42 protein-coding genes, 1 tRNA gene and 1 pseudogene (2 of these 44 only partly in view) are annotated in these 57,671 nt (G+C 70.8%); 17 read left to right on the forward strand and 27 right to left on the reverse strand.

What is annotated here, in order from left to right; genetic code table 11:
* The 6 genes from LWP59_RS06345 to LWP59_RS06370 form a co-directional block, all read right to left on the reverse strand.
* Nucleotides 1–634, reverse strand: partial view of a DUF917 domain-containing protein gene (locus LWP59_RS06345; protein WP_144639736.1) — the 5' portion only. Its footprint begins 461 nt before the window's first position; the window shows 634 of its 1,095 coding nt (coding positions 1–634); the start codon lies at nt 632–634; its stop codon lies off the left edge, out of view.
* A complete protein-coding gene (locus LWP59_RS06350) occupies nt 631–1,686 on the reverse strand; it encodes a DUF917 domain-containing protein (RefSeq protein ID WP_144639738.1) in 1,056 nt (351 codons plus the stop codon). Before LWP59_RS06350 ends, LWP59_RS06345 begins: the two co-directional genes overlap by 4 nt.
* Complete coding sequence (locus LWP59_RS06355) at nt 1,683–3,227, reverse strand: hydantoinase/oxoprolinase N-terminal domain-containing protein (RefSeq protein ID WP_144639740.1); 1,545 nt, start codon at nt 3,225–3,227, stop codon at nt 1,683–1,685. Before LWP59_RS06355 ends, LWP59_RS06350 begins: the two co-directional genes overlap by 4 nt.
* An 18-nt stretch (nt 3,228–3,245) precedes the next feature.
* Nucleotides 3,246–4,571: a purine-cytosine permease family protein gene (locus LWP59_RS06360; RefSeq protein ID WP_144639742.1), complete on the reverse strand. Its 1,326-nt coding sequence runs from the start codon at nt 4,569–4,571 to the stop codon at nt 3,246–3,248.
* Between the two features lie 92 nt (nt 4,572–4,663).
* Entirely contained in the window at nt 4,664–5,872 is a 1,209-nt protein-coding gene (locus LWP59_RS06365) for a cysteine desulfurase-like protein (RefSeq protein WP_222425571.1), read from the reverse strand.
* Between the two features lie 3 nt (nt 5,873–5,875).
* On the reverse strand, nt 5,876–6,829 hold the full coding sequence (locus LWP59_RS06370) for a GlxA family transcriptional regulator (protein ID WP_144639746.1): 954 nt from the start codon (nt 6,827–6,829) through the stop codon (nt 5,876–5,878).
* 462 nt (nt 6,830–7,291) lie between these two features.
* Between LWP59_RS06370 and LWP59_RS06375 the strand changes: the two genes are divergently transcribed.
* The 6 genes and pseudogenes from LWP59_RS06375 (at nt 7,292) to LWP59_RS41365 (ending at nt 14,310) form a co-directional block, all read left to right on the forward strand.
* Complete coding sequence (locus LWP59_RS06375) at nt 7,292–8,125, forward strand: AraC family transcriptional regulator (RefSeq protein WP_144639748.1); 834 nt, start codon at nt 7,292–7,294, stop codon at nt 8,123–8,125.
* A gap of 92 nt (nt 8,126–8,217) precedes the next feature.
* Nucleotides 8,218–10,134: a maleylacetate reductase and hydroxyquinol 1,2-dioxygenase domain-containing protein gene (locus tag LWP59_RS06380; protein ID WP_144639750.1), complete on the forward strand. Its 1,917-nt coding sequence runs from the start codon at nt 8,218–8,220 to the stop codon at nt 10,132–10,134.
* 4 nt (nt 10,135–10,138) lie between these two features.
* Nucleotides 10,139–11,863, forward strand: coding sequence for an FAD-dependent oxidoreductase (locus LWP59_RS06385; RefSeq protein ID WP_144639752.1), 1,725 nt, complete (start codon nt 10,139–10,141; stop codon nt 11,861–11,863).
* A 438-nt stretch (nt 11,864–12,301) separates the two neighbouring features.
* Complete coding sequence (locus LWP59_RS40905) at nt 12,302–13,135, forward strand: protein kinase domain-containing protein (RefSeq protein ID WP_373299692.1); 834 nt, start codon at nt 12,302–12,304, stop codon at nt 13,133–13,135.
* A gap of 47 nt (nt 13,136–13,182) precedes the next feature.
* Nucleotides 13,183–13,647: pseudogene (locus LWP59_RS41360) on the forward strand (serine/threonine-protein kinase); the annotation flags it as partial.
* Nucleotides 13,639–14,310: a cellulose binding domain-containing protein gene (locus LWP59_RS41365; protein ID WP_444541911.1), complete on the forward strand. Its 672-nt coding sequence runs from the start codon at nt 13,639–13,641 to the stop codon at nt 14,308–14,310. The pseudogene LWP59_RS41360 and the gene LWP59_RS41365, both read left to right, overlap by 9 nt.
* Nucleotides 14,311–14,312: 2 nt before the next feature.
* On the opposite strand, the gene LWP59_RS06400 is transcribed toward LWP59_RS41365, so the two are convergent.
* The 10 genes from LWP59_RS06400 to malQ all read right to left on the reverse strand — a co-directional run bounded on the left by LWP59_RS06400 (nt 14,313) and on the right by malQ (nt 33,047).
* Entirely contained in the window at nt 14,313–15,083 is a 771-nt protein-coding gene (locus LWP59_RS06400) for an SDR family oxidoreductase (RefSeq protein WP_144639754.1), read from the reverse strand.
* 84 nt (nt 15,084–15,167) lie between these two features.
* Nucleotides 15,168–17,339, reverse strand: coding sequence for a 1,4-alpha-glucan branching protein GlgB (gene glgB, locus LWP59_RS06405; protein ID WP_144639756.1), 2,172 nt, complete (start codon nt 17,337–17,339; stop codon nt 15,168–15,170).
* Between the two features lie 3 nt (nt 17,340–17,342).
* Nucleotides 17,343–18,725, reverse strand: a complete 1,383-nt coding sequence (locus tag LWP59_RS06410; RefSeq protein WP_144639758.1) for a maltokinase N-terminal cap-like domain-containing protein — start codon at nt 18,723–18,725, stop codon at nt 17,343–17,345.
* 2 nt (nt 18,726–18,727) lie between these two features.
* The gene (gene treS, locus LWP59_RS06415; RefSeq protein ID WP_144639760.1) at nt 18,728–20,539 is read right to left on the reverse strand and encodes a maltose alpha-D-glucosyltransferase; all 1,812 of its coding nucleotides are present in this window, start codon (nt 20,537–20,539) and stop codon (nt 18,728–18,730) included.
* Nucleotides 20,540–20,632: 93 nt separating this feature from the next.
* On the reverse strand, nt 20,633–22,612 hold the full coding sequence (locus LWP59_RS06420) for an alpha-1,4-glucan--maltose-1-phosphate maltosyltransferase (protein WP_144639761.1): 1,980 nt from the start codon (nt 22,610–22,612) through the stop codon (nt 20,633–20,635).
* Between the two features lie 194 nt (nt 22,613–22,806).
* The gene (glgX, locus tag LWP59_RS06425) at nt 22,807–24,927 is read right to left on the reverse strand and encodes a glycogen debranching protein GlgX (protein ID WP_144639763.1); all 2,121 of its coding nucleotides are present in this window, start codon (nt 24,925–24,927) and stop codon (nt 22,807–22,809) included.
* Nucleotides 24,928–24,993: 66 nt separating this feature from the next.
* On the reverse strand, nt 24,994–26,709 hold the full coding sequence (treZ, locus tag LWP59_RS06430; protein ID WP_144639765.1) for a malto-oligosyltrehalose trehalohydrolase: 1,716 nt from the start codon (nt 26,707–26,709) through the stop codon (nt 24,994–24,996).
* Complete coding sequence (gene treY, locus LWP59_RS06435) at nt 26,706–28,964, reverse strand: malto-oligosyltrehalose synthase (protein ID WP_144639767.1); 2,259 nt, start codon at nt 28,962–28,964, stop codon at nt 26,706–26,708. The genes treZ and treY overlap by 4 nt, the downstream gene beginning before the upstream one ends.
* Nucleotides 28,961–31,090, reverse strand: coding sequence for a glycogen debranching protein GlgX (gene glgX / locus LWP59_RS06440; RefSeq protein WP_144639769.1), 2,130 nt, complete (start codon nt 31,088–31,090; stop codon nt 28,961–28,963). Before glgX (LWP59_RS06440) ends, treY begins: the two co-directional genes overlap by 4 nt.
* A gap of 10 nt (nt 31,091–31,100) precedes the next feature.
* Nucleotides 31,101–33,047, reverse strand: coding sequence for a 4-alpha-glucanotransferase (gene malQ, locus LWP59_RS06445; RefSeq protein WP_144639788.1), 1,947 nt, complete (start codon nt 33,045–33,047; stop codon nt 31,101–31,103).
* 62 nt (nt 33,048–33,109) lie between these two features.
* Between malQ and LWP59_RS06450 the strand changes: the two genes are divergently transcribed.
* Nucleotides 33,110–34,390, forward strand: coding sequence for an alpha-amylase family glycosyl hydrolase (locus LWP59_RS06450; protein ID WP_144639791.1), 1,281 nt, complete (start codon nt 33,110–33,112; stop codon nt 34,388–34,390).
* Here LWP59_RS06450 and LWP59_RS06455 read toward each other — a convergent pair.
* Both LWP59_RS06455 and LWP59_RS06460 read right to left on the reverse strand, forming a co-directional pair.
* Nucleotides 34,387–34,974 (reverse strand): HdeD family acid-resistance protein, encoded by a 588-nt coding sequence (locus LWP59_RS06455; RefSeq protein ID WP_144639794.1) that lies wholly within the window; start codon nt 34,972–34,974, stop codon nt 34,387–34,389. The two genes, LWP59_RS06450 and LWP59_RS06455, sit on opposite strands and share 4 nt — an antisense overlap.
* Nucleotides 34,975–35,017: 43 nt before the next feature.
* The gene (locus LWP59_RS06460; protein ID WP_144639834.1) at nt 35,018–35,926 is read right to left on the reverse strand and encodes an NAD(+)/NADH kinase; all 909 of its coding nucleotides are present in this window, start codon (nt 35,924–35,926) and stop codon (nt 35,018–35,020) included.
* Nucleotides 35,927–35,982: 56 nt separating this feature from the next.
* On the opposite strand from LWP59_RS06460, the gene LWP59_RS06465 reads away from it, so the two are divergent.
* Nucleotides 35,983–36,189 (forward strand): hypothetical protein, encoded by a 207-nt coding sequence (locus tag LWP59_RS06465; protein WP_222425572.1) that lies wholly within the window; start codon nt 35,983–35,985, stop codon nt 36,187–36,189.
* On the forward strand, nt 36,180–37,406 hold the full coding sequence (locus LWP59_RS06470; RefSeq protein WP_144639797.1) for an MFS transporter: 1,227 nt from the start codon (nt 36,180–36,182) through the stop codon (nt 37,404–37,406). Before LWP59_RS06465 ends, LWP59_RS06470 begins: the two co-directional genes overlap by 10 nt.
* Here LWP59_RS06470 and LWP59_RS06475 read toward each other — a convergent pair.
* The 4 genes from LWP59_RS06475 to LWP59_RS06490 all read right to left on the reverse strand — a co-directional run bounded on the left by LWP59_RS06475 (nt 37,403) and on the right by LWP59_RS06490 (nt 41,028).
* Nucleotides 37,403–38,527, reverse strand: coding sequence for an acyltransferase family protein (locus LWP59_RS06475; RefSeq protein WP_186383292.1), 1,125 nt, complete (start codon nt 38,525–38,527; stop codon nt 37,403–37,405). The two genes, LWP59_RS06470 and LWP59_RS06475, sit on opposite strands and share 4 nt — an antisense overlap.
* The gene (locus LWP59_RS06480; protein WP_186383293.1) at nt 38,524–39,552 is read right to left on the reverse strand and encodes a hypothetical protein; all 1,029 of its coding nucleotides are present in this window, start codon (nt 39,550–39,552) and stop codon (nt 38,524–38,526) included. Before LWP59_RS06480 ends, LWP59_RS06475 begins: the two co-directional genes overlap by 4 nt.
* Nucleotides 39,545–40,162, reverse strand: coding sequence for a hypothetical protein (locus tag LWP59_RS06485; protein WP_144639803.1), 618 nt, complete (start codon nt 40,160–40,162; stop codon nt 39,545–39,547). The genes LWP59_RS06480 and LWP59_RS06485 overlap by 8 nt, the downstream gene beginning before the upstream one ends.
* Nucleotides 40,163–40,383: 221 nt before the next feature.
* Complete coding sequence (locus tag LWP59_RS06490; protein ID WP_144639806.1) at nt 40,384–41,028, reverse strand: VOC family protein; 645 nt, start codon at nt 41,026–41,028, stop codon at nt 40,384–40,386.
* A 203-nt stretch (nt 41,029–41,231) separates the two neighbouring features.
* Here LWP59_RS06490 and helR point away from each other — a divergent pair, with 203 nt between their 5' ends.
* On the forward strand, nt 41,232–43,421 hold the full coding sequence (helR, locus tag LWP59_RS06495) for an RNA polymerase recycling motor ATPase HelR (RefSeq protein ID WP_186383294.1): 2,190 nt from the start codon (nt 41,232–41,234) through the stop codon (nt 43,419–43,421).
* An 89-nt stretch (nt 43,422–43,510) separates the two neighbouring features.
* Here helR and rph read toward each other — a convergent pair whose 3' ends face one another.
* The 3 genes from rph to LWP59_RS06510 form a co-directional block, all read right to left on the reverse strand.
* Nucleotides 43,511–46,108, reverse strand: a complete 2,598-nt coding sequence (gene rph, locus LWP59_RS06500) for a rifamycin-inactivating phosphotransferase (RefSeq protein WP_144639811.1) — start codon at nt 46,106–46,108, stop codon at nt 43,511–43,513.
* 354 nt (nt 46,109–46,462) lie between these two features.
* Nucleotides 46,463–46,687: a hypothetical protein gene (locus LWP59_RS06505; protein ID WP_144639817.1), complete on the reverse strand. Its 225-nt coding sequence runs from the start codon at nt 46,685–46,687 to the stop codon at nt 46,463–46,465.
* Between the two features lie 438 nt (nt 46,688–47,125).
* Nucleotides 47,126–47,198 (reverse strand) — tRNA-Arg (locus LWP59_RS06510).
* A gap of 162 nt (nt 47,199–47,360) precedes the next feature.
* Between LWP59_RS06510 and LWP59_RS06515 the strand changes: the two genes are divergently transcribed.
* The gene (locus LWP59_RS06515; protein WP_144639819.1) at nt 47,361–48,269 is read left to right on the forward strand and encodes a cation diffusion facilitator family transporter; all 909 of its coding nucleotides are present in this window, start codon (nt 47,361–47,363) and stop codon (nt 48,267–48,269) included.
* A gap of 1 nt (nt 48,270) precedes the next feature.
* On the opposite strand, the gene LWP59_RS06520 is transcribed toward LWP59_RS06515, so the two are convergent.
* Entirely contained in the window at nt 48,271–48,966 is a 696-nt protein-coding gene (locus tag LWP59_RS06520) for a DUF305 domain-containing protein (RefSeq protein ID WP_144639822.1), read from the reverse strand.
* Nucleotides 48,966–49,793 (reverse strand): DUF3105 domain-containing protein, encoded by an 828-nt coding sequence (locus tag LWP59_RS06525; protein ID WP_191334837.1) that lies wholly within the window; start codon nt 49,791–49,793, stop codon nt 48,966–48,968. The genes LWP59_RS06520 and LWP59_RS06525 overlap by 1 nt, the downstream gene beginning before the upstream one ends.
* Nucleotides 49,794–49,886: 93 nt before the next feature.
* On the opposite strand from LWP59_RS06525, the gene argS reads away from it, so the two are divergent.
* The 6 genes from argS to rho form a co-directional block, all read left to right on the forward strand.
* Nucleotides 49,887–51,542 carry an arginine--tRNA ligase gene (gene argS, locus LWP59_RS06530; protein WP_144640279.1) on the forward strand — a complete coding sequence of 552 codons (1,656 nt, stop codon included), beginning with the start codon at nt 49,887–49,889 and terminating at the stop codon, nt 51,540–51,542.
* 3 nt (nt 51,543–51,545) lie between these two features.
* Nucleotides 51,546–52,979, forward strand: coding sequence for a diaminopimelate decarboxylase (lysA, locus tag LWP59_RS06535; protein WP_144640276.1), 1,434 nt, complete (start codon nt 51,546–51,548; stop codon nt 52,977–52,979).
* 29 nt (nt 52,980–53,008) lie between these two features.
* On the forward strand, nt 53,009–54,334 hold the full coding sequence (locus LWP59_RS06540) for a homoserine dehydrogenase (RefSeq protein ID WP_144640305.1): 1,326 nt from the start codon (nt 53,009–53,011) through the stop codon (nt 54,332–54,334).
* Entirely contained in the window at nt 54,334–55,398 is a 1,065-nt protein-coding gene (gene thrC / locus LWP59_RS06545) for a threonine synthase (protein WP_144640274.1), read from the forward strand. Before LWP59_RS06540 ends, thrC begins: the two co-directional genes overlap by 1 nt.
* Nucleotides 55,395–56,276 carry a homoserine kinase gene (thrB, locus tag LWP59_RS06550; RefSeq protein ID WP_144640271.1) on the forward strand — a complete coding sequence of 294 codons (882 nt, stop codon included), beginning with the start codon at nt 55,395–55,397 and terminating at the stop codon, nt 56,274–56,276. Before thrC ends, thrB begins: the two co-directional genes overlap by 4 nt.
* A 388-nt stretch (nt 56,277–56,664) precedes the next feature.
* On the forward strand, nt 56,665–57,671 hold the 5' portion of the coding sequence (gene rho, locus LWP59_RS06555; RefSeq protein WP_186383304.1) for a transcription termination factor Rho. It continues 970 nt past the right edge of the window; only the first 1,007 of its 1,977 coding nucleotides appear in the window; its start codon is at nt 56,665–56,667; its stop codon lies beyond the right edge, outside the window.

The following is a 57,671-nucleotide window of genomic DNA, read 5'->3' on the forward strand; positions in this document are numbered from 1 at the left end:
GCGCCAGGGTGAGCGTGTTCGGGATCGCGGTGCGCTTGACGTCCGCGCCGCGCATCGAGTACTCCGCGATGTGCGCGACCCCGCCGAGCCGGATCGTCACCCCGCGCGCGATCCACTCCATCCGCCGGTTGTCGGCGCCGGTGTCGATCACGGTGACCTCGCCGCCCTCGCCCGCGACCGCCATCGGCGACCCCGGCACGCCGTACACGCCGAAGGTCTCCATCTGCAGCTCGGGAAACGCCCGGCCCATCCCGTCCGCGTCCACCACGGGCAGCCCGGTCCGGGCGCCGACGACGAGCGGGATCATCGAGTTGATCCCGCCGCACTCGATCGGCATCGTCGCCGCCGCCTTGACGCCGAGGTGCTTTTCCAGTGCCGCCAACGCCGTTTCGGGTTCGCGCCCGCTGGGCAGCTTCTCGAACACTACGGTCGGGGCGCCCATCTGCGCCGTCGGGATCACCAGCGCGTCGTCGTCGAGCTCGGCCGGGTCGAGGATGGTGACCGGGCCGAACTCGCGGATCGCCTGCCGCACCAGCAGCCGTCCGACGTACGGGTCGCCACCGCCGCCGGTGCCCAGCACCGCCGCGCCACGGGCGAGGTCTTCGAGGTGGTCTTCGGTCAGTTGCCAACTCACGCGGTGACTCCCACCGGGTCGATGTCGTATCCGAAGTACCGCGGGCCGGCCAGCTCGATCCCCGCCTCGGTGTGCCAGCGCGGGTCCGCCGGCGCGGCGATCACCGTGACCCGCTGGCCGAACCGCAGCAGCTCCGTGGTCACGGCCTCGCTGGTCTCGGTGTGCAGCACGCAGATCAGGTCCGGCACCGACGCCAGCACGACGCCGTCGCGCTCGGCGACCAGGTGCTCGTTCTGGAAGCGCAGCACCAGCTCGCGCCCCGCGTCATCGTCCATTCCGGACAGTCGCGCCTCGCCGCGCGCGAAGCCGGTCTGGGTGCGCCGCGCCACGTCGATCACCTTCCCGGTGAACAACGTCCGCCCGCCGAGCCGCTCGACCACCGCCGCGACCGACTTCGTCGAGCGGGCGAGCCTGCCCAGCTCCGCGCACAGGCTCAAGGTGCCGGGCACCATCGACTCTCGGGCCTGTGCTCCCGACATCGCGAACGTGCTGATCGCGGACGAGCAACCCATGTCGATGGCCGCCGAACGCGCGAGCCGCTCGGCCCAGTGGTTGTCCACCGTGTCGAGCACGCCGCGGTTGCCCTTCTCGTCGGCGTACGCCATCGGGGTCGCGCGGACGCCGTAGATCGTCGGCAACACCATCTGCAGCTCCGGGAACGCGCGGCCCATCCCGTCGGCGTCGACCAGCGGCAGGCCCAGCTGCGCGGCCGCCACCACCGGGATGAGCGAGTTGACCCCGCCGGCCTCGGCGCACGCGATGTGCGTCAGCTCCTTGCCCAGGTACCCGGCGAGCGTCCGGGCGGCGAGCCCGACCTGCTCGGCCGAGGGCAGCTTCTCCACCATCACCGTGGGCGCGCCCATCATCGCGACGGGAAGGACCATCGCGTCGTCGGGGACTTCTTCCAGCGCCACAAGGGGAACCGGCCCGTGCTCGCGCACCGCCGCGGCGGCCAGGAGACGCCCGATGTACGGGTCGCCACCGCCGCCGGTGCCGAGGATGGCCGCCCCTCGCGCCACGTCGTCCAGATGGTCATGCGTCAGCTCCTTCATGACGCCGACCCCAGCTGCAGGTCGCCGACCGCCTTGACGCGGATGCGGGTCGCGTTGCCGGGCAGGTAGGGGATCGGGACCTCGTCGAAGTCCACGATGTCCACACTGGACGGACTGGCACCCGCCGCGATCGCGCGGTCCACCGCCTCCTGCTTGGCCTCGTCGATCACCGCGTCGCGGCGGCCCGGTTCGATCGCGTACACCCGGTCGACCTCGCCGCCGATCTGCGCGATCGCCGCGCCGATGGCGTTCGCCACGGCGAAGTGGTCGGGGCGGTGCACCTCGCCGGAGCCGGAAAGCTTGTCGGGCAACAGGATGGACCCGCCACCGACCGCCACCACCGGCAGCGGCTCGGCGGAGGTCCGCATCCGCTCGACCACGTCGGACACGTCGCCCGCGATCCGGTCGAGCGCCGCCTGCACGAGGTCGCGGCCGAGATGCGCGACCAGCGAGGGGTCGCCGATCTCGGCGCGGCCCGCGGCGACCGCGATGTCCGTGGCGGTGAGCGTGTCCCCGCCGAACACCAGCGCCTTCGAGGTCAGCTCGTACCCGACCGAGTCGGGGCCGACCCCTTCCGGGCGCACCCGGCTGCCACCGCCGATGCCGATGGACAGCACGTCGGGCATCCGGAAGTTCGTGCGGATCCCCGCGACGCTGACATCCGTGGTCGCCTCTCGCGGGAACCCCTGCCGCAGCACGCCGACGTCGCTCGTCGTGCCGCCGACGTCGACCACCGCGCAGGTGTCCAGACCGGACAGCACGGCGGCGCCGCGCATCGAGTTGGTCGGCCCGGAGGCGAACGTCGCCACCGGGTACCGGCGCGCGAAGTCGACGTCCATCAGCGTGCCGTCGTTCTGGCTGAGGTAGAGCGGCGCGGTGATGCCGGCGCCGGTGACGGACGCGGCGAGCCCGTCCACGATGTGCGCGGCCAGCTCGCGCAGCGCCGCGTTGATCACCGTAGCGTTTTCCCGCTCCAGCAACCCGATCCGGCCGATCTCGTGCGACAGCGAGATCGCCACGTCCGGCAGCTCGGCGCTGATGATCTCCGCGGCCTGTGCCTCGAACTCGGCGTTGACCGGCGAGAACACCGAGGTGATCGCGACGCTGCGCACCCCGGCGTTGCCCATGTCCTCAGCCGCCCTGCGCAGCTCGTCGGCGTTCAGCTCGGAGATGTGCCGCCCGTCGAACTCGTGGCCGCCGTGCGCGAGGTAGCTGCGCCCGGCGATCGCGTCGACGAGGCGCTGCGGCCAGTCCACCATGGGCGGCAGGGACGCGCCCGCGGGCAGGCTGAGGCGCACCGCGGCGGTCGGGGCCAGGCGGTGGGCCTCCACCAGCGCGTTGATGAAGTGCGTGGTGCCGATCATGACCGCCTGCACCGCGGCCGGATCGAACGCCCGCTGCTGTTGCAGGCCGTCGATCGCGGCGACGATGCCGGAGGTGACGTCCTCGGTGGTGCTGGTCTTGATCTCCGCCAGCACCTCCCGGCCGTCGAGCAGGACCGCGTCGGTGTTGGTGCCGCCGACGTCGATGCCGATGCGCACAGGGATTCTCCTTGCTGGTTACAGGGCCGCGGCCGGTTCGGTGTCGGCGGTACGGCTCATGCCGACCCCGCGCACCAGGCCGAGCTTTCCGGCGACGACGTAGAGCACGAACGCCACCACGAGCGAGTTGATGCTGGGCAGGCCCCACTCGACGAACCTGCCGATGAGCGCCGCGGCGAGCCAGACGACGATCGTCGCGGGCACCCAGCTGGGCGCGTCCCTGGGCACGGTGCCCGCGGCACGCGCGGTCTCCAGGTCGCCGCGCCAGCGCTTCACCACGAAGTACTCGGCGACCATGATCCCGGCGATCGGCGGGAACGCGACGCCCAGCACGGTGAGGAAGTCGGTGAACGCGTCGAGGATCCCGGCCGCCGCGAGCACGCTGCCCGCCAGGCCCAGGACGCCGGTCACCACCGCGCGGTTGAGCCGCTTGCCCGACACCGTGCCGACGAAGTTCACCACGCCGAGCCCGGCGGAGTAGAGGTTCCAGTCGTTGATCTTGATGGTGCCGGCGACGACCACGAGGATGCCGATCCAGCCGACCGAGGACGTGACGATCGTGGTGATCTCCGAGGACTTCACCGCATGGGCCAGCAGGACGCCGGCCATCCCGATCACGTACTCGCCGAGCGTCACGCCGACCAGCGTCTGCTTCGCGACGTCCGCCGCGCTGCGGTTGAACCGGGTCATGTCCGGCGTGATCACCGCGCCGACGATGAACCCGCCGGCGACGAGGGTGGTGCCCTGCAACAGGGTCAGCTGCGGGCCGGGCGGGGCCGACGCCACGAGCGCGCCCACGTCGTGCCGGGTCAGCTCGGAGATGATCGACCAGCCGACCAGGATCAGGAAGGCCGGCACGGTCAGGTACGCGGTCCACGCCATGGAGTGGAAGCCGCGCATCACGATCGCCGTCACGATCAGGCCGAACACCAGTGCCCAGGCCCATTCCGGCAGTACGCCGATGAGCTGGACGAGGCCCTGCGCCGACACCGCGGACTGGATGCCGAACCACCCGATGAGGCTGATCCCGATGGCCAGCCCGATCAGGGCGGACCCGCCGCGGCCGAACCCGGTCCAGCGGGCGATCATCGAGGTGGAGAGGCCCTCGCGCATGCCCATCACGCCGACCAGGATCATGATCAGCTCGAGGATGACGGAGCCGAGCGTGAACGCGAGGAACGCCTGCCAGAAGGCCATCCCGAAGCCGACGGTGGCACCGAGCAGGAACTGCGACAGTGCGGAGACCTGGCCGAACCGCTGGACAGCGACCGACCACCAGGAGTAGCGGGCGCTTTCGGGCACCCTGGTGAGCGCGTAGTCGTCGACACCGACAGACGAGGCCATGCCGACCTCCTTATCCGGGGGAGTGTTCCGACCACCGTAACCGCCGGTCCCCGGGACGTCATCGGGCGAAATGCACAGTGCTCACGTCTCGACTATGCATGTCGCACACCTTCGAGGAGGCGGTGCACGTCGTTCTCGTTCGTGTAAGGGGCGATGCCCGCGCGGACCGCGCCGGTGTCGCCGAGGCCGAGGTGACGGGAGCATTCGATCGCGTAGAAGCTGCCCGCCGGCGCGTTCACCTCGCGGGCGGCGAGGCCGCGGTAGACGTCCGCGGACGGCACGCCCTCGACGGAGAACAGGACGGTCGGCGTGCGGCGCCGGGTTGGTGAGCCGTACCGCGTGACGCGGGGGATCTCGGCGAGGCCGTCGTCGAGCAGGCGCAGCATGCTGTCCTCGTACTCCTCCAGGGCGCGCATCGAGTCGAGCAGCCGCGCGCGGCGGGTCCCCTCGCCCGGCGCGAGCCCGGCGAGGAAGTCGATGGCCGCCGTGGTTCCGGCGAGCAGTTCGTAGGGCAGCGTGCCCAGCTCGAAGCGCTCGGGCACGGCGTCCGTCGACGGCGCGAGCTTGTCCGGGTGCAGGGTTTCCAGCAGTGCCGGGGAAGCCGCGACGAGGCCGAGGTGCGGGCCGAGGAACTTGTACGGCGAGCAGCCGAAGAAGTCCGCGCCCAGCGCCGCGACGTCGACGGGCGTGTGCGGCGTGAGGTGCACACCGTCCACATAGCACAGTGCGCCCGCTTCGTGCGCCTTCGCCGTGATCGCGGGCAGGTCGGGCCGGGTGCCGAGCAGGTTCGACGCGGCGGTCACCGCGACCAGCCGCGTCCGGTCGGTGAGCAGACCCGCGATGGCGTCGACGGGCAGTTCGCCGGTGGCCGGGTCGAAGTCCGCCCAGCGCACGGTGGCGCCACGGGCCTCGGCGGCCTGGACCCACGGCCGGATGTTCGCGTCGTGGTCCAGACGCGTCACCACGACTTCGTCACCGGGCCCCCAGTTCTTGGCCAGTGCGCGGGAAAAGTCGTAGGTCAGCTGGGTCGTGCTGCGCCCGAACACGATGCCGCCGGGCGCACCGCCGACGAGATCCGCCGCGGCCTTTCGCGCACCAGCGACGACCTCCTCGGCGCGCCGCTCGGCCTTGGTCACGCTGCCCCGGTTGGCGATCGCCGAGACCAGCGCCGAGGCGACCGCTTCGCCGACCACGTCCGGGACCTGGGAGCCGCCGGGGCCGTCGAAGTGCGCGGCGCCCTCTTCGAGCGCGGGGAAGTGCTTGCGTACCGCGTCCACGTCATGAGCCACGGCCGCCAGCATGCCTCAAACGGGGGCGAAAGTCCGCCGGTAGTCGTGCGGTGAGACGCCCACCACGCGGTGAAAATGGTGCCTGAGCAGGGCGGCGGTCCCGAAACCGCACTCTCGCGCGATCTCCTCGACGCTCAGCTGGGTCTCCTCGAGCAGGGCGCGTGCGTGCAGCACCCGTTGCGTCGACAGCCACTTGTGCGGCGTCGTCCCCGTCTCGGCGACGAACCTCCGGGCGAACGTGCGCTCGGACATCTGCGCCCGGCGCGCGAGAGAGGTGACGGTGTGCTCGTCGGGGAGGTGCTCCAACATCCACGCGAGCACGGGTTGCAGGCTGTCGCCGGTGCACTCGGGCATCGGCAGCTCCACGAACTGCCGCTGGCCGCCGTCGCGCTGGGGCGGCACCACCATCCGGCGCGCGATCGCGGTCGCGGCGGCGGAGCCCAGCTCCCGGCGCACGAGATGCAGGCAGGCGTCGATCCCGGCGGCCGTCCCCGCGCTCGTGATGAGGTCGCCCTCGTCGACGAACAGCACGTCCGGGTCGATCTTCGCCTCGGGGAAGCGGTCCTCGAGATCCTTGACGCTGTGCCAGTGCGTGGTGCAGTGGCGGCGGTCGAGCAGGCCGGCGGCACCGAGGAGGAAGGCGCCGCTGCAGACCGACAGCAGGGTCGCGCCGCGGGCGGCGGCCTTCCGGAGCGCGTCGAGCACCGCGGGCGGGTACTCCTCGCGGATGGTCGCGGCGGGCACTGCGACCAGATCCGCGCCGTCGAGCCCGTCCAGCCCGAAGGCCGGGGTCATCTGGACGCCGGGCACCGAGGTGGCGAGCGGTTCGCCGGGGCGCTCGCCACAGACGCGGAACTCGAACCTCGGCACGCCGTCCTCGGTGCGGTCGATGCCGAACACCTCGCAGATGACGCCGAACTCGAACGGCGCGAGGTCGTCCACCAGCACCACGGCGACTGTTTTGAGCATGGCAGGATCTTATCGTAGTTGGTCAGATCTGCCACTGTTGGCAGGAATGGGTGCGCGAACAATTGGTGCCATGACGAACCTGATTGTTTTCCTCGCGGTCCTGGCCCTTCTCGGATACGCCATCGAGCGCAACCACCGGCGCCGGCGCCCTGGCCGGTCGAACGGCAGTGTGAACTATGAAGACCGTGACGAGGCGCGGATAACCGCCGACCTTCGCGGGCTGCCGCCGGGGACCTCGCGCGGAGCGCGAGGTGGGCCGCCCCACCCCGATCTTTCATCGTTCAGGACGCGGGAATCGGGGTAAGGGGGCGGCCGGGCGCGGCCATCTTGGCTGCCGTTGCCGGGGTCGCCGTGGCGGGGTGGTTGGGCGTGCGGGGTTTCTGTGGCCGGTCAGGACGAGGACACTGACTCGGCACCTTCCGCGCTCTAGACTCGTGGTACCTCGACGCGGAGGAGGTCGACGTGGCCGAGCTGGGGTTGGCCGACACGAACGGCATCCTGCGCCTGCCGTGGGTGCGGCCCGACCGGTCCAGCGCCGGCCTCGGCTGGTCCGACCTCTACGTCTCCACCCAGTCGGAGACCCCGTACCGGGCGAGCTTCGACGCGGCCGGCACACACCTGGTCATCCTGCATCTCGGCGGCCCGGTCACCGTGCGCCGCGGGCGTGACCAGGTCCGCCGGATCCAGGCGGGCGGGCTCTTCATGCATCCGGCAGGCCGGGACCTGACCGTCGAGCTGGGCGGCCCGCTCGACACCGTGCACGCGTACCTTTCGGCCAAGGCCCTGCCGGGGGAGCTGAACGAGGAGCTGGGCACCGCGGACCCGCTCGTCGAGCAGCTGATGCTCACCCTCGACGGCGTGGTCCGGCAGTGGGAGCCGGCCGCGCGCACCTACGTCGACCATCTGACCGGCCTGTTCGCCGCACATCTCGCGCACCACTACAGCCCGGCCCGCACGCGGCGGGACAACGGGCGGTTGTCGGAGCACCAGCTCGCCGCGGCGAAGGAGCTCATGACCGAGCGGCTGGCCGAGCCGATCCCGCTCACCGACCTCGCCGCGGCCGCGGCGCTGAGCGTCAGCCAGTTCACCCGCCGGTTCAAGGCCGCGACAGGCGAACCGCCGCATCGCTACCTCATGCGCCTGCGCGTCGAGCAGGCCTGCCGCCTGCTGCGCGCGGAGGGCCTGAGCATCCCGGAGATCGCCGTGCGCTGCGGGTTCACCCACCAGGAGCACCTGACGCGGGTGATGCGCACCCGGCTCGGGACGACGCCGGCCGCCTACCGCAGGGGCATCTGACGCCCCTTTCGTGCAGAAGGATGCGGTGAACGTGCAGGCGCCCGGGGCAGCGGCCGCCTGATACTCGGGAAGAGCACAAAGGAGTGAAGGCGATGCGGAACTTCGTGTACTCGACGCACCCGGCACGGGTCGTGTTCGGCCCGGCGGCGAAGGTGCGCGAGGAGGTCGAGCGGCTCGGTGCCACCCGGGTCCTGCTGCTGTCCAGCCGTTCGGCGAACGTCGAACCGGTGCGCAGCGCGCTCGGGCCCCTGCTGGCCGCCGAGTTCGACGGTGCCGTGATGCACACCCCCGTCGAGGTCACCGAGCAGGCGCTCGAATCGGCGAAGGAGGCCGACTGCCTCGTCGCGGTCGGCGGCGGCTCGACCACCGGCCTGGCCAAGGCCCTCGCCGCGCGCACCGACCTGCCGCAGGTGATCCTGCCGACGACGTATGCCGGTTCCGAGGTCACCCCCGTCCTCGGCGAGACCGAGAACGGCCGGAAGACCACGCGCTCGTCGGAGACGATCCTGCCCGAGACCGTCATCTACGACGTCGAGCTCACCAGGTACCTCCCCGTCCCGCTGTCGGTCACCAGCGCGCTCAACGCCATGGCACACGCGGTCGAAGCGCTCTACTCGCCGCAGGCCAACCCGGTCGTCGAAGTCATGGCGCTGGACGCGATCAAGCGGATCGCGCGCTCGCTGCCCGTGCTCGCGGCGGAACCGTCCGATGTGGACGCACGGACGGACCTGCTGGAAGCGGCTTGGCTCGCCGGGATGTGCCTGGCCGGCGTCGGCATGGGCCTGCACCACAAGCTGTGCCACACCCTCGGTGGCTCCTTCGACCTTCCGCACGCCGAGACCCACACCGTGGTCCTCCCGCACGCCATGGCGTACAACGCGTCCGCCGCGCCGGAGGCGATGGCGCGTATCGCGGAAGTGCTCGGCGTGACCGACGCGCCCAGCGGCGTCTTCGACCTCATCAAGAACGCCGGCGGCCCGACCTCGTTGCGTGAGCTGGGTTTCGCGGAGTCCGACATCGCGAAGGCCGCGGAGCTGGCGACCGCGAAGCCGTACCCGAACCCGCGCGAGCTGACCCGCGACGGCATCGAGGAACTGCTGCACGCGGCGTGGCGCGGCGACCGGCCGGGCGGCGGCCACACGATCCCCGACCTCGGCTGGCTGACCGCGCAGGTGGTCGCGAGCTTCGACCGCACGCCCGACCAGCGGGTCAAGCAGCTGGTCACCGACCTCGTGCGGCACCTGCACCACTACCTCGCCAAGAACGACGTGACCCAGGAGGAATGGCACTACGCCATCGAGCTCCTGACCCGCACGGGCCACATCACCACCGACACCCGCCAGGAGTTCGTGCTGCTCTCGGACGTCCTCGGCGTGTCCAGCGCGGTCGACGTGCTCACCAACTCCCGCACCCCGGACACGACCGCGTCCGCGGTGCTCGGCCCGTTCTACGTCGAGGGCCCGCCCGCCGCCGAGCACGGCACGGACATCGCGCGCGGGCTGCCCGGCACCCCGCTGTGGGTCGACGTGCTCGTCACCGACACCGAGGGCAAACCCGTGCCGGACACCGTGGTCGACGTGTGGCAGTCCAATGAGGACGGTTTCTACGACGTCCAGCTGCCCGACCTGGACGGCCCGGTCCTGCGCGCCCGGTTCCACACCGACGGCGAGGGCAGGCTGCGGTTCTGGTCGATCCTGCCCAGCGAATACCCGATCCCGGACGACGGCCCGGTGGGCCAGATGCTCGTGGCGACCCGGCGGCACCCGTGGCGCGCCCCGCACCTGCACTTCATGCTCCTCAAGCCCGGCTACTCGCAGCTGATCACGCAGCTGTTCGTCCGCGGTGGCCCGTACCTCGACGCGGCCGGGGGGCGGGGGGACACGGTGTTCGGCGTCAAGGACGAGCTGGTCGTCGACTTCGTGCCACAGCAGGGCGCGACACCGGACGGCCGCGTGATCGACGGCGAGTGGCGGCGGCTCGACTTCACCTTCAAGATCGCACAGGAGTAGCGCGATGACCTACGACGCCGACGTCCTGGTGGTGGGCAGCGGCCCGGCCGGCGGCTCGGCTGCGCTCCTGCTCGCCACGTACGGCGTGCGGACGATGCTGGTCAGCAAGTACGGCTGGGTCGCGAACACGCCGCGGGCGCACATCACCAACCAGCGCACGCTGGAGGTGTTGCGGGACCTCGGCGTCGAACAGGAGGCACTCGCCGCGGGCACGCCGCAGGAGCTGATGGGCGACACGGTGCTGTGCACGGCGCTCACCGGTGAGGAGATCGGGCGCATCCGTACCTGGGGGACCGGTCCCGCCTCGCTGAGCGAGTACGCGTCGGCCAGTCCCTGCGGCATGATCGACCTGCCGCAGACATATCTGGAACCGATACTGGTGACCAACGCCGCCGCCCGCGGTGCGAAGGTGCGGTTCGACACGGAGTTCCTGTCGCTGGAGCAGGACGACGACGGTGTGACCGCGAGGCTGCTCGACCGCGTGCGCGGCGACGAGTACACGGTGCGCGCGCGGTACCTGATCGGTGCCGACGGCGGCCGCAGTCTCGTCGCCGACCAGCTGGGTCTGCCGATCGCGGGGCAGAGCGGCAAGGCCGGCAGCATGAACATCGTCTTCAAGGCCGACCTGTCCGAGCACGTGGCGCACCGGCCGAGCGTCCTGTACTGGGTGATGCGGCCGGGCGCGCATCTCGGCGGCATCGGCATGGGCCTGGTCCGGATGGTGCGGCCGTGGCACGAGTGGCTGCTGACCTGGGGCTACGACATCGACCAGGCGCCGCCGGAGGTCGACGACGCGGCCGCCCGGGAGATCGTGCACGACCTGGTCGGGGACCGGTCGGTGGACGTCGAGATCACCTCGACGTCGTTGTGGACGGTCAACCACAGCTATGCGACCGAATACTCGACGGGCCGGGTCTTCTGCGCAGGGGACGCCGTGCACCGGCACCCGCCGTCGAACGGCCTCGGCTCCAACACCTCGGTCCAGGACTCCTACAACCTGGCGTGGAAGCTCGCGATGGTCGTCCGCGGCGAGGCGGGGCCGGGCCTGCTGGAGACCTACACGGCGGAACGCGCGCCGGTCGGCAAGCAGATCGTCGACCGCGCGAACCTCAGCCGCGACCAGTTCGGCCCGATCTTCGAGGCGCTGGGCATCGCGGGCGGCAGTGACGACGAAGGCATCGTGGCGGGCCTGGCCGCCTGCCGTGCCGAGGACGCGGAAGGCGTCAAGCGGCGGCAAGCCCTCGATGAGGCGATCCAGCTGAAGAACTACGAGTTCAACGCGCACGGCGTGGAGCTCAACCAGCGTTACGTCTCGTCCGCGGTGCTGGACGACGGCAGCCCGGCGGAGGAGTGGGTGCGCGACCCGGAGCTGTTCCACCAGCCGAGCACCCGGCCCGGCGCCAAGCTGCCGCACGCGTGGCTGGTGAACGAGCACGGTGGCCGGATGTCCACATTGGATCTCGTGGGCAAGGGCCGGTTCACGCTGGTGACAGGTGTCGCGGGCGGTGCCTGGCGGCAGGCCGCGGACGACGCCGGGATCGGTTTCGTCCGCATCGGCTCGGCCGGTGCGCGCGACGCGTACGGCGACTGGGGGAGGCTCTCCGGCATCGACGAGGACGGCTGCCTGCTCGTCCGGCCCGACGGCTACATCGCCTGGCGCAGCCCGAAGCTGGCACGCGGGCAAGCGGATGCGTTGGCACAGGCCATTTCCCGCGTTCTCCACCGGTAACGAGGCGGAACTCGCGTTTTCCGGCGAACGTTTCCGGACCTCGCCGTTTTGTCGGTGCCTCCTGGCATAGTGGCGGTAAGTCCACGAGCCAAGGGAGTAGAAGTGTCCATTGTAGTCGTCAAGCAAGTTCTTCGGCAGCAGGAATCTCGTTGTGCGGCGCGTGGTTCCTCTCCAGTTGGATGGGCAGGTGCGGGTTCACGACCCCCGTCGGTGCGTCCATTCGGGCGACGGGCGCCTGCATCGGACGGCGTAGGCGGCTGCGGGGGCAGGCCGCCGTGACGAGGTGACGATCCCTCGCGGTGCACAAGTCTTTGATCAAATTTCCGGTCGGTGCCGAATCAGAATGGAGGTGTGCGAAGGGATACGACGACGAACTCACGTCTTCCGCACCGCGGCTACCTAGATTGTCCGTTCAGGGACCTCGGGACCGGAGGAGACGTGACCGGCGAAGGCGAGCTGCTCGCAGGACGGTACCGGCTGCTGTCCCGCATCGGCCGTGGGTCGATGGGCGTCGTGTGGCAGGCGCGGGACGAGCGCCTGGACAGGATCGTCGCGGTCAAGGAGCTTGTGCTCGGCGACGGTGTGGGCGACGAGGCCGCTCAGCAGGCGGTGCGACGCGCCGTCCGCGAGGGGCGGCTTGCCGCGCGGTTGCGGCATCCGCACGCCATCACTGTGCACGACGTGGTGGAGCACGACGGGAAACCGTGCCTCGTCATGGAGTTCCTGCCGTCGCAAAGCCTGGCCGCGCTGGCTGCGGAGGCTGAGACGTCGGGCGAGCGCGGTGGCTTGGCTACTGGCGGTGGTGCGCGGTCCGTCGATCCTGGTGTGCTGGCTGCTGGTGGTGGCGCGCGGTCCGTCGATCCTGGTGTGCTGGCTGCTGGCCGTGGCGCGCGGTCCGTCGACCCCGGTGGGCTGGCTGCTGGCCGTGGCGCGCGGTCCGTCGACCCCGGTGGGCTGGCTGCTGGCGGTGGCGCGCGGTTCGCCGACCCCGGTGGGCTGTCTGCCGGCGGCGGTGCGCGGTCCCTCGACCCTGGTGCGCTGTCTGCTGGACGTCCCGGCTTCTCCGGCGAGTCCGGTGGGTCCTCCAGCGATCCGGCGGGTCGGCTGCCGATCCCGGTGGGTTGGCTGCTGGCGCTGATGGGCGGTCCGTCGATCCCGGCTGCCCGCCTGCCGACCGTGGCGGGTCGCCTGCCGGTGCCGGTGGGCTGGCTGCCGAGGACCGGGCGCGGTCCCTCGACCCTGGTGCGGTGCCTGCCGTCGACGGGGCGTTGACCGACCGTGGTGGGTCTGCTGGCGAGCGTCGAGGGCCGGGCGGTGGTCGCGGTGGGCTGTCACCTCAGTACGTGGCCGGCATCGGCGCCCAGGTAGCGGCCGCCCTTGCGGCGGCGCACGCCGAGGGAATCGTGCACCGCGACGTGACGCCGAGCAATGTCCTGGTGACGCACAACGGAACGGCGAAGCTCGCCGACTTCGGAATCTCTCGCGCGGTCGGCGAGGGCACGTTCACGGACGGTGGTGTCATCGCGGGCACTCCGGCGTTTCTAGCGCCGGAGGTCGCGGGCGGAGCGGATGCCGTCTTCGCGTCCGACGTCTTCTCGTTGGGGGCGACGTTGTACGCCGCCGTGGAGGGCACGCCGCCGTTCGAGCGCGACGAGAACCCCTACGCGCTCCTGCAACGCGTGGCGAGAGGTGAGATCAGGCCGCCGCGGCAGGCCGGTCTGCTCGCTGACGTGCTGAACCGGATGCTGCGGCCGGACCCTGTCGAGCGACCGGGGATGGACGAGGTCGGGGAGGCGTTGACGGCGGTCGCGGCGGGCAAGCCCGTGCCCCCGCCACGGGATCCGACCTTGTTGCTGCCCACGCGACGCGGACCGTCGCGGCGGCTGCTGGTCGCCGGGGTCAGCGCGGTGGCGCTGGTCGCGGCCGGTGTCCTCATCGGCAGCGTGATCAACGGCGCCGACCGCCCAGCGAGTGCCGGCGCCGCGCCGGCCACCACCGCACAAGTGCCGCCGAGCCGGGCAACACCCCCGAATCCGGCGCAGCCGAGCGTGCCGCCGAGCCGGGCAACACCGAGCCGGGCAACACCGCCGAATCCGGCGCAGTCCAGCGGGGCCTCGGCGGGCACGAGTACCGCCGCGGCGCCGGTCTGCACCGCCTCCTACCGGGTCACGAACGCCTGGCCGGACGGGTACCAGGTCGAGGTGACCGTCCGCAACGAGGACGGCCGTGGGGTCACCGGCTGGGCGGTCAGCTGGCAACTGCCCCCGACCCACACGATCGTCAACCTGTGGGGCGGCATCCCCACCCGAGCCGGTTCGACCGTCACCGTCACGGATGCCGGCTACAACGCCGTCCTCGCTGCCAACGGCACGACGAGTTTCGGCTTCATAGCGAGCACTTCGGGCGACGGGCCCGCCCAGCCGGACCTCAGCTGTTCCCGGTCCTGAAGCTATCCCGCCGAGATGCCGCCGTCCACGGTGACGATCACGCCGGTCGTGTAAGCCGAACGGCCGGAGGCGAGGAAGGCGATGAGATCTGCGATCTCGCGCGGCTTGGCGGGACGGCCGAGCGGGAGGGACGACATGAACTCCTCGTACCGGTTCTCGTCGCCGAACTGCCTATCCGCGCGAGTTTTCATCAGCTTGACGATGCGTTCGGTCTCCACCGGCCCCGGGTTGACGCCGACGACGCGCACGCCCTCGCGCAGGCTGCGGCTACCCAGCGCGCGGGTGAACGCCATCAGCGCCGCGTTGCCGCTGCTGCCCGCGATGTAGTCGAAGTCGAACCGTTCCCCGGAGGCGCCGATGTTGTTCACGATGACGCCCCGCCCGCGCTCCTTCATCCGGGCATAGACCAGGCGGCTCAAGTTGACGTAGCCGAAGACCTTGAGCTCCCACGCGTGTCGCCACGTCGCCTCGTCGACAGTGTCGAGGCCGCCGCCGGGGATGTCGCCCGCGTTGTTGACGAGGATGTCCAGCTCCGGGACCGCGTCCGCGAGCCCGGCGAGGTCCGCCGGGTCGCGCAGGTCTGCGGCGTGCACGTGTACTTCCACCTCGTGCGCGGATCGCAGCTTTTCGGCGAGTTCGTCCAGTTTGGACTTGCCGCGCGCGGCCAGGTGCAGGGCGCAGCCCTCTTCGGCCAGCGCCTCGGCCGTCGCCGCGCCGATACCGGCGGAGGCGCCGGTGACCAGCGCGCGCTTCCCCCGAAGGTGGAGATCCATGGAGTTCCTTCGCTTGACAGTGCTGTTGGTTCGAGTCTTGCCAGAACCAACAGCACCGTCAAGATCCGCCGCGGCGCCGGCCCGTCACTCCGGCGTCAGCCATAGCACGCCCGCCGGAGGCAGCTGCAGCACAGCGGACGCCGGCATGCCGTGCCAAGGTGACGGCGCCGCCTCCACCATGCCGTAGTTGCCCACACCCGAACCGCCATAGATGTCGGCGTCGGTGTTCACCGCCTCGCGCCAGCGACCTGCCATCGGCAGGCCCACGCGGTAGTCGTGGTGCGGCGTCCCCGCGAAGTTGGCCACACACGCCAGTTTCGAGCCGTCCTCACCGATCCGGAGGAAGCTCACCACGTTGCCGTTCGCGTCGTTCGCGTCGATCCACTGGAAGCCCTCGGGCTTCGTATCGGCGCTGAACAACGCGGGGGACGACCGGTACACCCTGTTCAGATCCGACAGCAACCGCCGGATGCCCTGGTGCAGCGGCTGGTCCAGCAGGCCCCAGTCCAGCGACCGCTCCTCCGACCACTCCTGCTCCTGTCCGAACTCGCCACCCATGAACAGCAGCTGCTTGCCCGGGTGCGCCCACATGAACGCCAGCAGCGACCGCACCCCCGCGGCCTTGTTCCACGCGTCGCCCGGCATCCGGCTCCACAGCGAACCCTTGCCGTGCACCACCTCGTCGTGCGACAGCGGCAGCACGAAGTTCTCGCTCCAGGCGTACACGAGCGAGAACGTCATCTCGTTGTGGTGGTACGACCTGTGCACCGGCTCGTGGGCCAGGTAGTGCAGCGTGTCGTGCATCCAGCCCATGTTCCACTTGAACCCGAACCCGAGCCCGCCCAGATGCGTCGGCCGCGAGACGCCCGGCCACGCCGTCGACTCCTCGGCCACCATCACGACGCCGGGGTGTCGCTTGTAGACGGTCGCGTTCAGCTCCTGCAGGAACCGCACGGCATCCAGGTTCTCGCGCCCGCCGTACTGGTTCGGCACCCACTGCCCCTCCTGGCGCGAGTAGTCCAGGTACAGCATCGACGCGACCGCGTCCACGCGCAGCCCGTCGAGGTGGAACTCCTCCAGCCAGTACAGCGCGTTGGCCACCAGGAAGTTGCGCACCTCGTTGCGCCCGAAGTCGAACACGTACGTGCCCCAGTCCGGCTGCTCGCCACGCCGCGGGTCCGCGTGCTCGTACAGCGGCGTGCCGTCGAAGCGCGCCAGGGCCCAGCTGTCCTTGGGGAAGTGCGCCGGTACCCAGTCGACCAGCACCCCGATCCCGCGCTGGTGCAACCGGTCCACGAAGTACCGGAAGTCGTCCGGCGAGCCGAAGCGGGACGTCGGCGCGTAGTACGACGTGACCTGGTACCCCCACGAGCCGCCGAACGGGTGCTCGGCGATCGGCAGCAGCTCCACGTGCGTGAAACCGGTCTCCTGCACGTAGTCCGCCAGCTCGTCGGCCAGCTCCCGGTAGCCGAGCCCCTGGCGCCACGACCCGAGGTGCACCTCGTAGACGCTCATCGGCGCGTTCGTCCAGGTCGTGACCGCGCGCTCGGTCAGCCACTCGTCGTCGCCCCACTCGTAGGACGACTCGGCCACCACCGACGCCGTCTTCGGCGGCTTCTCCGTCGCGAACGCCAGCGGGTCCGCCTTCTCGTGCCAGTGCCCGTCGGCGCCGAGGATCCGGTACTTGTAGCAGCTGCCCACGGGCAGGCCCGGGATGAAGATCTCCCACACCCCGGACGAGCCGAGCGACCGCATCATGTGCGACCGGCCGTCCCAGCCGTTGAAGTCGCCGATCACCCGCACCCCGCGGGCGGTCGGCGCCCAGACCGCGAACGAAACTCCTTGCACCACGCCATGAGCGGTGTCGTACCTGCGCACGTGTGCCCCGAGCACGTCCCACAGCCGCTCGTGCCTGCCCTCACCGATCAGGTGCAGGTCCAGCTCGCCGACCGTGGGCAGCCAGCGGTACGGGTCGTCGAGCTCGACGACGTGCCCGTCGAGGTCGACCTCCAGGCGGTAGTCGCCGGGATGCTCCGGCACCGCGCCGGAGAACAGGCCGTCCACGACGCGCGTCAGCTCGAACTTGTGGTCCGCGGCCACGACCGTCACCGAGCGGGCGTGCGGCTGCAGCGCCCGGACGACCACCTGGCCCCCGGCGGTGTGCATGCCGAGGACCGAGTGCGGATCGTGGTGCGACCCCGCCAGCAGCCGGTCGATGTCCGCGGGGGCCGGGGCTCCGTCGGGCAGTTCGGTCACGGGTTACTCGCCTCCTGAGCTCATCCGCGCGATCGACGCGAGCGGCACGCTGAGCCATTCCGGCCGGTTCGCGTGTTCGTAGGCGACCTCGTAGACCGCCTTGTCCAGTTCCAGCGCCCGCAGCAGGTGCGCGTGCGAGCGGGGGTCGCCGATCGAGTCGCCGGCGTTCTTCGCGTAGCCGTCGCAGAACGAGGTGCGGTTGCGCCGCGCCCACTCCAGCGCCCGCTCGGTCAGCTTCGGGTCGTCCGGCTGCCCGACGAGCATCTGGTGCGCGGCGTAGTCGAACGAGCGCAGCATCCCCGCCACGTCCCGCAGCGGCGAGCGCAGTGCCGACCGTTCGCGCACCGGCGCGGCCGGCTCGCCCTCGAAGTCCAGCAGCAGCCAGCCGGTGACGGTCCGCAGCACCTGTCCCAGGTGCAGGTCGCCGTGGATGAACTGCATGGGGACCGGGCCCTCGACCTCGCGCACCTTCTCGAACGCGGCACGCAGGGCCGGGGCGTGCTCGCCGAGCTGCGGCACGACCTCGATCACCGCGTCGAGCCGGTCCGTCATGCCCTTCACGGTGCGGTCGAGCTCCTCGGCGTCCGCGAGCTGCTCGCCGAGCGCGCGCCGCAGGTCGTTGTGCACGGTCGCGACGGCCTGGCCCAGCCGCTGCGACTCACCCGCGAAGTCCCCGCCCACCTGGTCCGGCGGCAGCTCCGGGTCCGCCATCAGGTCGCGGACGCTGGTGGTGGCCATGGCCCAGCCGTCCACCGCGTCGGTCACGAACTTCTGCAGCATGCCGACCGTCGTCGGCTCGCCGTCCAGCTCGCCGGTGATGCTGCCCAGCAGGGGCGCGATGTGCTCGGACCCCTGCTCCTGCAGCGCCCGGTGCAGCCGCACGTCCGGGTTCTCCCCGGGCGAGAGCTTGCGGAACAGCTTCAGGATGTACTGGCTGCCGTAGACGAGTGAGGTGTTGCTCTGCTCCGAGGTGATCGGCCTGCCGCGCAGGCCGCCGGTCACCTCGGCGCCGGGCTCGTGCTCGAACTTCAGCGATCCCAGCTGGGCGCCCTCGGCGATGAGGTCCAGCAGGCGGCCGGTCACGTCGGCGTCCCCGCTGGCCTCGTAGCAGGGGCGGCCCTGCTCGGTGCCGAGCCAGCTCGAGCCCAGGTACTCGGGCAGCTGCTCCCTGCTGGCGACGAGCAGCTGGTAGGGCGCGGTCCGGTCGTCCTGGCGCACCTCGACGATCAGGTGCAGGAGCAGCGGGTCGCCCTCCAGCAGGGTCGTTCTGCTCATCGCGCGCACCGCGGTGATCGGGCGGTCCTTCCCGCCGAACCACCGCTGGGTGGGCAGCCACCTCGGGAGTTCGCGTACCAGGGATTCGATCAGTTCAGCCGAATCGTTCACCGTCAGTCACCTCGCCTCGCCTTCGCGTCCTCGTCCAGCAGCTGGAACCAGTAGAACCCGTGCCCTGGGAGCGTCAGCAGGTAAGGCAGCTCCCCGATGTCGGGGAACAGGACGCCACCGGTGAGCTCCATCGGTGTGCAGCCTTCGTGCTCGGCCAGGTTCAGCTCCACCGGCTGCGGGAACCGGGACAGATTGTTGACGCAGAGGACCACGTCCAGCCGCCCGTCGGGCCGTACCCAGGTGCGCTTGTAGGCCAGCACGCTCGGGTTGGACCCGCCGAGCTCGACGAACTCGCCCTCGGCGAAGGCGTGGTGCTGCTTGCGCACCTCGATCATCCGCCGGGTCCAGTTGAGCAGCGAGGAGGCGCTGTCACGCTGCGCCTCCACGTTGATCGCCTGGTAGCCGTAGATGGGGTCCATGATGACGGGCAGGTAGATCCGTCCCGGGTCGCAGACGGAGAAGCCCGCGTTCCGGTCCGGGGTCCACTGCATGGGCGTTCGCACCGCGTCGCGGTCTCCCAACCAGATGTTGTCGCCCATACCGATCTCGTCACCGTAGTACAGGACGGGCGAGCCCGGGAGGGAGAGCAGCATCGCCGTGAACAGCTCGAGCTGGTTCCGGTCGTTCTCCAGCAGCGGGGCCAGGCGCCGGCGGATGCCGATGTTGGCCTTCATCCGCGGGTCCTTGGCGTACTCCGCGTACATGTAGTCGCGCTCTTCGTCACTGACCATCTCGAGCGTCAGCTCGTCGTGGTTGCGCAGGAAGATGCCCCACTGCGCGTTGTCGGGGATCTTCGGCGTCTGGGCCAGGATCTCCGAGATCGGGAACCGCGACTCGCGGCGCACCGCCATGAAGATGCGCGGCATCAGCGGGAAGTGGAACGCCATGTGGCACTCGTCGCCGCCGGTGGCCGGGTCGCCGAAGTACTCCACGACATCGGAGGGCCACTGGTTCGCCTCGGCCAGCAGCACCCGGCCCGGGTACTCGTCGTCGACGACCTTGCGGCACTCCTTGAGGAACTCGTGGGTGCGCGGCAGGTTCTCGCAGTTGGTGCCTTCCTGCTCGTACAGGTAGGGCACGGCGTCGAGGCGGAAGCCGTCGATCCCGAGGTTGAGCCAGAACCTCAGGACGTCGATCATCGCTTCCTGCACCGCGGGGTTCTCGTAGTTGAGGTCCGGCTGGTGGGTGAAGAAGCGGTGCCAGTAGAACTGGCCGCGCACCGGGTCGTAGGTCCAGTTCGACGTCTCGGTGTCGACGAAGATGATGCGCGCGTCGGCGTACCGGGAGTCGTCGTCGCTCCACACGTAGAAGTCGCCGTAGGGCCCGTCGGGGTCCGAACGCGACTGCTGGAACCACGGATGCATGTCCGAGGTGTGGTTGAGCACCAGGTCGGTGATCACCCGGATGCCCCGCTTGTGCGCCTCGTCGAGCAGGTAGACGAAGTCCTCCACCGTGCCGAACTCGGGCAGCACCGCGCGGAAGTCGGAGATGTCGTACCCGCCGTCGCGCAGCGGCGAGGCGTAGAACGGCGGCAGCCACAGGCAGTCCACCCCGAGCCACTCGAGGTAGTCCAGCCTGCCCGCCAGGCCGCGCAGGTCGCCGGTGCCGTCACCGTTGGAGTCGGTGAACGCGCGCACCAGCACTTCGTAGAACACGGCGCCCTTGAACCACATCGGGTTGCTCGGGGCCTGTTCGGCCGACCGGAAATCGTCGGCCTGCGGCTCGACCAGCATGCCTTCCGCGGTCATCGCTTCGCCGGTGTGTGGCACACCGTCCAGCCCGAGGGCCGCATCGGGCCGGGGTTCTTCGTCCATCACTCCACCTCGTCCCACCCTGAATCCGGGTACGTCCCGGCCACCCCCGTGCGCATCGCCGGCACAGGGGCTGCACTCGACCCGCTCCTGTTGTCAGCCGGCCAGCCGTCGTTGCAGGCTCACCACGTGCGCCACCGCTCGCCACGGTTCGAGCCGCACGTAGTTGGCCTGGCCCCAGTCCCATGTCTCGCCGGTGACCTCGTCGTGCGCGATCAACCGGTCGTGCCAGCCGAAGCCGAGCGACGGCAGGTCCAGCCAGAGCGTGCCTTCCTCGGCACCGTAGGGGTTCAGGGTCGCCACGACGACGACGGTGTCACCGGTGGCGGGGTCCTGTTTCGAGTAGGCGATGAGGCCGCCGTTGTCGACGTGCTGGAAGCGCAGGGTGCGCATCTGCTGCAGGGCCGGATGCGCCCGGCGGACGGCGTTGAGCTTGGTCAGCCACGGTTCGAGCGAGCGGCCCTGGGCGAGCGCCCCCGCGAAGTCCCGGGGGCGCAGTTCGTACTTCTCGGAGTCGAGGTACTCCTCGCTGCCGTCGCGCACGGGCTGGCTCTCGTACAGCTCGTAGCCGGAGTAGACGCCCCACGACGGGGACATCGTCGCCGCGAGCGCGGCCCGCAGGGCGAACATGCCCGGGCCGCCCCGCTGCAGCGACTCGTGCAGGATGTCGGGGGTGTTGACGAACAGGTTGGGGCGGCCCATGTCCCAGTGCTCGACGAGGTCGACGCCGAACTCGACGAGCTCCTCCTTGGTGGTCCGCCAGGTGAAGTAGGTGTAGCTCTGGGTGAAGCCGAGTTTCGCCAGCCCCCACAGCCGCGCCGGCCGGGTGAACGCCTCGGACAGGAACAGCACGTCCGGATGCGCGTCCTTGACCGAGGAGATCAGCCAGGCCCAGAAGTCCGGCGGCTTGGTGTGCGGGTTGTCGACCCGGAAGATCCGCACCCCGTGCTCGACCCAGTGCAGCACCACGCGCAGCACCTCGTTGTAGATGCCCTGCGGGTCGTTGTCGAAGTTGACCGGGAAGATGTCCTGGTACTTCTTCGGCGGGTTCTCCGCGTAGGCGATCGTCCCGTCGGGCCGGGTCGTGAAGAACTCCGGGTTCTTCATCACCCACGGATGGTCGGGCGCGGCCTGCAGCGCGAGGTCGAGCGCGACCTCCATGCCCAGCTCCTCCGCGCGCGCGACGAACGCGTCGAAGTCCTCGATCGTGCCCAGCTGAGGGTGCACCGCGTCGTGCCCGCCCTCGTCCGAGCCGATGGCCCACGGCGAACCGACGTCGTTCTCGTCGGCGACCACAGAGTTGTTACGCCCCTTGCGGTTCACCCGGCCGATGGGGTGGATCGGCGGCAGGTACACCACGTCGAAGCCCATCCGCGCGATCCGGTCAAGCTCGCGGGTCGCGGTGGCGAACGTGCCGTGCACCGGCCTGCCCTCGGCGTCCCACCCGCCGGTCGAGCGGGGGAAGAACTCGTACCAGGAGCCGTAGGCGGCGCGCTCGCGGTCGACCCAGATCTTGACCGGCTTGCCCTTGGTCACCAGCTCGCGCACCGGGTACTCGTGCATCACGCGCTCGACGTCCTGCGACAGCGCGGGCCCGATCCGCTCGGCCAGCAGCCGCACCGAATCGCGCAGCGCCGCCGACGCGCTGGCCAGTACGGCGCGCTCGCGGCGGCGGTCCGGCCGGCGCGACACCCTGTCCAGCAGCTGCGCGCCGATCTCCAGGTCGTTGGCCAGCTCGTCGGCACCCTGGCCGGCGGCGACCTTGACCTTCACGTTGTGCCGCCAGGTCGCCCACGGGTCGCTCCAGGCGTCCACGCGGAAGGTCCACAGGCCCTCGCAGTCGGGGACGATCACGGTGGCGAAGCGGTCGAGCCCGGTGCCCTGCTCGCTCATCCGGCTGCGCCGGGCGACCCGGTCGTTGGGGCCTCGCCAGGTCACGGTCGCGGCGAGGGCGTCGTGCCCCTCGCGCCAGACCGTCGCGGAAACCGGAACGTGTTCACCGACTACGGCTTTGGCCGGATACTGGCCACAGCTCACCATCGGGGTCACGTCGTCGATGCCGAGCCGGCCGGTCATCGGCAGCGCCCCTCTCCTCGAGTGCGTGTGTGTGCGCGGAAGCCGCAGCCATTCGCGGAAGCTTGACGACCCGGACAGGTCTTCGCTGGGCGATACCCGGCTGCGGACATGCGCAAACCTATCGGTTGTCACTTTCTGCCGTCGCGCGACTCCTGTCCAGAGTCCACGCCCACTGGTAACCCAGGTGTCACCGGTTAGCGGGGTGCGCGCAACAGAAGCAGCGATCGCGCGGGGAGGGTGAGCGTGCTGCCGGGCTTGAGCGGATCCGAGGAAACCGGTCCGCCGTCGGGACGGCTGGTGTCGAGCGTCGGTTTGAACGACGGCCCGTACTCCTCGCGGGGCAGCGTGATCTCCACCGGCTCGTCGCCGGCGTGCAGCCACAGCAGCCACGAGTGATCCGGGATCAGCTCACCGGCCCGGGTGCGGGACTGGCTGTTGGACCCGTCGATCCACATGCCGAGGGTGCGCCGGTCGTCGTCGAACCAGTCCTTCTCGGTCATCTCCTCGGCGTCGGGCCGCAGCCAGACGAGGTCCGGCTTGCCCGTGGGCGTGGGGCGGCCTTCGAAGAACTGCGGCTGGCGCAGCGCCGGGCTGTCCGCGCGCAGGTGGATCACGCGGCGGGCGAAGGCGAGCATCGACTCGGCGTCCGGGCCGCCCGCCCAGTCCACCCAGGACGTCTCGTCGTCGAGGCAGTAGGCGTTGTTGTTGCCGTGCTGGGTGCGCCACATGTCGTCGCCCGCGACGATCATCGGGGTGCCGGTGGACAGCAGCAGCGTCGCGAGCAGGTTGCGGGCCTGGCGGGCACGCACCGCGGTGATGTCCGGGTCGTCGGTCGGGCCCTCGGCGCCGTGGTTCCAGGAGCGGTTGTCGTTGGTGCCGTCCCGGTTGTCCTCGCCGTTGGCCTCGTTGTGCTTGCCGTTGTAGGACACCAGGTCCCGCAGTGTGAAACCGTCGTGCGCGGTGATGAAGTTGATCGACTGCCACGGCCGGCGCAGGTTGTGGTCGTAGAGGTCCGAGGAGCCCGACAGCCGGAAGGCGAGGTCGTCCACCCGGACCGCGCCGCGCCAGAAGTCGCGCATCGTGTCGCGGTACCGGCCGTTCCACTCGGCCCACTGCGCGCCGAAGTCGCCGACCCGGTAGCCCTCGCCGGTGACGTCCCACGGCTCGGCGATCAGCTTGCAGCCCGAGAGGACCGGGTCGGTGGTGATCGCCGTGAGCATCGCCGAGTCGCGGTCGAAGGCGCCGCCGCGTGGCCGGCCCAGCGTGCTGGCCAGGTCGAAGCGGAAGCCGTCGACGCCCATCTCGGTGGCCCAGTAGCGCAGCGAGTCGGTGACCAGGCGGATCACCGTGGGGGAGGCGGTTTCGAGGGTGTTGCCGCAGCCGGTGAGGTCGAAGCCGCCGCCGCGCGGGCCGTGCAGGTAGTAGGCCGGCGCGTCGAGCCCGCGGAAGCTCAGCGTGGGGCCCTCGAACCCGCCTTCGCAGGTGTGGTTGAAGACGACGTCCAGGATGACCTCGATGTTCACCGCGTGCAGCGCGGCGACCATCGTGCGGAACTCCTCGACCTCGCGGCCCGGTTCGCTGGCGTAACCGGCGTGCGGGGCGAAGTAGCCGAGCGGGGAGTAGCCCCAGTAGTTGCGGCGGCCGGTGCGGACGAGGTACGGCTCCTCGGTGAACCAGTGCACCGGCAGCAGTTCGACGGCCGTGACGCCGAGACGGACCAGGTGCTCGGTGACGACCGGGTGCGCGAGCCCGAGGTAGGTGCCGCGCAGGTGCTCGGGGATGAACGGGTGCCGCTGGGTGAAGCCCTTGACGTGCAGCTCGTAGATCACCGACTCCTCGAACGGCACCTCGGGCTTGACCCCGGTGTCGGGGCCGCCGTGCGAGCCGACGACCGACAGCGGGACGCTGCCCAGGGAGTCCACTTTGGACTGCTTGCCGTGCATGGGGTCGCCGGCGTAGCCGAGCGCGGCGTCGAGGTTGGTCAGCGCGCCGGTGATGTGCGTGGCGTACGGGTCGACCAGCAGCTTGGCCGGGTTGCAGCGCAGGCCCCGCTGCGGGGCGTACGGGCCGTGCACCCGGTAGCCGTAGCGTTGCCCGGAGGTAACGCCGGGAACCAGGCCGTGCCAGACGCCGAAGGTGCGCTCGGTCAGCTCGACGCGGCGCTCCGAGCCGTCCTCGCCGATGAGGCACACCTCGACGGCGTCCGCGACGTTCGAGGTCACGGCGAAGCGGACGCCCCCTCCCTCCGGGTGCGCACCCAGCGGAAACGGGCGGCCGGCGAGGACGGGTGTGTCGGCTGCAGGTCGGATGGCCATGTCTCGATCTTCTCAGCCCACCCCGACATTTCACACATCCGCAGCTCAGGCGTTACTCTCCGGCGCTCAATCGAGCAGTTCCACCAGTGTGAAGCTCTCCGGCGGCAGGGTCGCGGTCGTGCCGGAGGCGCTCGCCTCGCCCCAGGAGAGCAGGACCTGCGAGGCCTCCCCGTCGAGCGGGACGGTGACCGGTTCGGGCCCGAGGTTCACCGCCAGCCGCAGGGTGCCGCGGTACAGGACGAGCCACGATCCCTCCGCGCGGACCTCCAGGTGGTCGAGGAAGGGGTCCGACAGCGACGGCCGTTCGCGGCGCAACGCGATCAGCGACCGGTACAGCTCCAGCATCTCGCGGTGCCCGGGCTCGGCAGGCTCCGCCCAGCGCAACCGGGAACGCTCGACCGTCGCCGGGTCGATCGGGTCCGGCACCTCGGCCTCGCCCCAGCCGTGCCGCGCGAACTCCCGCCGCCGCCCGGTACGGACGGCCTCCGCGAGCGAGGGGTCCGGGAAGGAGGCGAAGAACTGCCACGGGGTGCTCGCCGCCCACTCCTCGCCCATGAAGATCATCGGCGTGTACGGCGAGCAGAACACGATCGCGGCGCCGCAGGCGAGCAGGCCGGGGGAGACCGTCGCGGACAGCCTGTCGCCGGTCGCGCGGTTGCCGATCTGGTCGTGGTTCTGCAGGTATGCCAGGAAACGGTGGCCCGGCACGGTCCGGGTGTCCACCGGCCGCCCGTGCGTGCGCCCGCGGAACGACGACCAGGTGCCGGCGTGGAAGAACACCTCGCGCAGCGTCCGGGCGAGCGCGCCCGGCGCGGCGAAGTCCGCGTAGTAGCCGCTCGTCTCGCCGGACAGCGCCACGTGCAGGGCGTGGTGCAGGTCGTCGGACCACTGCGCGTGCAGGCCGTACCCGTGCGCCTCGCGCGGGGTGACCAGCTTGGGGTCGTTGAGGTCGGACTCCGCGATCAGCGTCAGCGGTCGCCGCAGCGCCGTGGAAAGCGCTTCCACCTCGACCGCGAGCTCCTCGAGCAGATGCGTCGCCCGGCGGTCGGCCAGCGCGTGCACCGCGTCGAGGCGCAGTGCGTCGACGTGGAAGTCGCGCAACCAGCCCAGCGCGTTGTCGATGACGTAGCGGCGCACCTCGTCCGAGCCTTCGCCGTCGAGGTTGAGCCCCGGGCCCCAGTCGTTCTGTCCGGCGAAGTAGGGGCCGAACCGGTCGAGGTACGCGCCGGACGGACCGAGGTGGTTGTAGACGACATCGAGCACCACGGCCAGGCCGCGCCGGTGGCACGCGTCGACGAACCGCTTGAACCCGTCCGGCCCGCCGTAGGGCTCGTGCACCGCGCCCCACAGCACGCCGTCGTAACCCCAGCCAGCGGTGCCGTCAAAGGCGTTGACCGGCATCACCTCGACGAAGGTGATGCCCAGTTCGACCAGGTGGTCCAGCTTCTCGATCGCCGAGTCGAAGGTGCCGCCCTCGGTGAAGGTGCCGACGTGCAGCTCGTACAGCACGCCGCCGGGCAGCGCCCGGCCCGTCCAGCCCTGGTCCGTCCAAGCGAACGAGGAGTGGTCGTACACGCGCGACGGGCCGTGCACGCCTTCGGGCTGTCGGCGCGACCGCGGGTCCGGCAACGGTTCGTCGTCCTCGCCCAGCAGGAACGCGTAGTCCGTGCCCGTGGCGTCGGAGTACCACCAGTCGCCGTCGCGCAGGGTCATGTCGTGGTCGGCGCCGTCGACCCGCACCCGGACCCGGTCCTGCCCCGGGGCCCACACGGTGAAGCTCATCGATCTCCTTGAACCAGCAACGCCACGGGATACCGCGACAGCAGACCGGACAACTCGGCGACCGCGGAGGTACCCGTCAGCACGTCGGTCCAATCGCCCGGCGGCAGCGGCAGCACGGTGTCACGCCAGCCGCCCGCCGCGGCGAGCCCGACCGGCAGCCGGGTGGCGACGACGACCAGCCCGGTGCGCTCGAACGCGACGGCGTGTTCCGCCGCCGGTCCCTCCGCGCGCAGCCGCCGGTAGCCGTGGAACAGCTCCGGCCGGTCGCGCCGCAGCGTCAGCGCCTTGTGCACGACCAGCAGCTTCGCCGCGCCGGTGTCGTCGACCTCGGGCAGCTCGCCCGCGACGATCCGGTCGAGCAGCTCGCGCCGCACGCCGTAGTCCACCGGGCGCCGGTTGTCCGGGTCGACCAGCGACAGGTCCCACAGCTCGGTGCCCTGGTAGACGTCGGGCACGCCCGGCGCGGTCAGCTGGATCAGCTTCTGCCCCAGCGCGTTCGACCAGCCAGGGCCCTTGACGCGCTCGACGAACTGTTCGACGCCCAGCTCCCGGTCGCCCAGCACCTGGCCGGGCCAGGCCGCGACGGCCGCCTCGAACTCCTCGTCGTGATCGGTCCACGTGGTGCGGAGCTTGGCTTCCTTGGCTGCCTTGTCGAGGTACTCGCGCAGGCGGTCCGCGGTGATCGGCCACGCGCCGACGAGCGTCTGCCAGGCCAGCAGGTTCAGCGCGGGCTCGTCGATCCCGTGTTGCCCGGTCCAGCGTTCGACCGCCTCGGCGAACTCGTCCGGCAGCTCCGACAGCACCGCCAGGCGCGCCCGCACGTCCTCGGAGCGCTTGGTGTCGTGCGTCGTCAGGGTCGTCATCGCGGCCGGCCACCCGGCCTCGCGCGCGGCGGCCAGCTCGTGGAACTCGGCCACGGAAGTGCCGAAGCGGTCCGGCGAACCGCCGACCTCGTTGAGCGCCGCGAACCGGGTGTAGCGGTAGAACGTCGTGTCCTCGGTGCCCTTCGCGACCACCATTCCCGACGTCTGCTGGATACGCGTGGCCAGCTCGCCGTGCGGCTCGGCGCGGACCTGCCGGTCGATGACGTCCACAGTGGACGCCAGGTCCGGCCGCTTCGCCTTCACCCGCTCGACGGCCTGTGCCCAGTGGGCCTCGCCCTCGGGCAGGTACGACCGGTACACCGGGAACGCGATCATCAGCTCGGCGACCGCCGCCGGCGCGTCCGGCGCCTCGACGAGCGCGCCGATCCGGTGCATCTCCGCGACCAGGATGGTGTCCGTGACCAGCCGCCGCGCCTCTTCCTCGACGGCGTGGTAGTCCGGCGAGCCCGCGAGCAGCGAGAACCGGGGCGCGGCGGCGGGATCGACGAAGATCCCGGAGATCTCCCGCAACGCGTCGTACCCCGTCGTGCCGTCGACCGGCCAGCTCTGCGGCAGGTCCTCGCCCGGATGCAGGATCTTCTCGACCACCAGCCACGCACCCGGCGCACTCTCGCGGAGCCTGCGCATGTAGCCGCCCGGGTCGGCGAGCCCGTCCGGATGGTCCACCCGCAGCCCGGTCACGTCCCCGTCGGCCACCCAGCGCAGCACCTCGCCGTGTGCCTCGGCGAACACCTGGGGCAGCTCGACCCGGAGGGCGGCCAGCGTGGTGATGTCGAAGAACCGCCGGTAGTTCAGCTCCGCGTTGCCACGGCGCCAGCCCACCAGCTCGTAGTGCTGGCGGGCGTGCACCTCCTGCGGGGAGCCGCCCTCGGTGCCGGGCGCGACGGGGAAGCGGTGGTCGTAGTAGACGAGCTCGGGGCCGTCGGGGGAGTCCTCGACCTTCAGCTCGGCCACCGCGTCGTCGTCGCCCAGCACCGGCAGCAGCAGCCTGCCGCGGCTCCAGTCGATGTCGAAGTGCTCGGCGTAGGCAGAGGACCGGCCGTTGCGCAGCACATCCCACCACCACGGGTTCGCCTTGGCGACCTCCACCGCCATGTGGTTCGGCACGATGTCGACGACGAACCCGAGCCCCGCCTCGCGCAGCTTCCGCGCGAGCGCCTGCCGGGCCTGCTCGCCGCCCAGCGCGGGCCGCGCCCGGGTCGGGTCGACGACGTCGTAGCCGTGGGTCGAACCGGGCGTGGCGTCGAGCACCGGCGACGCGTACAGCGCGCCGGCACCGAGTTTCCGCAGGTAGTCGACCTGGTCGGCGGCGTCGGTGAAGGTGAACTCCGGGCGCAGCTGCAACCGGTAGGTGGAGCTGGGTGGGGTCATTCGGCTTCCCGCTCGACACGCTGCAGCACCATCAGCGACCGGGCCGCCAGCGTGACCTTGCCGCCCGCCGCGACGTCCGGCTCACCGGGCTCCTCGACGATCTCGCCCTTCGCGGTGTCGATCATGATCGCCCACTCGGCCCCGTACTCGCCGTCGGGCACCGTCGTCTCGATGTCCTCGTAGTGCGCGTTGAACGCCATCAGGAACGAGTCGTCGCGCACCGGCATCCCACGCGGGTCGAGGTCCGGGATGCCCTGGCCGTTGAGGAACACCACGACCGACTTGCCGAAGCCGTCGTCCCAGTTCTGTTCCTTCATCTCCTCGCCTGACGGGGTGAACCAGGCGATGTCGGCGACCTCGTCGCTCTTGCGGATCGGTTTGCCCTGGAAGTACCGGCGCCGCCGGAACACCGGGTGCCGGCGGCGGAACTCCGCGAGCCTGCCGACGAAGTCGATCAGGTCCGGGTGCTCGTCGACCAGCCGCCAGTCGACCCACGACAGCTCGTTGTCCTGGCAGTAGGCGTTGTTGTTGCCCTGCTGGGTGCGGCCCATCTCGTCGCCGTGCAGCAGCATCGGCACGCCCTGGGACAGCAGGAGCGTGGCGAGGAAGTTGCGGCGCTGGCGCTCGCGCAGCGCGAGCACCTCCGGCTCCTCGGTCTCGCCCTCGACGCCGCAGTTCCACGAGCGGTTGTCGTCCGCGCCGTCCCGGCCGTCCTCGCCGTTGGCCTCGTTGTGCTTGTCGTTGTAGGACACCAGGTCCTGCAACGTGAACCCGTCGTGCGCGGTGACGAAGTTGATCGACGCGAACGGGCGGCGGCCGTCGTCCTGGTAGAGATCGGACGAGCCGGTGATGCGCGAGGCGAACTCGCCCAGCGTGGCGGACTCGCCGCGCCAGAAGTCCCGGACCGTGTCGCGGAACTTGCCGTTCCACTCCGTCCACAGTGGAGGGAAGTTGCCGACCTGGTAGCCACCGGGCCCGACGTCCCACGGCTCGGCGATCAGCTTCACCTTGCTCACCGTCGGGTCCTGCTGGACCAGGTCGAAGAACGTGGACAGCCGGTCGACGTCGTAGAACTCGCGGGCCAGCGTGGCGGCGAGGTCGAAGCGGAACCCGTCGACGTGCATCTCGGTGATCCAGTACCGCAGCGAGTCCATGATCAGCTGCAGCGTGTGCGGGTTGCGCACGTTGAGCGAGTTGCCGGTGCCGGTGTAGTCCATGTAGTACTGCTGCTCGTCTTCGACCAGGCGGTAGTAGGCCTGGTTGTCGATCCCGCGCATGGACAGCGTCGGGCCGAGGTGGTTGCCCTCGGCGGTGTGGTTGTAGACGACGTCGAGGATGACCTCGATGTCGGCCTCGTGCAGGGCGCGGACCATGCCCTTGAACTCCTGCACCTGGCCGGCCTGCTCGGGCAGCGCCGCGTAGCCCTCGTGCGGGGCGAAGAAGCCGATCGTGTTGTAGCCCCAGTAGTTGCGCAGGCCCTTCTCGGCCAGCCCGTGGTCGGTGATGAACTGGTGCACCGGCATCAGCTCGATCGCCGTCACGCCCAGCTGCTTGAGGTGCTCGACCACGGCGGGGTGCGCGAGCCCGGCGTACGTGCCGCGAAGCCGCGGCGGCACGGCCGGGTGGTTCATCGTCAGGCCCTTGACATGGGCCTCGTAGATGACCGATTCGTTGTACGGCGTGCGCGGCGGGCGGTCGTCGGCCCAGTCGAAGAACGGGCTGACCACCAGCGAATGCGGCACGTGCCCGGCCGAGTCCTGGTCGTTGCGGTCGTCGGGGGCGCCGAAGGGGTAGCCGAACAGCGACTCGTCCCAGTCGAGGTCACCGGAGATCGCCTTGGCGTACGGGTCGATCAGCAGCTTGTTCGGATTGCAGCGCAGGCCCTTCCCGGGTTCGTACGGGCCGTGCACGCGGTAGCCGTAGCGCTGCCCGGGACCGACGCCGAGCAGGTAGCCGTGGTGCACGAACCCGTCGACCTCGGGCAGCCGGACGCGCTCCTCCTTGCCCTCCTCGTCGACCAGGCACAGCTCCACGTATTCGGCGACCTCGGAGAACAGGGCGAAGTTGGTCCCGACACCGTCGTAGGTGGCTCCGAGTGGGTATGGCGTTCCGGGCCAGGGCGGCAACGTGGTCTCCTCAGCGGTTGTGCAGCGGGCGCGCGGCCCGCAGGGTGGCGACCAGACGGCGTACGCCGGGGTCGGCGAAGAACTCGTCGACAGTGACGGACAAGGGTATCCGCCAGTTGGGGTACTGGTCGACGGTGCCCGGCAGGTTCGGCTGACGGCGCTCGCCGACGACGTCGGCGGGGGCGGTCAGCAGCAGCCGGGACGCGGCCGAGGCGAGCAGCGTGTGCAGCGCCTCCACCATGTCCCCGTCGGAAATCCCTTGCTGCTTCAGGAATTCGGTGAGTGCCGCGCGTTCCTCCCCTGCCGTTTCGTACTCGCGTTCCACCGGCCCGTCGAGCAGTCCCAGCTCGGCGCGGACCCGCACGTGCTCACCGGCGAGCCAGCCCGCCACGGTGGGCAGGTCGTGGGTGGTGATGCTCGCCATGGACTCAGGGTCCCACTTCCCCGGCGGCACAAACGGATGCCCTGGCGTGTCGTAGTCGCGCTGGAACCACAGCACCGCGGAGCTGAGCACACCCCGTTCGTGCATCGTCTCGGTGACTTCGGGTTCCACCGTGCCGAGGTCCTCGCCGACGACCACAGCCCCCGCACGCTGCGCTTCGAGCGCGAGGACGCCCATCATGGCCTCGGCGTCGTAGTGCACGTACGTGCCGCGAGACGGCGGCTCGCCCGGTGGGATCCACCACAGCCGCCACAACCCCGCGACGTGGTCGATGCGCACGCCGTCGGCGTACTGCAGCACCCCGCGCAGCACGTCGCGAAACGGCGCGTACCCCAGCTCGGCGAGGCGGTCGGGCCGCCATGGCGGCAGGTTCCAGTCCTGTCCCTGCTGGCTGAACGCGTCCGGCGGAGCGCCGACGGTGACCCGCGGCGCGAACGCGTCGCCGAGCGCCCAGGTGTCCGCGCCACCGGGGTGCACGCCCACCGGCATGTCGTGCACGATGCCGACCGACATGCCGGCGTCCCGGGCGGCCCGTCGCGCCGCGTCGAGCTGCTCGCGGCACAGGTGCTGCAGCCAGCCGTGGAAGGCGATCCGGTCGGCCAGCTCTTCGCGGGCCTTCGCGACCTCGGGGCTGCTCGGGTCGCGCAGCGGTTCGGGCCACTCGCGCCAGTCCGGGCCGTGCTTCTCGGCGAGCGCGCTGAACGTGGCGAAGCCGTCCAGCGCCGGGTCGAGCTCGCCGGTCTCCCCAGGCCACAGCAGTTCCAGCGCGGCCAGCTTCGCGCTCCACACCGCGTCGTAGTCGATCAGCTCGCCGGAGCCGGGCTGGAGCGCGCGGACCTGCGCACGCGTCTGCTCGTCCGCCTCGGCAAACGCTTTCGTGTCCGTGACCCGCAGGTAGAGCGGGTTCGCGAAGCGGCGGCTGGAGGGGGAGTACGGCGAACGCTCGACGGGATGCGTCGGGCTGATCGCCTGCACCGGGTTGACCAGCAGCACGCCCGCACCCAGCTCCTCGGCGGAGCGGCGCGCGAGCACCGACAGGTCACCGTAGTCACCGGCGCCCCACGACTCGGCCGAGCGCAACGCGTACAGCTGCAGCATCCAGCCCCACGCGGGCGGCACGTCGGGCAGCCGGTCCGGCACCACCGCCAGCACCACGTCCTGATCGGCGGTGACGACCCGGTGCCAGCCCAGCGGCAGGTCGCCGGGAATGAACCGGTCGACCTCGCGCCGCGTGCCGTCTTCCAGGTGCACCACGGCCGGGCCGCCGGCGTCGTGCCCGGTGCCCTCCCGGAGCACTAGGGTCGGGGGCAGCACGGTACGTTCGCGGGTCTCACGGACCGCGGCGAGCTCGCGCCGGATCGCCTCCGGCGTCGACGCGTCGACCCCGAACTGCGCGAGTACGGCGACCACGACATCGTCGTCGACGACGACTTCGCGTTGTTCGGAGTTTTCGTACCGGGTAGCCACTCCGTACACGGCAGCGAGGGCTGTGAGGTCCGAGAGGTCCTGATCCACCCGTAAAGCATCGCGGTCCGGCGGGGACCGCGCTACCGGTAGGCATGAGACGAGGAGCACGGATGGTCCGCTGGGCGGAGCACGCGATCTTCTGGCAGGTCTATCCGCTGGGGTTCACCGGTGCGCCACGGGCCTTTTCGGACGCGCCCGGTCACCACCGGCTGCGCCAGCTGGTGGACTGGCTGGACTACGCGGTCGAACTCGGCTGCTCGGGCCTGCTGCTCGGCCCGGTGTTCGAGGCCGAGACGCACGGCTACGACACCGTCGACCACTTCCGCATCGACCCGCGGCTCGGCGACGACGAAGACTTCGACCGCCTGCTCGCCGCGGCGAACGAGCGTGGCCTGCGGGTGGTGCTCGACGGGGTGTTCAACCACGTCAGCCGGCGCTTCGCCCAGGGCAGCGACTGGTTCCGCCGTGGCGAGGACGGCGGGTACGAGGTCTTCGAGGGGCATCAGCACCTGGTCGCGCTCGACCACGACAACCCGGCCGTCGCCGACTACGTCGTCCGCGTGCTCGACCACTGGCTGGACAGGGGCATCGCGGGCTGGCGGCTCGACGCGGCGTACGCCGTGCAGCCGGAGTTCTGGCGGAAGGTCCTGCCGCCGGTGCGCGAACGGCATCCCGAGTCGTGGTTCCTCGGCGAGGTCCTGCACGGCGACTACGCCGACTACGTCGAGCGCAGCGGGCTGGACTCGGTCACCCAGTACGAGCTGTGGAAGGCGATCTGGAGCTCGCTCAACGACGGGAACTTCTTCGAGCTCGCCTGGGCGCTGAAACGGCACGCCGCGCTGCTCGACACGTTCCTGCCGCAGACGTTCATCGGCAACCACGACGTCACCCGGCTGGCCACCCGGCTGACCGACGAGCGGCACTTCGGGCACGCGCTCGCGCTGCTGATGACCCTGGGTGGCATCCCGAGCATCTACTACGGCGACGAGCAGGCGTTCCGCGGGCTGAAGGAGGAGCGCGAGGGCGGCGACGACGCCGTCCGCCCGGCGTTCCCGCGCACCCCGGACGAGCTCGCGCCGTTCGGCTGGCCGACCTACCGGCTGCACCAGCGCCTGATCGGGATGCGCCGCCGGCACCCGTGGCTCGTGCACGCCCACACGTCGGTCGACCACCTGACGAACCGGGCCGTGGCGCTGCGCGCGCAGGCGGCCGAGGGCGAGGTGCTGACGCTGCTCAACCTCGGCGACGAGCCCTATCGTTTTCCGTTGGATGTCAACGGTTTCTCGGTGATCGGTACGCCGTCGCACGGGGACCGCCCGGACAGCCCGGTGCCCGGCCACAGCTGGGTGGTGCTGGCCGGCGCTCCCGGCACGGTGAGTGCGACCGGCTAGGAAACGTGCGCCCGGCGCAGCAGCAGGCTGAACCAGATCGTGCCGATCCCACGGAAGAGCAGGTTGACGCCGAGCCAGATCGCCAGGGTGAGGATCGTCAGGCCGGGCCAGACGAGCGCGAGGATGCCGACGAGCACGGTCAGCACGCCCAGCCCCAGCCACAGTCCCCACATCGGGAGCGTGCGGCGCATCGTGATCGCCATCGAGGTTTGCATGACGCCGCCGATGATCAGGCCGATGCCGACGAGCGTCGCGAGCGCCAGGAGCGTGAGCCCGGGCCACGCCAGCGCGAGCACGCCGATCACGATCCACACGGCGCCGAGGACGTAGGCGGGCCAGCGCTCGCGCTGCCGGTCGGCCGTGACCAGCTCGTTGATCCCGTCGACGATCAGGGCGATCGCGACGAGCACGGCCAGCACGCCGACCGCGGTGGCCAGGTTCACGAGCAGGCAGACCGCGAGCACGGTGACCGCGACACCCAGCAGGGTGACCAGCCACCACCGCCCGGTCACCCGTCGCACGGTTTCCCCGAGGCCCTCGCCGGTGGAGAGCCCGAACGGCCGATAAGGCTGGTTCGTCACCATGCCAGCCGACAGTAGGCAGCCCGGACCCGCCGCGCTACGGCGCTCACTCAAACGGCGGAGGGTCCAGTCGCCGGCGCATGTGCTCCGGGATCAGCTCGAGCAGCTGGTCCGGGCGTAGTGGCAGGTCGAGCAGACTGAGCTTGACCCGGCTCCGGCTCGCGTGCGCCCCGGCCGCCAGCCGGACGACCTTCGCCGCGTCCTGCCGCAGGCGCGCGCTCAGGGTCTGGCCCGGCACGAGGCGGCCCGCCTCGGTCCCGTCCAGGTCGATGCCCACCGCGACGCTGTCCGGGGTGACGTGCAGGCGCACCTCGTCGTTCGGCCCCAGCACGACCGGGCGGCTCACCCCGGCCATCGGCGCGACCGGGGTGACCACCATCGCGGGCGCGGACGGCGAGAGCACCGGCCCGCCGGCCGCGTAGTTGTAGGCCGTCGAACCGGTCGGCGTCGCGACGACGAGCGCGTCGCACTTGTAGTAGCCGAACTGCCGGCCGTTGACGATGAGGTCCACGGACACGGCGGCGCGGCCGAGCCGGGTCAGCACGATGTCGTTGAACGCGGCGGTGCGCTTCGCGGGCTCGGTCGTGTCCAGGCAGCTGTGCGGCTCGACCGTGAAGTCCTCGCGCCGCAACTGGTCCAGCGCGGACTCCAGGTGGTCGGGCTGGACCTCGACGAGAAAGCCGAGGTTGCCGTGGTTGACGCCCAGCACCGGCACCGGGCGCGCGACGACGAGCCGCATCGCGCCCAGCATCGTCCCGTCCCCGCCGAGGCTGATCAGCCCGTCGACCTGCTCGGTGAACTCCTCGTCGGGCACCGCCTCGACACCGGGCACCCGGGCCGCCTGCGACTGCCGCACGAGCACCCGCAGCCCGTGTGCGCCGGCGTACGCCGCGATCGTCCGGACAGACGCCGCCACCGGCTTGCTGGGATGCACCACGAGCCCGACGATCTTCATGCCCACGGTCCGGACTATAGGCGCGCCCGGCCACCGGAGCGGGGTTTGACAGTAGGGTGCTGCAGGACGCGATGGACGCGGACATCTCCCGGCTCTACCAGGAGGCGCGGATCGACGGGCTCAAGCCGAGCTTCGTGATGGAGCTGGTCCGGCTGCACCTGCACGGCCCGATGACGATTACCGAGCTGGCGGAAGCGTTGCGGCACAAGAGTTTTCACGACCGGATCGCCGAGAAGCTCGCCGAGGACCCGGCATGGCGGTGAGGCACGCCCTGCTCGACATCACGCCGCTGCGGTCCTCGCCGGTGTTCCGCCGGTTCTGGATCGGCCGCACGTTCTCGGGCTTCGGCAGTGAGATGACGATCGTCGCCGTGATGTTCCAGGTCTGGCAGGCGACCGGAAGCACGGTCTGGACCGGCGCGGCGGCGCTCGCCCAGGCGCTCCCGGTCATCGTGTTCGGACTCTTCGCGGGCTCGCTCGTCGATCGCGTCGAACGCCGCAGGTTCTACCTCGGGACGACGACCGGCCAGGCCGTCTGCTCGTTCCTGCTCGCGGTGCAAGGTTTTCTCGGGCATCTGCCGGTACTTCTCCTGCTGCTGGTGGTGGCCGTGCAGTCCACCTTCGTCGCGGGTGGCGGCCCGACGTCCCGCACGTTCATCCCGCGGCTGCTGCCGAAGACCCAGCTGGGCGCAGGCCTGGCGCTGAACCGGATCTCGTTCCAGGGAGCCATGCTCGTGGGCCCCGCGCTGGGCGGCGTGATGATCGGCTGGCTCGGCGTGGGCGGCTGCTACGCCATCGACGCCGTCACCTTCCTGCTGGCGTTCTACGGCGCGTTCGGGCTGCCCGCGATGCGCCCGGACGGCGAACTGCCGCGGGCGGGCCTGCGTGGCGTGGCCGACGGGCTGTCATTCCTGCTGCGCACGCCCATCGTGCGCGGCGCACTGCTCACCGACCTCGCCTCGATGGTGCTGTCGATGCCGGTGAGCCTGTTCCCGCTGATCAACGCCGAGCGGTTCGGCGACAACCCGCGGACCCTGGGCCTGTTCCTGACGGCGATCGCCGTCGGCGGGGTGGTGGCATCGGTCTTCTCGGGCAGCTTCACCCGGCTGCCGCGCCCGGGGGTGGTGATGCTGGTGGCCTCGGCGGGCTGGGGTGTGTCGCTGACGTTGTTCGGAATCTCGCCGAACGCCTGGCTGGGCCTGGGTTTCCTGGTGCTCGCGGGCGTCGCCGACACCGTTTCGGTGATCTCCCGCAGCACGGTCGTGCAGCTGCACACCCCGGACGCCCTGCGGGGCCGCACGAGCGCCGCGGAGCAGATCGTCGGACAGGCGGGCCCGGACGTCGGCAACCTGCGCGCGGGCCTGCTCGCGGGCGCGACGTCCGGCATGACGGCACTGGTCGCGGGCGGCTTGATGTGCGTCGCCGCCGTCGCCGCGATCGCCTGGGCGACCCCCGGCCTGCGCCGCTTCTCGGCGGACTAGGAGCGCTTGCGCCGCGTCCGCAGGAACCGCTCGGCGGGCATCTCGACGAACCGGTGCAGCAGGTCCGACACCAGCGCCGTGGCCGCGAGCCCCGCCAGTACGGCGAGCTCCGGGCCGACGCGTGGCACCAGCGCGTTCATCAACGGGTACAGGCACGCCAGGTGCACGAGGTAGATCGCGTAGGTCCGGCGCGACCACCCGGCGATCACCTTCGACCGGCTGATCCGGCCGTTCGCGCGCATCATCAGCAGCACGACGGCGGTCACCACGAGCAGGGTGCGCGGCATCGCGTTGCCCTGGAACGTGAACCCGCCGATCCGGTCGGCCCAGACGAACAGCAGCACATGCACCGCGCCGATGGCCAGCGCGGCGTACCGGTGCACCGCGCGCGTGTGCACGAGCGAGATGAGCTGACCGATGCACAGCACCGGCAGGTACACCGCCCACTGGCCGAGCTGGTGGGCCCACATGTGCAGCGAGCCGGTGGTGGAGTTGCGGGACAAGGTGGAGAACAGGATCGTGACGAAGCAGATCGCTGCCATGATCGTCGGGGCCAGCCACGGTATCCGCCGCAGCAACGGGATCGCCGCGGCGACGTAGCAGTAGAAGATGATCTGCATCCACAGCGTCCAGGTGACTCCGACCAGCCCGACCTGCGGGGTCTGGAAGAAGTTGGTGAGCACCATCCCGGACAGCAGGTCGCCGAAGCCCAGGTGCGGGTCGTGCGTGGACGAGACCTGCAGGCCGAAGTCGATCAGCAGCCAGACCAGCGGGGTGATCACCCACAGCAGCGGGAGCAGCCTGCTGACCCGGCGGTAGAGGAAGGTCCCCGGCCCTTCGCGCGCGGTCACGTGGGTGACCACCACACCGCTGATCATCAGGAACGTGCAGACGCCGAGGAAGCCCAGGTTGGCGTTGAGGTGCAGGCTGCCGACGAGCTCGTTCTCCACCCAGTCGGTCAGCCACCAGTGCTGGTGCGACAGCGTGAAGTAGGCCGCGATGTGCCCGAACACCACCAGGCACGAGGCCAGCACGCGCAACATGTCCAGGCCGTGCAGGCGTTCCGGCTTCCGCGCGGGCGCGCCGACGGCCACCGGCTGCTCCGACACCTGCGCGGTCATCGGTCGCCTCCGAGTGGCCGCTGCACGAACCGGTAGCCCGCTTCGGCGAGGGCCACGGTCGCGAGCAGCGCGGCGACCGCGGACAGGGGCAACGGCAGGTGCTGGTAGCCGAGCCCGAGCACGGTCCAGCCCACCACGGCCCCGGACGCGATGAGCCACAGCGCGCGGGACGCGAGCCACCGCACGACGGCCGTCTCGCCCGCGACTCGACCGCTCGGCGCCGCGAGCAGCACGATCAGCAGCGCGTACAGCGCGGTCACCGGATACCAGCGGCCGTGCCATTCGTCGTAGTTCTGCTCGGTCACCACCAGCACGCCGAACGCGACCGCCCCCAGCGCGCCGCCGACGAGCCCGTGCACGCGCCCCGATCGCACGTGCCACAGCACTTCGCCGAGCAGGCACAGCGGGGTGAACCCGGCCAGCAGGCCCAGCTGGTGCAGCGGCGCGGGGCCGCTCGCGCCGAACAGCACGAGATCGCCCAGCACGACCAGCTGCACGACGACGCCGGCCCACGGCGGAAGGCGCCGGGTGGCGAGGATCAGGAGAGCGGACAGCGCGGCGACGGCCAGCGGCCAGCTCAGCGCGACCAGCGCGGGGTGCCCGGTGATCCGGTCGACCAGGAAGAGGTTGCTGAGATAGGCCAGCGGCGTGACCTGCGCGTGCTGCGGGCTGCTGTACGGGTCGGCGCCGAGAAGCAGCGCCCCGGCGCTCGCCGTCACCGCGAGGACGAGGACCGGCACGACGGTCACCAGCATCCGGCGCACCGGGATCCCTTGTGCCACCCGGAAACCGGCCACCAGAAGCAGCATGGCGATGCCCAGCACGCCGAAGTCCTCGCCGATGCCGGTCGGTTTGTCGAGCCAGTCCCGCACGGCGACGAGCGAGGCCGGCGAGTAGCCGTGCCGGTTCAGCCACAGCGCGCCCAGATAGCTGTAGAGCACGAGCAGCGCGGCGATCGCGACCACGACCCGCAACCCCGGCAGGGTGGCGGTGCGGTTTCCGGTGCGGGTGTCCAGATCAGCCATCGGCGGGCAGCTCCCGGAGCTGACGGTCGATCAGCTGGGTGAAGGCGGGCTCGAGGTCGGTCCCGGGCGCCGCTTCGAGGTCGACGCGCACGAGAAGCCGACCGTCGGCGTAGTGCGCCCTGCCGTCGGCGGCCTGCCCGGTCCGCAGCTCGGCCCGATGCACGCCCGGCGCACTGGGCACCTCCTGCATGCCCGTGTCGAGCTGCAGCTGGTCGAGCGCGGCAGCCGTCGCCCGCGCCGTCGCCGGGTCCGCCATCTTGACCACGACCGCCACCACCCGGCCCTGCCGTGTGTCGGCCACGGTGGCCCGCGCGGCGCCGGGCTGTCCGCTCCTGAAGGCGGCGATCTCCTTGTCGCTCAGGAACTTCATGCTGACCACCTGGTCGAAGCTGCGCACGTAGGCGTAGCCCTCGGAGTCGCCGAAATCGGCCAGTGCCAGACCGTCGCGGGCCAGCCTGCCTTCCTCCCCGGCAGCGGCGACCGTCTGCTGGTCCAGGTCCGGCAGCCGGTACGCGAAATGCTGGTAGGTCAGCGCGCACGCGGCGACCAGCACCACGAGAACCGCGAAGGCCACGACGGTGCCGACGGCGGGCTTGCGCACGTGGGCCATCGCACCTCGTTCCCCCAGTTCGACCGATCGCCGGTAATTCTCCCAAACGATCGGCAGGACCTGCCCGAACGGGTGGTCGGTGACGGCGGTCCCTGTCCAGAACTGAATCGTCCGAGGTGGGCGGAGCATTACCGGGCCGTGTCGCGGAGCCGCTCGCGTCGCGGCCCCCGGACCTGCCCGCGTGACTGTTTCCGCAGTTCAGAGGCGAGCTGGTGCGGCGCTCACCGCTGTCCGGGTTCCGGCGCGCGGGCTGTCACCGAGGTGGTCTCCCAGGCGAACCCGTCCGGATCGGTGAACGGCTCGGCAGCGCCGACGACCGCGATCCGGTGCGATCCGGTGCCGTCGGGGGAGACGCCGGCGTCCTTGGCGAGGGCACGACGCCGGTACAGGGCCAGTTTGACGGCGCCCGGCTCGGTGGCGAACTCGACGTACATGCGGCCGAAGCTTTTCGCCACGGTGAGGCCCCGGTCGACGTAGAACCGTTTGCTCGCGGCCACGTCGGCGACTCCCAGCAGGAGCACGATGTCGTTGAACTGCCGGGTGGCCGGGCCGGTGTCCTTCTTCGCCGAGGTCGCGACCTTCCAGATCGTCCCGTCCGGGGCTTGGACGACCCCGCCGTAGCCCCACAGCGATTTCGAAGCGGCCTTGAGCGTCGTCGCCCCGGCGTCGAGGGCGGCGCCGAGTAGGGCGTCGACGTCGGCCGGCTGGGACACCGTGAGTGACAGGGTGAACCCGCGGAAGCCGGTGGTCGGTGCCTGTGAGGCGCGCAGGCGCAGCTGGGTGCCCAACCCGAAGGCGGCGGTGTAGAAGCGTTCGGCGGCCGCGGGGTCCGCCACCTCGAGGGTGATGTTGTCGATGGAGGTCATGGCAGGAACGCTAGGCGCGGCCCGGGGACCGGCGCTTCTCGATTCCTGACCGGTCTTGACCCGGCGCCGCACGCCCGCTCGAATTCGCGACTTCGCCGGTAAGCCTCTTGACAAGAGGGGGACAATAAAAAATCGACGTGTCCTCCGTAATTCAAAGGAGAACCCGCCGAACCTATTATCAGTTTAAACGCGGTGAGGGGCCTGTGTCAACTCAGGGGTACGAAGAGGAATTGCGGTCCGAACGGAGCTACGTGGCCGGGCTCTACACGCGGCTCGACGCGGAGCGCACGCGGGTGAAAGGCCAGTACAACGCGGCGTTGCGCGGAAACGGCGCGTCGCCCATGGAACGGGATGTCGAGGTGCGGGCGTCGGCGAAAGCGCTGAGGCGGCTGGCCGTCGCGGACGACGGGTTGTGTTTCGGCCGGTTGGACACGCTTTCGGGCGACCATTCGTACATCGGCCGGATCGGCCTTTTCGACGAGGAGAACGACCACGAACCACTGTTGCTGGATTGGCGGGCGCCGGCGTCGCGCGCGTTCTACGTCGCCACCGCCGCGACTCCGGAGAACATGCGCCGGCGCCGCCAGTTCCATACGCGCGGGCGCCAGGTGATCGACTTCACCGACGAGGTGCTCGGCCGTCCGGGCGGCGGCGAGCGGGGGGACGCGGCGCTGCTCGCGGCGGTCAACGCGCCGCGCGGTGACGGGATGCGCGACATCGTGGCGACGATCCAGGCCGAGCAGGACCGGATCATCCGGCTCGATCACCCTGGCGTGCTGGTGATCGAGGGCGGTCCGGGCACCGGGAAGACCGTGGTGGCGCTGCACCGCGTCGCGTACCTGCTCTACACCCAGCGGGAGCGGATGGAGCGCCACGGTGCGCTCGTGGTCGGCCCCAACCCGGCGTTCCTGAACCACATCAGCCGGGTGCTGCCGTCGCTGGGCGAGTCCGACGTGGTGTTCATGACCACCGGCGACCTCGTGCCCGGCCTGCACGTCACCGCCGAGGACACGCCGGAAGCCGCGCGGCTCAAGGGCTCGCTGAAGATCCTCGACGTGCTCGCGGCGGCGGTCGCCGACCGGCAGCGGCTGCCGGCGCAGCCGTTGCCCATCCCACTGGCGGACGTCACGGTGCGGATCGACGCCGAGACCGCGGAGTGGGCCAGGCACGAGGCGCGCGACAGCGGGCTGCCGCACAACGAGGCCCGCGCGGTGTTCACCGAGATCGTCACGTACGTGCTCACCGAACGGGCGATCGCCAGGATCGGCCGGGGCTGGCTGACCCGGGCGGACCGCGCGGGGTGGGAAGAGCTGCGGTCGGACCTGGTCAAGGAGCTCGCGGGCGACGAGAAGTTCACCGCCGCGCTCGACGAGCTCTGGCCGATCCTGACACCGGAAACGCTGCTGGCAGGGCTGTACGCGTCCCCCGAACGGCTGCGGGCGGCCGGTGGGGACCCGGCGTTGGCGCGCGCCGACGGCGACGCCTGGACGGTGTCGGACGTGCCGCTGCTCGACGAGCTGGTCGACCTGCTGGGTTCGGACAAGTCGGCCGACCGGACCGCCGAGCGGGAGCGGGCGGCCGCGGCCCAGCACGCCGCCGACGTGCTGGACAGCCTCGTCGGCCGCCAGGACTCGATGGACGACGAGGACCACCTGTTCGCCACCGACCTGCTCTACGCCGACGACCTGGCGGAACGCTTCGTCGAGCAGGACACCAGGGACCTCGTCGAACGCGCCACGGCGGACCGGGACTGGACCTACCGCCACGTCGTGGTCGACGAGGCACAGGAACTGTCCGAAATGGACTGGCGAGTGCTGATGCGGCGCTGTCCGGGCCGGTCGTTCACCGTGGTCGGCGACCTCGCCCAACGCCGGTCCGTGGCCGGGGCGACGTCCTGGGACACGATGCTGGAGCCGTACGTGCCCGGCCGCTGGGTCTACCGGTCGCTGTCGGTGAACTACCGCACCCCGGCGGAGATCATGGACATCGCCGCCGCGCTGCTCGCCGAGTTCGCGCCCGGGGTCCGGCCGCCGGAGTCGGTCCGCGCGTGCGGCGTCCAGCCTTGGTCCAGGCGGGTCACCGAAGACGAACTGCCCGCTGCCATCGAGGAGTTCGTGCGGGACGAAGCCGGCCGCGAAGGCACCAGCGTCGTGATCGGGCCACCGGAAGTGCCGGGCGCGGTGGCGCCGTCGGAGACGAAGGGCCTGGAGTTCGACGCCGTCCTGGTCGTGGAACCGGAACGGATCCTCGCCGACGGTCCGCGCGGCGCGGCCGAGCTCTACGTCGCCCTCACGCGCGCCACCCAGCGTCTCGGCGTCCTGCACCAGGGTCCACTGCCGCAGGCTCTGACCGGGCTCGTCGAGACGCCGGCACCCGCCAAGGCCGGGCAGTAGGCAGGGGTTCGAGGCCGGGCGGCCCTGGAAGCACCAGGGTCGCCCGGACCTCGCCGGAAGCTACAGACGGGCCTTCCCGGTGTGGTCGGTCAGGGCAGGATCTCGACGTACCCGTCGGTTCCGTGCACGCGGATCCGCTGCCCGTCCCGGATCAGCCGGGTGGCCTGCTCCACGCCCACGACGGCAGGCAAGCCGTACTCCCGGGCGATCACCGCGCCATGGGTCATCAGGCCGCCCACCTCCGTGACCAGGCCCGTGATTCCGACGAACAGGGGCGACCAGCTGGGGTCCGTGTGGGCCGTGACCAGGATGTCGCCCGCCTCGAGCTCGGCCTCCGCCATGTCGAGGATGACGCGGGCCCTCCCCTCGATGGTCCCGGCGGACACCGGCAGGCCGATCAGGGCGCCGGCCGGCACGTCGTCGCGCCGGTACGCCCCGGTGACGGCCTCGCCATCGGATGTGAGCACCCGGGGCGGTGTGAGCGCGTGGTACGACCGGAACGCGTCCTTGCGCTGCTGGATGAGCTGGTCATCCACCTGGTTCGAGCGCACGACGTCGCGGAACTCCTGGAACGTGAGGTAGAAGACGTCCTCCTGCTCCGCAAGCACGTCGGCCCGCACGAGGCGCCCGGCCTCCTCCAGCAAGGCCTGCTTGTAGACGAAGTAGCGGCTGATGATGCCGTACTTCGGGTACTCCCGGTAGCCGGTGAAGGTTCGGACCCGGTCGATCATCCGCTTGGTCTCGTCGGCTTTCCGGTCCCCGTCCGGCAGGGCCCGCAAGCGTGACAGCACTTCCTGTTCCTTCTTCCGCGCCTTCTGCCGGCCTTGCTCGAAGCGCCGCTGGGCGGCCCCCGGCTCGAAGTTCCTGACGTTGTCGAGGATGACGGGCACGAGCGTGCTGGGGCGCTCGCGCCAACGCGGCCTCGTGATGTCGATCTCGCCGACGCAGCCCATGCCGTACCGGTCGAGGTAGGCCTCTATGGCGTCGCGCGCTTCGGTCCCGCCCGGGACCTTCGCCAGCTCGTCCAGGAAGCCCTCGTCCTCGACGTCCTGCAGGAACGCCACCACCTCCGGCTGCGGGCGGATCACGTCCGCGACGTCGAGCAGCGCCAGTCCCATCTCCGACGTGACGTTGCCGGGCGCGGACAGCGTCAGCGTGTCAGCCGCGTTCTTCTCGCCCAGCCACTCCTGCAGGTTGTCGTTGAGCCACCACGTGGCCTCCATCCCCGCCATGATCGCCTGGAGACTCAGCGGATCACTGAGGACTCGCTTGTGCTCCTCGAAGGCCTCCAGCAGGAAGTCGAACAGCGCCGGTCCGGTCTTCGTCCGGATGTCGCGCTCCAGGGCGGCGATGGACGCCCGGCTGCGCTCGACCAGCTCGGTGACGATGGCCGGATCGGTCTCGATCGGGTCGCGTACGCCCCTGGGCGGCGGCCCGCCGGGAGCAGCGTCCGGGAGCGACGGGACGAAATCGTCGCGGTCGAGGACGGTCTCCAGCGCGTCCCTGATCAGCGGATCGCCTCTCCCCATGACATCCAGGAGGCCGGCGCGGGCCGCGGGCGTGGCCAGCCGCGGGGTGACGTCGACGAACAGTCTCCCGCCGGCCTCGTGCATCGGCACCATGGCCGTCAGCTGCCACACGGAGATCCCCAGGGGCTTCATCGGGTCGGTCATCATCTGCCCGTGGCCGACGGAGACGTAGACGTGATTCTCCTGGTCGCCGGTCTCGGGGATGGGGAACAGCGTCGTGATCGGCCGGCTCTGAACGATCTGGAAGTCAGCACCGACCAGGCACCATTCGATGTCCTGCGGGCGGCCGAAGTGCGCCTCGATCCGGCGCCCGAGCTGCACGAGCCGCACGACCTGCGCATCCGTCAGCGCCGGCTGCTCCTGCTGCGGCGGGTCGATCGCCACTTCCTGCGTACCGCCGGCCGGCAGGGCGTGAATGGCACGCTGTTTGGCGGCGATCGCCTTGGCGACGACTTCGCCGTCTCGCACCTTGAAGACGTCCGGGTTCACCAGGCCGGAGACCAGGGCCTCGCCGAGGCCGAACCCGGCGTCCACGGTGGCGACCTTCCGGTTGCCCGTGACGGGGTCGGCCGTGAACAGGATGCCGGCCGCATCCGGGAGGACCATCCGCTGCACGACCACGGCCATGCGGACCGCGCGGTGGTCGATGCCGTTCCGCTGGCGGTAGGTCACGGCCCGCTCGGTGAACAGCGAGGCCCAGCACCGGCTGACGTGCTGCAGGATCGCCGTCGGCCCCACGACGTTCAGATAAGTGTCCTGCTGTCCGGCGAAGGAGGCCGTCGGCAGGTCCTCTGCCGTCGCGCTGGATCGGACGGCGCAGGCGGCTTGCTCGCCGAGCCGGGCGAGCGCGCGGGTGATCGCGGCCGCGAGATCGCCCGGGATGGCAATGTCTTCGATGGTCCGGCGAATCTGCGCGCTGAGCGTGCGGATCCCCTCCCGGTCGTCCGGGTTCACGCGCGACAGCTGATCGAGCCGGTCGTCGATCGACGGCGCTTCCACCATGATCCGCCGGAAGGCGTCCGTCGTCACGCAGAAGCCACCCGGCACGCGGATGCCTTCGATCCGCGACAGCCCGCCCAGGTGCACGCCCTTGCCGCCAACGACCGCGACCCGGGTCTCGTCGACCTCTTGAAGATCCAGAACATACTGCTCGATCACTGCGACGCCTCCGAGGCAGTCATGCTCAGTTGTATTGGGGCGGCAGATCGAATGACCGGCGCCTCTGTCGGACTTCTTGTCGAGCACGTCCTCACGGGCGCGCACCCCCGCACCTCAGCGCCGAGCGCCCGCGACTGCACTGCCGGTTCCACTTCACCGCGTCCCCCATACTTCGACAACAACGTCGTGCCCCCATTTCCGCAGGTTGTGGCATCGGCCGACGATTCTGCGCCACGACCCGGGTCTTGCCGCAAGCCCCCGGGTGCGTTATAAGTTAAAAGTGGGAGGGGGAGGAATTTCGCCTGCCTCGTCCGCTGGAACTGGCTCGGTTGTTGTCAAGCGGTGGCGCGCCACTTAGCTGAGTGATGGCCGGAGTTCGAGCCGTCCCTCAGCTAGCCGCTGGCTGTTGACGGCGGAAAGCCAGTCGCGGATTTGGGTGAGGAGTTCTTCGACCACGGGCTCGGTGAATTCGCTCAACGAGAACAGGCAGTAGTCGACCGCCAGCCATTCGCCCAGTTTCTGCTCGAGGTCTTCATCCGTGACCGGGTCACGGATCTGCTCGATCGCCCAGATGACCAAGCCGCGCTTCGCGTTCCAGACATCCCGGTGCTCGTTTTCGTCCCTTCGGTCGGTAGGACCACCACTGGTCGACCGGTTTGTCGGATACGCTGTAGGTCAGCTGTTCTTCGAACCAAGCCCGAGGTGGTCCAGATACGCATGCCGCAGTTCCGATTGGACGAGCTGATTCGCGCCAGCCGCTCCTTCGAGGGCTTTACGAGTAGCTACGCGGCACATTCTCGCGGCCACAGGATTCTTCGTGGTAATTGCGAGACCGATCGCCTCAACGTCTTTGACGACGGATTTGATGAGCTGCATGCCGGAGCGATTGCTCCGATGCGACTCCCTGGCTCGTCCTCGCCCCAGGTCTCGTTCGGCGCGTAGGCCAGTTGGCGCTCAACGACGCCATGGATCGGCGTCTAGGCCGGTGAGAGCGCAAATACGCAGGTAAACAAACTGTGCCCTCGGCAGGATTCGAACCTGCGACACCTGCCTCCGGAGGGCAGTGCTCTATCCCCTGAGCTACGAGGGCCCATCGCTGTGCGACGTGAGAAGCCTAGCGCATCCCCGCCACCACGTGGTGGGCACCCCATGCACGAAACGGCCCAGCGCGGTACCTTCCGCAGCGAGTAAGGCTAGCCTGCCTTGCATACATGCGCATGTCGCTATATGTTGAGCGAGAGGAGGCAGCGCCATGGGACATGGTCACGGGCACGGCGTCCCCAGTGCCTCCGGGCGGTACCTGCCCCGCCTCGTCGCGGCGCTCGGGATCGGCGCCGTCTTCTTCCTGCTCGAGGTCGTGGTCGGTGTCCTCACCGGCTCACTCGCCCTGATCTCCGACGCCGCCCACATGCTCACCGACGTCTTCGGCCTCGGGATGGCCCTCACGGCGATCGTCCTCGCGCGGCGCAGCGGGCCGACCTATCGTCGCACCTTCGGCCTCTACCGCGCGGAGGTGCTGGCCGCCCTCGGCAACGCCGTCCTCCTGTTCGGCGTCGCCGGGTACGTGCTCGTCGAGGCCGTCCAGCGCGTCACCGACCCGCCCGCGGTGCCGGGCCTCCCGGTCCTCGCCACGGCCGTCGCCGGGCTGCTCGCCAACCTCGCGGCGTTCACGCTCCTGCGCTCCGGCGCCAAGGAGAGCCTCAACGTCCGGGGCGCCTACCTCGAGGTGCTCGCCGACCTCATCGGTTCCGTGGGCGTCCTCGTGAGCGGCGCGGTCACGCTCACCACCGGCTGGCGCTACGCCGACCCGATCATCGGTGTCGCGATCGGCCTGTTCGTGCTTCCACGCACGGCACTGCTCGCGCGCCGCGCCCTGCGGATCCTCTTCCAGCACGCCCCGGCGGAGGTCGACGTCGAGGGCATCGCGGCGGAGCTCGCGGCGCTCGCCGGCGTGCGGGACGTGCACGACCTGCACGTGTGGACGCTCACCTCGGGCATGGAGGTCGCCTCCGCGCACCTCGCCGTCGAGCAGCACGCCGAACCCGCGCAGGTGCTCGCCCAGGCGCAGAACGTGCTGGCGAACACCTACGACATCAAGCACGCCACACTGCAGATCGAGCCGTGCGAATCGGCCAAGCGGTGCGAAGAGCTGTCCTGGTGAGCTACAGCGGCTGAGCGTCCCGAGCGGCGAGCATCTGCTTCATCAGCACGATCTCCGCGCCCTGCGAGTCCAGGATGCTCTGCGTCAGCGCCTTCACCGCCGCGACGGACGTGTGGTCGTGCGCGTACTGCGCCATCGCCGTGCCGCCCTGGTGGTGCCGCAGCATCAGCTGCAGGAAGTACACGTCCAGATCCCTGCCCGACAGCGACCGCAGCCTCGTCAGCTCCGCGTTCGTCGCCATCCCGGGCATCGGCGCGTCGCTCGACGACGCGCCCGGCGACGGCATCCCCATCCCGGCCATGTCGTGCCCACCGGACTGCGTCATCCACGTCATGTACGCGCCCGTGGTCTGCTCGGGCTGACCCCACAGCATGAGCCAACCCTTCATCCGGCCGACCTGCTCCAGCTGCGTGCTCTGGATGTCGAAGGCCAGCTGCCGGACCTGCGGGTCCGTGCTGTGGTCCCGCTCCCAGTTCGCCATGGTCACGGCCTGCAGGTGGTGCACCGACATGTCCTGTGCGAACCCGACCTCGACCGAGCCGGCCGCGGGAGTGGCCGGCTCGGACGAGTTGAGCGCCCGCTGGGTCAGGAACATCCCGAGCACCGCGCCCAGCAGCAGCACGGCGACGACTGCCGCGCCGATCACCACCGGGCGCGAGAACGACGACTGCGCGGGAGCTTCTTCGGGTTCGGTCATCAGGGCGTGTGGCTCCCGGGGGCGGCGGGGGCGGAGGGCGCCGTCGAGCCCGCGCCCATGTCCTGCTGGGTGCCGGTCGAGCCCTGGTAGTTCATCGGCTTGGCGTCCGGTCCGGGCGGGGTCGGGTCGAACGGCGGCGGGTTGTCCGGGTCGAACGCGCCCGGCCCGAGCGCGTCGCAGGAGGCGCCGACCTCGGGGTAGGTGTTCTGGTTGGTGCGCAGCGCGGTGATGAACTCGTCGACCCGCTGGTCGTCGGCGCTGTCCACCTTGAGCTGGTGGCCCCAGGACTGCAGCGAGATCGGCTTGTCGAGCCCGGGGTAGGGCGACATCATCGTGTACGGCTTGCCCTCGACCTTGGCCTTGAGCGTGTTCAGCGCGTCACCCGTGACCTGGTCCGGGTTGTAGGCGATCCACACCGCGCCGTGTTCGAGCGAGTGGACCATGTTCTCGGTGCGCACGGCCTTGGGGTAGACGATGCCGGTGCACGCGGCCCAGTACCCGTCGTGCGGCCCGCCGAACGGCGGCGAGTGGTCGTAGGCGACGCGCTCGGTCGGCAGCACGTGCACGCTGCCCTTGTACTCGACGGTCACGATGCCCTGGAGCTTCAGCGACGGATCGGGGTTCGAGGCGCTGGGCACCCAGTCGGCGAGCGCGCGCTTGGGCGCGGACTGCACCAGGTAGTAGGTGACGACCACGGCGGCGAGCGCCACGACGGCGACGACCGCGATGACCGTGCCCCACGGGAAGCCCCGCTTGGTCACCACCGAGCTGCGTGCCGCTCTGACGGCGTTCTTCGACGAGGCCTTCTTCTTCGTGCCGCTGGCCATGGCTCCCGCATCCGGTCGAAAATCGAATTAACCCAGGGTGGAGTGTAGGGACTGCATGTCAGAGCGATGTCAACGGCCACATACACTCGCGTGGTGACTCCCGCCGTGCTTGCCGAACTCGTCCGCTCGTCCGCCGTGCAGGTGCTGACCGCGCGTGACCTCGATCACGCCGTCCTGCCCGCCGTCGTGACGATCGAGCGACCCCGCAACCCCGAGCACGGAGATTACGCCACCAACCTGGCGCTGCAGGTAGCGAAGAAAGTCGGGTTGCCGCCGCGCGAGTTCGCCCAGGCGCTGGCCGACGAGGTCGCCAAGGCCGACGGCGTCGAGAGCGCCGAGGTCGCGGGCCCCGGCTTCCTCAACTTCCGGCTCGCCGCCGACGCGCAGGGCGAGCAGGTGCGCCAGGTGCTCGCCGCGGGAGAGCGCTACGGCACCGGCGATGCGCTGACCGGCCGCAGGATCAACCTCGAGTTCGTATCGGCCAACCCCACCGGCCCGGTCCACCTCGGTGGCACCCGCTGGGCCGCGGTGGGTGACGCGCTGGGCCGCATCCTCGCCGCACAGGGCGCCGAGGTGACCCGGGAGTACTACTTCAACGACGCGGGCGCGCAGATCGACCGGTTCGTCCGGTCCCTGATCGCCGCCGCGAAGGGCGAGCCCGCACCCGAGGACGGTTATGCGGGCGGCTACATCTCCGACATCGCCGCCGAGGTACTGCGTCAGGAGCCCAGTGCGCTGTCGCTGCCGGAAGCCGAGCGGCACGAGACGTTCCGGCGCATCGGCATCGAGCTGATGTTCACCGAGATCAAGCAGAGCCTGCACGAGTTCGGCACCGACTTCGACGTCTACTTCCACGAGGGCTCGCTGCACGAGAGCGGCGCGGTCCAGCGCGCGGTCGAGCAGCTGAAGGAGTCCGGCAGGCTCTACCTCGCCGACGGCGCCTGGTGGCTGCGCTCCACCGAGTTCGGCGACGACAAGGACCGGGTGGTCATCAAGAGCGACGGCGCGCCGGCGTACATCGCGGGCGACATCGCGTACCTGCAGGACAAGATCAGCCGCGGCTTCGACCTGTGCATCTACATGCTCGGCGCGGACCACCACGGCTACATCGCCCGGCTCAAGGCGGCCGCGGCGGCGATGGGGCAGGACCCCGGCGTGGTCGAGGTGCTCATCGGCCAGCTGGTGAACCTGGTCAGCGACGGCAAGCCGGTCCGGATGAGCAAGCGGGCGGGCACCGTGATCACCATGGAGGACCTGGTCGAGGCCGTCGGCGTGGACGCCGCGCGCTACGAGCTGACGCGCTACTCGGTGGACTCGGGCATCGATGTCGACCTGGACCTGCTTCGCAAGCACAGCAACGAAAACCCGGTCTACTACGTGCAGTACGCGCACGCCAGGCTGGCCTCGCTGCAGCGCAACGCCGCGGACCTCGGCCTGAAGCCGGACGCCGGCGCCGAGCTGGGTCTGCTCACCCTCCCCCAGGAGGGCGACCTGATCCGGACGATCGACGAGTTCCCGAAGATCGTGCGCAAGGCGGCCGAGCTGCGCGAGCCGCACCGGGTGGCGCGCTACCTGGAGAGCCTGGCGAGCATGTTCCACAAGTTCTACACGGTCGCCCAGGTGCTGCCGAAGGGCGACGAGGAGGCGACTCCGCTGACCTTCGCCCGGCTCGCCCTGTGCGACGCCGCGCGCCAGGTTTTCGCCAACGGTCTGCAGCTGCTCGGTGTCTCCGCCCCGGAACGGATGTAACTCATGGTCCACCCCGCAGGTCCTCGCCATGCCGATGTGCGCCCGCACGCGGACACGTCCGGGTTCCCGCCCGCTTCGGCGGACGAGCTCGACCGGCTGTACCCGAAGGTGTGGCCGCGCAACACCTACCGTGCGCCGGACGGCGTCGTGCGCATCGCCGGGGTCGACGTCCGCGAGCTCGCCGCGACGTACGGCACGCCGCTGTTCGTGGTCGACGAGGCCGACTTCAAGTCGCGGTGCGCGGAGTACGCCGAGGCGTTCGACGACCCGACGCTGGTGCACTACGCGTCCAAGGCCTTCCTGTGCACCGAGGTGGCCCGCTGGGTCGCGGCGCAGGGGCTGAGCCTGGACGTCGCCAGCGGGGGAGAGCTCGCCGTGGCGCTGCACGCCGGGTTCCCGGCGGAGCGGATCACCTTCCACGGCAACAACAAGTCCGTCGCGGAGCTGGAGGCCGCGGTGGACGCGGGCGTGGGCACCGTCGTGCTCGACTCGTTCTACGAGATCGCCCGCCTCGCCGACGTCGCCGCCCGTCACGACGTCGTGCAGAACGTGCTCGTGCGCGTCACGGTCGGCGTCGAGGCGCACACGCACGAGTTCATCGCGACGGCGCACGAGGACCAGAAGTTCGGCTTCTCGCTCGCCGCCGGGGACGCGGCGGAGGCGGTGCGCCGGGTGCTCAACGCGTCCTCGCTCAAGCTGGTCGGCCTGCACAGCCACATCGGCTCGCAGATCTTCGACTCCGACGGTTTCGAGGTCGCCGCACGCCGGGTGGTCGGGCTGCTCGCCGAGCTGCGCAAGGAGCACGGCGACGAGCTGATCGAGCAGCTGTCCATGGTGGACCTGGGCGGTGGCTTCGGCATCGCCTACACGGACAAGGACAACCCGCCGCCGCCCGCGCAGATGGTCACCCAGATCCGCGAGATCGTGCGCAAGGAGTGCGAGTTCGCGGGCCTGCCGGTGCCCCGGATCGCGGGGGAGCCCGGCCGCGCGATCGCCGGTCCCGGCACGATCACGCTGTACGAGGTCGGCACGATCAAGGACGTTTCGCTGGGGGACGACGAAAGCCGCCGGTACGTCAGCGTCGACGGCGGGATGAGCGACAACATTCGCACGGCGCTCTACGACGCGACCTACGACTGCCGCCTGGTGTCCCGCTCGGCCGACGAGGGGGACGGCGCGGTCGCCGCGGCCCTGTCCCGGGTGGTGGGCAAGCACTGCGAGTCCGGTGACATCGTCGTCCGCGACTGCTGGCTGCCCGACACGCTCGCCCCCGGCGACCTGCTCGCCCTCGCCGCGACGGGCGCCTACTGCTATTCGATGGCCAGCAACTACAACCGGCAGCCGCGTCCCGCGGTGGTCGCGGTGCGCAACGGCAGCGCGCGGTTGCTGCTGCGCCGGGAGACCGTCGAGGACATGCTGAACCTGGAGGTGTCGTGAGCTCCGCACTGTCCAAAGCGGACGCCGAGATGGGGGTGGGCCCCCGCCAGGGGGCCGGAACCAACACCGCACCCGTCCGGGTGGCTCTGCTCGGCTGCGGCACGGTGGGCAGTGAGGTCGCCCGGCTGCTCACCGAGCAGGCGGACGAGCTCGCGGCGCGCGCCGGCGCCCCGGTCGAGCTGGCCGGTATCGCGGTGCGCCGCCCGGACAAGCATCCCGAGCTGCCGCAGCACCTGCTCACCCCGGACGCGGCCGCGCTGGTCGAGTCCGATGTGGACGTCGTGGTCGAGCTGATCGGCGGGATCGAACCGGTCCGCACCTGGCTGCTCACCGCGCTGCGCAAGGGGAAGTCGGTCGTCACGGCGAACAAGGCGCTGCTCGCCGAGTACTCCGCGGAGCTGTCCGAGGCCGCCGACGCCGCCGGTGCGGACCTGTACTTCGAGGCCTCCGTCGCCGGCGCCATCCCGCTGCTGCGCCCGCTGCGCGAGTCGCTCGCCGGTGACCGCATCACGAAGGTGATGGGCATCGTCAACGGCACCACGAACTTCATCCTGTCCGCAATGGACTCGACGGGGGCCGGCTACGCCGAGACCCTCGACGAGGCCAGCCGGCTCGGCTACGCCGAGGCGGATCCGACGGCCGATGTGGACGGTTACGACGCGGCCTCGAAGGCCGCGATCCTCGCGTCGCTGGCGTTCCACAGCCGGGTGACGGCCGCGGACGTGCACCGCGAAGGGATCTCCAGGGTCACCGCGTCCGACATCGCGGCCGCGAAAGCCCTAGGACGCACGGTGAAGCTCCTCGCGATCTGCGAGCGGGTGACGGCCGACGACGGTGCCGAGTCGGTCTCGGCCCGCGTGCATCCGGTGATGATCCCGCGCAGCCACCCGCTGGCGGGCGTCGGCGGTGCCTTCAACGCGGTGTTCGTCGAGGCGGACGCCGCGGGCGAGCTGATGTTCTACGGTCAGGGCGCCGGCGGCGCGCCGACGGCCAGCGCGGTCCTGGGCGACCTCGTCGCCGTGGCGCGCAACCGCGTGCTCGGCGGCCGCGGTCCCCGCGAGTCGGCCCACGCGAACCTGCCGGTGCGGCCGATGGGGCAGACCCCGACGCGCTACCACGTCAGCCTCGACGTGGCCGACAAGCCGGGTGTGCTGGCCCAGGTCGCGCAGGTCTTCGCGAACCACGGGGTGAGCATCGCCGCGGTGCGTCAGCGCGACCGGCTGTCCACGGCGAGCCTGGTGATCGTGACGCACCTCGCACCTGACGCGGCCCTCGAGGCGACGATCGAGGCGATCGGGAAGATGGACGTGGTGCACGAAGTGGTCAGCGTGATGCGCGTGGAAGGCGAAGACTGATGAACGCAAAGCCCGGCTGGCCAGGGATCATCGAAGCCTATGCCGACCGGGTGCCGATCCCGGCGGGGGCCAAGGTGGTCACCCTCGGCGAGGGAAACACGCCGCTGATGCCCGCGCCGCACCTGTCCGAGCTCACCGGCGCCGAGGTGCACCTGAAGGTCGAAGGCGCCAACCCCACCGGCTCGTTCAAGGACCGCGGGATGACGGTGGCCATCACGCACGCGCTGGCCAGCGGGCTCAAGGCCGTCATCTGCGCCTCCACGGGCAACACCTCCGCCTCGGCCGCCGCCTACGCCGCGCGGGCCGGGCTCACCTGCGCGGTGCTCGTCCCGCAGGGCAAGATCGCGATGGGCAAGCTCGCCCAGGCGGTCCTGCACGGCGCCCGGATCCTGCAGGTCGACGGCAACTTCGACGACTGCCTCGAGCTCGCCCGCAAGACCGCGATCGACCATCCGGTCACACTGGTCAACTCGGTCAACCCGGTCCGCCTCATCGGGCAGCGCACCGCGGCGTACGAGGTGTGCGACGTGCTCGGCAAGGCGCCCGACGTGCACTGCCTGCCGGTCGGGAATGCGGGAAACATCACTGCCTACTGGGCCGGCTACACCGGATACGCGGCGGACGGGATCGTCGATTCGACGCCGCGGATGTTCGGCTTCCAGGCCGCCGGTGCCGCGCCGCTCGTGCTCGGCGAGCCGGTGAAGGATCCCGACACCATCGCCACCGCGATCCGGATCGGCAGCCCAGCCTCGTGGCAGGGCGCGGTCAACGCCCGCAACGCCTCCGGCGGCCTGTTCGAGAAGGTCACCGACGAGCAGATCCTCGACGCGTACCGGCTGCTGGCGCGCAAGGAGGGCGTGTTCGTCGAGCCGTCCTCGGCCACCAGCGTCGCCGGCCTTCTGCTGACCGCCCGGGACGGGCGGCTGCCCAAGGGCGCGACAGTGGTCTGCACCGTGACCGGCCACGGCCTGAAGGACCCGGCGACCGCGCTGGAGGGCAACGTCGAGGTCGAGCCGCTGGCGGTCGACCCCAGTGCGGTCGCGGCGGCGCTGGACCTGTCATGACCTCGTTCAAGGTGACCGTGCCCGCTTCGTCGGCCAACCTGGGCCCCGGCTTCGACGCGCTGGGGCTGGCACTGGGCCTGCACGACGTGATCGAGGTGCAGGTCATCGAGGCGGGCCTGAAGGTCGAGGTGATCGACGCGGGCGCGGGCGGTGTCGAGGACGTGCCCACCGACGAGACGCACCTGGTGGTCCGCGCGATCCGGCGCACCTGTGAGCGGCTCGGGGTGCGCCCGCCGGGCCTGCACCTGCGTTGTTTCAACAGGATCCCGCACGCGCGCGGGCTGGGCTCGTCGGCCGCGGCGGTGGTCTCCGGGGTCGCCGCGGGCTATGCGCTCGCGGAGAAACCACTCGATCCGGACGCGGTGCACCTCGCGGCGGAATTCGAGGGCCACGCCGACAACGCGGCCGCGAGCCTGCTCGGCGGGCTCGTGATCGCGTGGTGCGAGGACGGCCGGTTCTTCGCCGACCGCCTCCGGGTGCACCCGTCGATCCGGCCCGTGCTGGCCGTGCCCGCGGTCAAGTCCTCCACCGCGGCCACCCGTGGCCTGCTGCCCACCGAGGTGCCGTACGCCGACGCCGCCTTCTGCGCGGGCCGTGCCGCCCTCGCCGTGCACGCCCTGACCTGCGATCCCGCCGTGCTGCTGCCCGCCACCGCGGACCGGCTGCACCAGCACTACCGCGCCCCCGCCTATCCGGCGACGGCCCGGCTCGTACGTGATCTGCGTAACGCCGGGGTGGCCGCGACGGTGTCCGGCGCGGGACCGACAGTGCTCGCGCTGACGACCGACGGAATAATCCCGGCAGGGGTCGGCGTTGAGGGTTTCGTAGTCTCCGAACTGCCGGTGGATTCCGCCGGAGTCCAGGTCACGGCGGGATAGCGGCCTTGCGCCGGTTTCGCGCCACGCCGGGGGTGGTTGTTGCACCACGACTCCGGTCGGTCTACCCTCGGGGGCGTTCGATCACCGTGCGCAGTTCCGCACCCGGTGACGGTCCCGGGGGATCCTTCCCGGATCGCATCTTCAGTTGAAGCCGATGATTCCGCATAGCTGATGCAGGGATGGACCTCAGGCGGGTTTCCGGTGGCCATGGTGACGAATTCAGCAGGCTCCTCTCGGAGCAGGCATCCCGTGTGGCGGCTCCGCCGCCGTGACCTGCCGGTCTCGACCCGGCGAAGCCGCACGGGCAGTAGCGAACCGCTGCGCGATCAGACGCGGGCGGTAGTCCGCTGATCCACCTGGAGGCGTGGATCGGTCAGGAAGGACATGTGTGAGCAACACCGATCTTTTGAGCGGTGACCTGGACACCCAGGCCGCTCCGGCCGCGTCGGAATCAGGGGAACAGGCGAACGGCACCGCGCCCAAGCGCCGTACCGGCGGCCTTTCCGGGATGGTGATCGCCGACCTGCGGGAACTCGCGACCGAATTGGGTGTCGGGGACACCAAGGGCATGCGCAAGGGCGACCTCATCGCCGCGATTCGTGAGCGCCAGGGCAAGGCGCCGCGCAAGCGCGCCGGGTCCGACGACACGCTTCCCTTCGACGGCATCGCCGCGTCCGCCCCGGCGACCGCGCCTGCCGAGAAGAAGCAGGAGAAGCCCGTGGAGAAGGCTGCCGAGCGGCCGGCCGAGAAGGCCCCGCAGGCGGAGAAGGTGACCGAGCGGCCTGCCGCGGAGGAAACCCCTCAGCAGGGTGAGGACGGTGGCCGCCGTGAGAGCGGCAGCCGTCGTCGCCGCGGTTCGAGCCGTGCCGCGGGCAGCCCCGACTCGGGCGGCCAGCGCGACAACTCCCCGCGTGACAACTCGCCGCGTGAGGGCGGGCAGCGTGACGGCGGCCAGCGGGACAACGCCCAGCGTGACGGTGCGCAGCAGCGCACCGAGCAGCCGCAGCGCGAGCGCGGCGGCGAGCAGGGCGGTGGCAACCAGCGTCGGCAGCAGAACAACAACCAGTCGCAGAACAGCCGCGGCCAGCAGGGCCAGGGCGGCCCGGCCGACGGGGACGACGAGGACGGGGGCCGTCGCGGCCGCCGGTTCCGCGACCGTCGCCGTCGCGGCGGTGGCAGCGGCCGTGGTGAGGGCGGCGGCCCGGACACCGAGATCCGCGAGGACGACGTCCTGCTCCCGGTCGCCGGCATCCTCGACGTGCTGGACAACTACGCGTTCGTGCGCACCTCGGGCTACCTGCCGGGGCCGAACGACGTGTACGTCTCGCTGTCGCTGGTCCGCAAGTACAACCTGCGCCGCGGCGACGCCATCACCGGTGTCGTGAAGCAGCCCCG

The sequence above is a fragment of the Amycolatopsis acidiphila genome, from assembly GCF_021391495.1.
Lineage (GTDB): Bacteria > Actinomycetota > Actinomycetes > Mycobacteriales > Pseudonocardiaceae > Amycolatopsis_E > Amycolatopsis_E acidiphila.

Excerpts from the sequence above, each read along its gene's own strand:
- LWP59_RS06350 (WP_144639738.1), bottom strand. The coding sequence starts at position 1,686 with ATGAAGGAGCTGACGCATGACCATCTGGACGACGTGGCGCGAGGGGCG.
- LWP59_RS06520 (WP_144639822.1), bottom strand. The coding sequence starts at position 48,966 with ATGACCGAACCCGAAGAAGCTCCCGCGCAGTCGTCGTTCTCGCGCCCG.
- glgX (WP_144639763.1), bottom strand. The coding sequence starts at position 24,927 with ATGGCCATCCGACCTGCAGCCGACACACCCGTCCTCGCCGGCCGCCCG.
- LWP59_RS06360 (WP_144639742.1), bottom strand. The coding sequence starts at position 4,571 with ATGGCCTCGTCTGTCGGTGTCGACGACTACGCGCTCACCAGGGTGCCC.
- LWP59_RS06455 (WP_144639794.1), bottom strand. The coding sequence starts at position 34,974 with ATGGTGACGAACCAGCCTTATCGGCCGTTCGGGCTCTCCACCGGCGAG.
- LWP59_RS06485 (WP_144639803.1), bottom strand. The coding sequence starts at position 40,162 with ATGGCCCACGTGCGCAAGCCCGCCGTCGGCACCGTCGTGGCCTTCGCG.
- LWP59_RS06420 (WP_144639761.1), bottom strand. The coding sequence starts at position 22,612 with ATGACCGGCCGGCTCGGCATCGACGACGTGACCCCGATGGTGAGCTGT.
- lysA (WP_144640276.1), top strand. The coding sequence starts at position 51,546 with ATGGTCCACCCCGCAGGTCCTCGCCATGCCGATGTGCGCCCGCACGCG.
- LWP59_RS06515 (WP_144639819.1), top strand. The coding sequence starts at position 47,361 with ATGGGACATGGTCACGGGCACGGCGTCCCCAGTGCCTCCGGGCGGTAC.
- LWP59_RS06380 (WP_144639750.1), top strand. The coding sequence starts at position 8,218 with ATGCGGAACTTCGTGTACTCGACGCACCCGGCACGGGTCGTGTTCGGC.
- treY (WP_144639767.1), bottom strand. The coding sequence starts at position 28,964 with ATGACCCCACCCAGCTCCACCTACCGGTTGCAGCTGCGCCCGGAGTTC.
- thrC (WP_144640274.1), top strand. The coding sequence starts at position 54,334 with ATGAACGCAAAGCCCGGCTGGCCAGGGATCATCGAAGCCTATGCCGAC.
- LWP59_RS06400 (WP_144639754.1), bottom strand. The coding sequence starts at position 15,083 with ATGGATCTCCACCTTCGGGGGAAGCGCGCGCTGGTCACCGGCGCCTCC.
- LWP59_RS06450 (WP_144639791.1), top strand. The coding sequence starts at position 33,110 with ATGGTCCGCTGGGCGGAGCACGCGATCTTCTGGCAGGTCTATCCGCTG.
- thrB (WP_144640271.1), top strand. The coding sequence starts at position 55,395 with ATGACCTCGTTCAAGGTGACCGTGCCCGCTTCGTCGGCCAACCTGGGC.
- LWP59_RS06385 (WP_144639752.1), top strand. The coding sequence starts at position 10,139 with ATGACCTACGACGCCGACGTCCTGGTGGTGGGCAGCGGCCCGGCCGGC.
- LWP59_RS06475 (WP_186383292.1), bottom strand. The coding sequence starts at position 38,527 with ATGACCGCGCAGGTGTCGGAGCAGCCGGTGGCCGTCGGCGCGCCCGCG.
- treS (WP_144639760.1), bottom strand. The coding sequence starts at position 20,539 with ATGGACGAAGAACCCCGGCCCGATGCGGCCCTCGGGCTGGACGGTGTG.
- LWP59_RS06525 (WP_191334837.1), bottom strand. The coding sequence starts at position 49,793 with ATGGCCAGCGGCACGAAGAAGAAGGCCTCGTCGAAGAACGCCGTCAGA.
- treZ (WP_144639765.1), bottom strand. The coding sequence starts at position 26,709 with ATGAGCTTCACCGTGTGGGCCCCGGGGCAGGACCGGGTCCGGGTGCGG.
- LWP59_RS41365 (WP_444541911.1), top strand. The coding sequence starts at position 13,639 with ATGGACGAGGTCGGGGAGGCGTTGACGGCGGTCGCGGCGGGCAAGCCC.
- LWP59_RS06540 (WP_144640305.1), top strand. The coding sequence starts at position 53,009 with ATGGGGGTGGGCCCCCGCCAGGGGGCCGGAACCAACACCGCACCCGTC.
- LWP59_RS06490 (WP_144639806.1), bottom strand. The coding sequence starts at position 41,028 with ATGACCTCCATCGACAACATCACCCTCGAGGTGGCGGACCCCGCGGCC.
- LWP59_RS06460 (WP_144639834.1), bottom strand. The coding sequence starts at position 35,926 with ATGAAGATCGTCGGGCTCGTGGTGCATCCCAGCAAGCCGGTGGCGGCG.
- LWP59_RS06365 (WP_222425571.1), bottom strand. The coding sequence starts at position 5,872 with ATGCTGGCGGCCGTGGCTCATGACGTGGACGCGGTACGCAAGCACTTC.
- LWP59_RS06370 (WP_144639746.1), bottom strand. The coding sequence starts at position 6,829 with ATGCTCAAAACAGTCGCCGTGGTGCTGGTGGACGACCTCGCGCCGTTC.
- LWP59_RS06480 (WP_186383293.1), bottom strand. The coding sequence starts at position 39,552 with ATGGCTGATCTGGACACCCGCACCGGAAACCGCACCGCCACCCTGCCG.
- LWP59_RS06470 (WP_144639797.1), top strand. The coding sequence starts at position 36,180 with ATGGCGGTGAGGCACGCCCTGCTCGACATCACGCCGCTGCGGTCCTCG.